Below are 56,316 nucleotides of genomic sequence, written 5' to 3' on the forward strand. Positions count from 1 at the left end.
CTTGTTGAGTAAACGGCGGCCCAGTTGGCCGGCTTCTGCCTGGCGTTGGTGCTTGAGCGCATGACGGATGGCGGAACGCGCCTTGGCGGTGGTGACGAAATTAAGCCAGGCCAAGTTGGGCCGTGCCCCGGGCGCGGTAATGATTTCCAGTGTCTGGCCGCTTTCCAGACGCGTGGAAAGCGGTGCCAGGTGGCGGTCGATACGACAAGCAATGCAGTTGTTGCCGATATCGGTATGCACGCTGTAGGCGAAGTCGATCACCGTGGCGCCCTGAGGCAGCTCCATGATGTCGCCCTTAGGCGTGAATACGTAGATATCGTCGGGGAAAAGATCGTTCTTGACGTGCTCGATGAACTCCAGCGAATCCCCCGCATGGCGCTGCATTTCCAACAGCCCCTTGACCCAGGCCCGCGCCCGGGCGCGACTGCCTTCGGCGATAGGATGGGTGGTCTGTCCGGCTTTGTAGAGCCAATGCGCGGCAATCCCATTGTTGGCCATGGCTTCCATTTCACGGGTGCGTATCTGTACCTCGATAGGCATGCCGCCTGAGCCGAACAGAGTGGTATGCAGGCTCTGATAGCCGTTGGCCTTGGGAATGGCAATATAATCCTTGAACCGCCCCGGCACCGGCTTGTAGCGATTGTGCACGATGCCGAGAATGCGATAACAGCTGGCCACGTCTTGGGTAATGATACGGAAGCCGAACACATCCATGATCTCGGCGAACGGCTTGCGTTGGTCGCGCATCTTCTTGTAGATCGACAACAGATGCTTCTGCCGCCCGATCACGGTCCCCGCAAGCTGTTCGTCGTCCAGGCTTTTCTGCAAGGTGCTCTGTACTTCGCGAATGGCGCTGCGACGGTTGCCGCGTGCACTGGACACCGCCCGCTTGATGCGCTCGGCACGCATCGGGTGAATGGCCTGGAACGACAGGTCTTCAAGTTCCACGCGGATGGTATTGATGCCCAACCGCCCGGCGATACGTGCATAGATTTCCAGCGTTTCCCGGGCAATGCGGCGTTTCTTGTCGGGGCGCAAGGCGCCCAGGGTGCGCATGTTGTGCAGGCGGTCGGCAAGCTTGACGATGATCACGCGAATATCGCGAGACATCGCCAGTACCATCTTCTGGAAATTTTCCGCCTGGGCGACGGCCTTGTCCTCGAAGGTGATCTGGGTCAGCTTGGAAACGCCGTCGACCAGCTCCGCCACTGGCTTGCCGAATTGCTCGGCCAAGGCCTCCTTGGAAACCCCGGTATCTTCAATCACGTCATGCAGCATGGCAGCCATCAGGCTCTGATGGTCCATGTGCATGTTGGCGAGGATGTTAGCGACTGCCAAGGGATGGGTGACATAGGGCTCACCCGAGCGCCTGCGCTGGCCATCATGAGCCTGCTCGGCGTAATAGAAGGCGCGCTTGACCTGCTGGATCTCTTCCTGGGGAAGATAGCCACCGAGACGATCACCCAGGTCATCAATGGTAAACATTCACCGCGCCTCTGTCGTAAGGTTACTCGTCGATGTGCGCGCTGGGGGCCAACGCCGGGCGTGTACGTACCGGTGCTTCGACGGGTTCGTCGAGAATGGTGTGATTCACCAGCCCTGCTGCGATTTCGCGCAGAGCCATCACCGTGGCCTTGTCGTTTTCCCAAGGCAGCATGGCATCGCGTGAGCCACGCGCCAGTTGACGGGCACGGTGAGTGGAAATCATCACCAGTTTAAAGCGGTTTTCAACGTTCTCGAGACAATCTTCGACGGTAACACGTGCCATGGGGACCTTCCTGTAATGACGAAACCGGGCTGGCCCGATAGGCCAGCCCAGTAAACAATGGGGTAGTTAACTGACTAGATTACTCGACCCCGGGCTCGGGTGACAAGAGCGCAGCCAGTAAAGGGGCGTGATGACATTGCATGCACGCCAGCGTCAAGCGGCGGCTGATCACCAGGGACTGAAGTTCTTGCAGTGCCGTGGTGAAGTCATCGTTAACCACCAGATAGGCGTACTCATCATAGTGCGCCATTTCATTGACGGCTTCACGCATGCGCTGGGCAATCACCGCGTGCTCGTCGGTGCCCCGGCTGGCCAAGCGGCGTTCCAACTCACTGCGCGAAGGCGGCAGAATAAAGATGGACACCGCTTCGGGCATCTGGGCACGTACCTGGCGTGCTCCCTGCCAGTCGATTTCCAGAATCACATCCTGACCGGCATCCAGGATGGTCTGCACGGCGCGGCGCGAGGTGCCGTAATAGTTGTCGAACACCTTGGCATACTCGAAAAACTCACCGCGCTCGATCATCGCCTCAAAGCCTGGCACGTCAACGAAATGATAATTCACTCCGTTCACTTCGCCTTGCCGTTGCGCACGGGTGGTATGGGACACGGAAACCTGTATCCCGTCCAGGCTTTCGATCAATTCACGTACCAGGCTGGTCTTGCCGGCACCCGAAGGGGCTGAAACGATAAAAAGCGTACCTTGAGACATGAAGCGCTTCCCTGGTATTGGCGAAGGTATTTGTGAAAATATTGGCGACGAAAAGCAGATCAGCTGCGGGAAAGCCCGCAGTATCGCACATTATTCCCCTCAAGCTGTAGGGCTTGTCTTTCCCGTGATATCGCCATACCGTCCAAGGACAAACGATACGTAACGTTCATTCTCCTTCATTTTTCAAACCGGAAAGGTTATGCATACAGTAGCTATCGAACGCGGCATGCAGGCGCTGGTGCTCGCCGACCCGGATATCGCCCGCACCTATCCGCTGGTGGGCGCACCTTCACCTCGCCAGCGCGACCCAGGCTTTGCGACGTTTTTCTCGACCATCGTCAGCCAGCAGATTTCCACGCAAGCCGCCCGTGCCATCATGGGCCGCGTAAAACTGCTGATCCCGGAAATATCTACCTCAGCAGTGCTCGAAGTCGACGGTCAAGCCCTGCGTGATGCGGGGTTATCCTGGCGCAAGGTGGAATACGTGAAAGGCCTGGCCGACGCCGTGCATACAAAGGTGTTTGATGCCGAGGAACTGGACATACTGAATGATGACGAGGTGATTGCGGCCATTACCCAGCTACGCGGCTTCGGTCGCTGGAGTGCGGAAATCTACCTGATATTCTCGCTCAAGCGCACCGATATCTTCCCCGCAGACGACCTTGCCCTGCGAGTGGCGCTGGGCCGCCTGAAAGGCATGGACGATAAACCCACCCCCCAACAGGCGCGCCAGCTGGTGGAACACTGGGCCCCTTGGCGCAGCGTGGGCTCGCTGTTTCTGTGGCACTACTACCACGGTGAGCCGCTGTAGGGATCAATAGCATTTCGTGAAGCCTTGTGCCCCACACCTCTGTTTCAGTATCTGAACACCCGGACTGTCATGGGCCTGACCGGTTGGGCCTAAACAGTCCGAATGCCCTGCTGGCGTTGCAGCCAAGGACCCGCCGGATGCTGACTCACAACCCGTAAGAACATCAGTTCTGTGTTAGGGTAGCTGCTCTGAACGACTGAAGCATATCAAAAAGCAGCAACGCGCTGCCTTTCCCGACGACTTCGAGCGCTTCCCCTACTGGCGACGCTTCGACATCTTGCAGTACAGCCAACACGGCTAGAACGATGATTTTCCGCCCTGAAGCGAATTGCCTGAATTTCTTGGCAAACGGAGCCTCTGGTTTATTTTTACGCCCGCAGTTAATCCTGCATTTGGCGCGCGCCTGCGTGGACCTCTTTTGCGTGGACCTCTTTCCAGGGGTTATCGGGTCCTGTTCTTAGCAAGGCGGTGACCAGCCACGACTATTTTTTCGTCGAACCAGCCAAGCGCTCGCTCGTTCAGACGATCAACAGAGAAACACTATGAGTTTTCGAATTGCCATCCTTGGGGCCGGCCCCAGCGGACTTGCCCAACTCCGTGCCTTTGAAGCGGCACGCCTCGCCGGCACCGAGATTCCCGAGATCGTCTGTTATGAAAAACAGAGTGACCTGGGCGGAATGTGGAACTACACCTGGCGCACCGGCCTTGATGCCTACGGTGAGCCCGTGCACGGCAGCATGTATCGCTACCTCTGGTCCAATGGCCCCAAAGAATGCCTGGAGTTTGCGGACTACAGCTTCGAAGAGCATTTCGGCCGGCCCATTCCCTCCTACCCGCCCCGGGCGGTGCTCCGTGATTACATCATGGGGCGAGTCGAGAAGAGTGGTGCGCGACAGTATATCCGTTTCAATACGGCGGTTCACTGGGTGGACTATACGGAGGAAACCGGCAAGTTTGCGGTCACTGTAAGGGACCTCAAGCAGGATGAGCTATGCACCGAAGAGTTCGATTATGTGGTGGTGGCCACTGGCCATTTCTCTACGCCTAACGCACCTTATTTTGAAGGGCTCAACCAGTTTCCGGGCCGCGTCATGCATGCCCATGACTTTCGCGACGCCTGCGAATTCGCCGGCAAGGACCTGCTGCTTATCGGTAGCAGCTACTCCGCCGAGGACATCGGCACCCAGTGTCACAAATACGGCGCGAAATCGGTCACCTTCAGCTACCGCAGCCAGCCCATGGGCTTCGACTGGCCAGACTCTTTTACCGAAAAGCCACTGCTCATTAAAGTGGTCGGCAAGACGGCCTACTTCAAGGACGGCAGTAGCCAGGAGGTGGATGCCATCATTCTCTGCACCGGCTACCAACACCACTTCCCGTTCCTGCCGGACGAACTGACCCTGAACACCCATAACCGGCTCTATCCAGAAGGCCTGTACAAGGGCATCTTTCTGGCGAAAAACCCGAAGCTGGTATTCCTGGGCATGCAGGACCAGTACTACACCTTCAATATGTTCGATGCCCAGGCCTGGTACGCGCGGGACGTCATGCTGGACCGCATCACCCTGCCGGATGAAACCGCCATGGCCGCCGACAGCGCGGACTGGATCAGCCGGGAACAGAAAGTCGACAATCCATTCCAGGCAATCGACTTCCAGGCCGCCTATATCCGTGATCTGTTGCAACCCACCGATTACCCCGCCTTCGATGTCGAGGGCGTGGCGGAAATCTTCAAGCAATGGGAGCACGATAAAGAGGCTGACATTCTGGGTTATCGCAATAAGAGCTACCGCTCAACCCTCACTGGCACCCTGGCCCCGGTCCACCACACACCGTGGATGCAGGCGATGGACGATTCCCTGGAAACCTTTCTCAGCAAAGAGCCGGAAGTCGAGAATCAGGCCCTGGACGCGGTGCGCTAGGAAGGCCGTTCGCCACCGCAGCGCGGCTGTCTCTGTCGCGCACGCCATTTAGTGTTATTGAAAGGAAACGTTCATGACCAATACCAGCCTGACTCAGGCTCGTTCACGCTTTACCGCCAGCAGCATCCGGTGGGGCTTTATGTGGGCCCTCTGGTGCGCCGTGCTCTGGGGCGCCTGGTATATACCCGGTTCCGCCGTCTGGTTTGAAACGCCTTACGTCAACCTGAGCTATGACACCAATGCAGAGTTTCTGCTGGCGGCAGCGGTGCTTACGACGTTCAATGCCATCGCCGTCCTGTTCTTTCTCTTTGTCTGGAATGGGGTACTGGGTAAATGGGGCGAATACGGCCGCACCATTCGGCAGATGCGCAACATCTCCAAGTGGTTCTTTATCGGTGCCATCTTTGGTGGCCCCATGGCCATATTCGGCTCCTATCTGGCCATCGGCTACATTGGCGGGGCCTTCGCTGCTATCGCCGCGCTGATGTATCCGATTATCGGTGCCACTCTGGCACGCCTCTGGTATCAGGAAAAAATTACCAAGCGGGCGGCCATCGGTATCTTCATCATTCTCGCCGGCGGTGTAACAGTCTATGCGCCGGGCATCATAGGCGAACTGACCGGTACCGGTCAGAGCGGCTGGCTCGGCTACGTCGGCGGCGCCATGGCAGCCCTGGGTTGGGGCGTTGAGGGGGCCATTGCCGGACGGGGCCTGGATGTTGCCGACCCGGATGTGGGCATCACCGTGCGCTTTTCCGCCGAGGTGTTCTACTGGGTAGCGCTCATTCTGCCCGCTATCTACCTGTTCACCGACCAGCCCGTTGTCGAGTTGGTCGTCGCCACATTCAATTGGGCCGCCATTGGCTGGCTTATGTTGGCCGGGATCACCTTCGCCTTCTGCTATGTCTCCTGGTACAAGTCCTTCCCGCTCATCGGGGTGGGTCGCGGACAGGCGATTGCCTCGTTATACGGTCTTTTCGCCGTGATCTTCCTGGCGGCCTTTACCCTGCAGCTTCCAGAGTGGAATTTTCTGGCTGGGCTGGCGCTGTTCGTGATTGGCGGCTTCGTGATGTTTACCGAGAACGACGAGGTTCTTGAAGTCGTTCGTGCCGTCTCGAAAAACGCCGACGCCGAGACGGCCCACTCTCCCACCCATTGATCAACTGGCATGCCAACAGATGAAAAGATTGCACATGAAAGGCCGAATTCTCCAGCTAATCAATGCCAGACGCGATGAAGGCATCTGGGATTGGGAACTGACTGACGCCCTGATGAGTGAGTACGGTCTCACCAGTCGTTACTGGAGAGGCAATACAAGGGTGACCCTGACGGACCTGTTTTCCACCGGCATTATCGAAAGCGTTGAAGAGCAACTGGACGATCAGGGCTACTTCGGGGTAGGCCGGGTCCTGTTCAAGTTCCGGCTCAATGCCTTTGGCCGACAGCGCATGTTGGACACCGAACTGGCCTGACGACTGGGCTTTACCTAATTATTCAACTTCATGAGGAAATAATATGTCTGAGTTCTGGGGATTTCCGGGTGCCGATATCCTGGCAGTAGCGGTAATCATTGCTTTGAGTGGCCTGGCTTTATACCAGGCCCGCACTTTCGTTACCAAAATCTAAAGTATTAACCGGGCATTCACTTCAACCGGATGGCACTTGCTGGCCATGCACCGACTATTCAGTAATAAGCGGGCGCAAGCACACAGACAATTTATATCAAAAAAATTAATAAAAACATTAACTAATGAATAATCCTGGACACCATTGGGAGTCACTCAATATTTTGAATCTGCTCGCGCATCTGCTCGATCAGCACCTTGAGCTCCACTGCGCAGCGGGTGGTGTCGGCAACCACGGATTTCGATGAGAGGGTGTTGGCTTCGCGGTTGAGTTCCTGCATCAGAAAATCCAGGCGGCGGCCTTTGGGGCCCTTCTGACCCAGTTGATGCTCCACCTCGATGGCATGCGCTTCCAGGCGGTCGAGTTCTTCGTCCACGTCGGCTTTCTGGGCGACCAGCACCAGCTCGGCTTCCAGACGCTGGGGGTCGAGCTCGGTACGCGCGACTTCCAGACGCTCCCACAGTTGGGCGCGCTGACGCTCCAAAATCTCCGGCAGCAACCGGCGCACGGCAACCACTTGCTCGCGCACCCCCTTCAGACGGGCGTGAATCATCTCGGCGAGTTTTTCGCCTTCGCGGGCGCGAGCATCGAGCAGTTCATTCAGCGCCTGGTCAAACAGCGCTTTTGCAGCGGCTTTAATGGCCTCTTGATCAAGGTGCTGGCTTTCCATGACACCGGGCTGATTTAACAGCGCAAGCGTGGTGGGCGCCACGGCACTGGGTACCTGCGCTTGAACGGCGCTCAGGGCATTAGCCAGCGCCGCCAGCCGCGCCTGATTGACTGCGGGGGCTTGGGCGGTCTCGGCGGGTTCGAAGCGCAGGCTGCATTCCAGCTTGCCGCGTGCCAGATGGGTGCGCAGTGCTTCGCGCAGAGCGGGTTCCAGATCACGCAGGCTTTCGTGAAGACGAAAATGCGGCTCCAGATAGCGCTGATTGACCGAGCGTAGCTCGACTTGCAGGGTGCCCCACGGTGCCGCCTGCTCGGTGCGGGCGAATGCCGTCATGCTGTGTACTGAGAAGGTGTGTTTCATGCTGCTCCTTGTTCGGTCGACGGTTTGCGCCAGTCTATCCCATAAGGCCGGCCCAAGAGGTGTAGAATGGCGCTCCTTTGTTTTCCGCTATTCTCCCTCAAACCATGAGAGGTTCCATGCGCTCTGACGTTGTACGCCCCAGTGGGCGCCAGCCCGACCAGGCTCGTGAAATTACCCTGACCCGCGAATTCACCCGCCATGCCGAAGGCTCGGTGCTGGTGGAGTTCGGGGATACCAAAGTGCTGTGCAATGCCAGCGTGGAAGCCGGGGTGCCGCGCTGGTTGCGCGGCAAGAACCAGGGGTGGGTGACCGCCGAATACGGCATGCTGCCACGCGCGACGCACTCCAGAAGCGGGCGTGAAGCCACCCATGGCAAGCAAGGCGGGCGCACCCTGGAAATTCAGCGATTGATCGGACGCTCGCTGCGTGCAGCGGTGAACCTGAAGAAGCTGGGCGAGTTCACCATTACCATCGATTGTGACGTGATCCAGGCCGATGGCGGCACCCGCACCGCGGCGATTACCGGTGGCTGCGTGGCATTGGTGGATGCCTTGCGCTATCTGCAACGCGAGAAGAAGATCAAGAGCGACCCGTTCAAGCAGCTGATCAGCTCGGTCTCCGTGGGTATCTACAAGGGTGTGCCGGTGGTCGATCTTGACTACCCGGAAGACAGCAGCGCGGGTACCGACATGAACGTGGTAATGGCGGAAGACGGCTCGCTTATCGAGGTCCAGGGCACTGCCGAGGCGGGCACTTTCTCGCGGGCGGAACTCAACGCCATGCTTGACCTGGCCGAGCAGACAGGCAGCCAGCTACGCGACCATCAGCGGGAAGCCCTAGGCATTCGCAACTAGAACGCCATCCACTATGCCCATCATGCTGCACGCCGGCTGACAGCCGGCGTGCAGAGCGACGCAAGGTGTTTGGTGCTTTTGCAAGATCCTCAATGCAAGGTCTCAATGCAAGCTCAAAGGGTCAGGTCGTACTCGACGATCAGCGGGGCGAATTCCGAGAAAGTGGCGTCGTAGTCGATCCAGGCATCCACCACATGGCGGCGGAAATTGGGGCCGACCATTTGATAATCGATCCGCCAGCCTTCCTGGCGTTCACGCGGTACTTCCTGATCCAGCTTCGGCCACCAGGTATATTCACCGGCATCGCGATTGATCTCGCGAAAGGTGTCGATGAAACCAGTAGGGCCAAGCACCTGATCCATCCAGGCACGCTCTTCCGGGCGAAAGCCCGGGGTCAGCTGGTTATCGGACCAGTTGGTCAGGTCGATGGTCTTGTGAGCCACATGCCAGGTGCCGCAGATGATGTACTCGCGACGTTTTCTGGCCATCTTGCTCAAATATTCCTGGTACTGCTCCATGAACGCCTGCTTGGCTTTTTGATCGCTACCGTCAGGCATCAGGAAAGTGGCAATGCTGAAACGGTCGTAATCGGCCTGCAGAAAGCGGCCTTCCTGGTCACACTGAGAAAACCCCAGGCCGTACATGATGGCCTTGGGGATCTTGCGGCAATACAGTGCCACTCCGGAGAAACCGTCTTTCTCGGCATCCAGAAAGTAACCTTCGTAGCCTTCTGGATAGAGAATATAGTCTTCCAGCTCGAAGCTCTTGGCCTTGATGTTCTGCACGCAGATCACGTCGGCATCCTGCTGAGCCAGCCAGTCCAGGAAGCCTCGCTCGACGGCGTCACGAATACCATTGACGTTGATACTGGCAATTTTCATAGATCGTCCCTTTTGCGTCGCTGCTGTATGATACCCGACGTTTAGACGTTTGGGTAAACGCCCGCCGCAAAACTTGCCCAGTCTCCAGCCCTTATTATTTCCAGCCCTCCTCATCAGTGAGGACAGCCATCAGTGAGGACAGCCGTGGTCAAGCCGTTACAGCCTTATCAGCGTGAGTTCATCGAGTTCGCCATTGCACAGGGCGTACTCTCATTTGGCGAATTTACCTTGAAATCCGGGCGTGTCAGCCCGTATTTCTTCAATGCCGGCCTGTTTCAGACCGGTTCCGCCCTGGCGCGCCTGGGGCGCTTTTATGCCCAGGCTATCATCGAGAGCGGCATTCAGGCCGATGTTCTGTTCGGCCCGGCCTACAAGGGCATTCCGCTCGCTACCACAACAGCGGTCGCCCTGGCCGACCATCACGCCCACGATATGCCTTATGCCTTCAATCGCAAGGAAGCCAAGACTCATGGCGAAGGCGGCAATATCGTCGGCGCACCGCTTGAAGGCGATATCCTGATTATTGACGATGTGATCACCGCCGGTACCGCGATCGGCGAAGTCATGCGCCTGATCAAGGCAAGCGGCGCACGCGCGGCCGGGGTGGTGATCGCCCTGGATCGACAGGAACGCGCTCAGGGCAGCGAAGGCCTTCTTAAGCGTAGCGCCATCCAGGAAGTCGAAGCCGCTTATGCCATGCCGGTGGTCAGCATCGTCACCTTGGCGCAGGTATTGGCTTATCTGGAAAGCCAGGGCGGGAGTGACATGCAACCCCACGCCGAGGCCATTCGCGCTTACCGCGAGCGTTACGGTATCGAGTGATCCATCGCGCCGGCAAACCCTTGCTGGCGCCAAGCTTCATAACTGACGATGGCCACCGCATTGGACAAGTTCAGGCTCCGGTTATTGGGCTGCATGGGGATGCGCAGGCGCTGCTGCTCCGGCAGGCTTTGATGCACATGCGCCGGCAAACCGGCGGTTTCCGAGCCGAACAGCAACACATCCCCGGCTTCGAACCGCCAGTCGCTATACGCTCGGGTGCCATGGGTGGTCAGGGCCAGAATCCGCCGCCCGGCCATTGCCTCGATAAAACTCGCATAATCCGAATGACGTGTCACATTGTCGAGATCACGATAGTCCAGGCCGGCGCGACGCAATTTCTTTTCTTCCAGGTCGAAACCCAGGGGTTCAATCAAATGCAAACGGCAGCCATTATTGGCCACCAAGCGCATGATATTGCCGGTATTGGGAGCCACCCGGGGTTCAAACAACGCTATCTCGAACATGCCACTCGCCTGTGTCAATAAGCCCTTGGGCTTTCGCATTAATCGCCGTCGATTGTAGAGGAAAACCGCCGCCATGACGCTCAGCATCAACCAGCGAATCAAGGGACTCAACCCCCGCCAGCAACAAGCGGTGCGCTATATCGACGGCCCTTGCCTGGTATTGGCCGGGGCGGGTTCCGGAAAGACCAGCGTGATCACCACCAAGATCGCCTACCTAGTGCAGGAATGCGGCATGAGTGCTCGGCGGATCACCGCGGTAACCTTCACCAACAAGGCCGCTCGAGAAATGAAAGAGCGGGTGGGACACCTGCTCAAGGGCAAGGAAGGTCACGGCCTGACCGTTTCCACCTTCCATACCCTGGGGCTCAATATCATCCGCGGTGAATTGAAGGCGCTGGGCTACAAGCCGGGGTTTTCGTTGTTCGACCCTGAAGACGCCAAAGCGCTGCTGCGCGACCTGATGAACAAGGACGCCCAGGTCGACGCTGAACAGATCAACGCCGTACAGCATCAGATTTCCCAGTGGAAGAACGACCTGATATTGCCGGCTGACGCCCTTTCGCATGCCGAAGATGACGCCAGCCACTTTGCCGCCCGGGTCTATGAAGCCTATGTGCGGCATCTGAAGGCCTATAATGCCGTGGACTTCGATGACCTGATTCTGCTGCCGGTGGTGTTATTGCAACGCGACCCGGACGCCCTGGCGCGCTGGCGACGCAAGATTCATTACATGCTGGTCGATGAGTATCAGGACACCAATGTCTCCCAGTATCTGCTGGTCAAGCTGCTGATGGCCGAGCGTTCGACCTTCACCGTGGTGGGCGATGACGACCAGTCGATCTACGCCTGGCGCGGTGCTCGTCCGGAGAACCTGGTCACCCTGGGCGAAGACTTTCCCGGCTTGAAGCTGATCAAGCTGGAGCAGAACTACCGTTCTACCGGCACCATCTTGCGTGCCGCCAACACCTTGATTGCCAACAACCCCCACGTCTACGAGAAAACCCTGTGGTCGGACATGGGCCAGGGGGCGGCGATTCGCGTGGTGGTGAGCCGCCACGAGGAGGCCGAAGCCGAACGCGTCGCTGGGGAAATACTCACCCGCCGCATCAAGGAACGCGCCGAATGGCGTGATTTCGCGGTACTTTACCGCGGCAATTTTCAGGCACGGCTTCTGGAGCTGAAGCTGCAGCACTACCAGATTCCTTACAAGCTCTCCGGCGGCACCTCGTTTTTCTCCCGGGGCGAAATCAAGGACGCCATGGCGTACCTGCGCCTTCTGATCAATCCGGCGGACGATAACGCTTTTTTGCGCATCGTCAATGTGCCGCGTCGCGAGATCGGCCCCGGCACCCTGGAAAAGCTCGCCAACTATGCCACTGAACGGGGTGGCTCGTTGTTTGCTGCCTGCCATGAGCTGGGTCTCGAACAGCAGCTACCCACGCGGGCGGTGGAACGCCTGGGGCGTTTCACTCATTTCATCGACGGCGTGCGCAAACGCATGGATCAAGGCGACGCCATCGCCGCCATTCGCGACATGCTGCGCGACATGGACTACGAGGCCTGGCTGCACCAGAATGCCAGCGCTCCCACCGTGGCCGAACGCCGCATGGCCAATGTATGGATTCTGATCGACCAACTGGAAAAATCCATGCAGCGCGACCCCGAAGACATCAATGCAAGCGATGACACCGAAACCGAGGGTGTGGAAGCCGCCATTTCGCGGCTGGTATTGCGCGACATTCTCGAACAGCAGGCCGAGGAAGACGATTCCGATCGCGTTCAGCTACTCACCATGCATGCTTCCAAGGGGCTGGAATTTCCGCATGTCTATCTAATGGGACTGGAAGAGGACCTGCTTCCCCACCGCAATGCCGTCGAAGCCGGCACTGTGGAAGAGGAACGCCGCCTGGCGTATGTGGGTATCACCCGTGCCCGACGCACCCTGACCTTGACGCTAGCTCGCCAGCGCAAGACCTATGGCGAGCTGATGGACTGCGCGCCCAGCCGATTTCTCGAAGAACTGCCGGCGGATGACCTGGAATGGGAAGGACGTCTCGATAAAGAAGACCCGGAGAAAAAACAGGCACGGGGAAAGGATGCCATCGCCGGGCTACGCTCGTTATTGGGGTGACATTGCCGATTTATAAAACACGACGGGGTGCCCTTTTCAGGGCACCCCGTCGTAGTTAAGGCGCGTCTTACTGTGCTTCAGCCACCATATAGTCAACGATCGCCTGCACTTCTTCATCCGCCAGGTTGGGATTACCCCCCTTGGCCGGCATCGCATTGAAGCCGTTAATCGCATGGTCATAGAGGGTGGCAGACCCTTTTTCCAGACGTGCCGCCCAGGCATCGGCATCACCCAAAATCGGGGCTCCGGCCACGCCGTTGTCATGGCAGACATTACAGCCGCTGCTGGCATACAACAGCTCGCCATCCAGGCCGTTATCTTTTTCTGCGTCTACCGCTTCAGGTTCAACTTGAGTCCCTTCAACCCCTTCCTCATCGACCAGGGTCACGTCAGTCGTCGCTTCTTCAGCCATCACTTCTTCGACGGCCTCACTTTCCTCGGGCACGTCCATTACCGGTTCCACCAGGTAAGCCACGGATGCACGCATTTCTTCATCGGAAAGATTGGGATTGCCCCCACGCGGCGGCATGGCACCGATACCGTTGATCGCGTGATCGAGCAAGGTGGCGAAGCCCTGGACTTTTCGGTCCATCCAGGCTTCTTCAACGCCCCGAATCGGCGCGCCGGCGGCACCGGTTTCGTGACACGCCATGCAGACATTGTTGTAGATGCCGGCACCGTCGATTTCATCTCCACCGCCGCTAGCGGCTTGAGCCGGCGCGGAAGCCATGCCGCAATCCTGCCCTTCGACACATACTTCGCCTACCGGTTTGAGCCGCTCGGCAATCGCTTCACGATTCACTTCCGCCTGCGCGGTAGAGATCCCCGCGACGAAGCCCAACGCCGCCAGACCGCTCATTATCAGCTTGAATTCCACTCTCATCACCTCTTGAGTTTTTCTCATCAAATTGTGCGCGTGGCGGCGCCGTAATCGGCAGTGTCTGACCGAGACGCCATGACGTGCAAAGTCGGTAGTATACCGACAACGCAAACCGCTGGAAAATGCCCACTAAGGTCTCTTACGTCGCAAGGCGCCAATCTTCGGCCAATAGTGGCAGCAGGCCAGCTAAATACACACGAATCCTTCCCTACGTGCTCCTATTCCACCGTCACACTTTTCGCCAGGTTGCGCGGCTGGTCCACATCGGTGCCCTTGAGTACCGCCACATGGTAGCTGAGTAGCTGCAGCGGCAGGGTGTAGAGCAGTGGAGCCAGGGCTTCATGCACATAAGGCAATGTCAGCACCTGAACCTCGGGCTCTTCGGTCATGCCGACGCTTTCATCGGCAAAGACGTACAGGAGCCCGCCACGGGCACGCACTTCCTGAAGGTTGGATTTTAGCTTTTCCAGCAGGTCATCGTTGGGTGCCACGGCAATCACCGGCATTTCGCTGTCGACCAGCGCCAGGGGGCCGTGCTTGAGCTCACCGGCGGGGTAGGCTTCAGCATGAATGTAGGAAATCTCCTTGAGCTTGAGTGCGCCTTCCAGGGCGATGGGGAAGTGCGCGCCACGTCCCAGAAACAGGGCATGGTGCTTTTCGGCAAAGGATTGGGCGAGGCTTTCTATCGCCGGGTCCAGTGCCAGTACCTCTTGGCATAGCTTTGGCAGGCCGCGCAGGGCGGTAATGATCTCGCGGTCGACCTTGCCTCCCTGTGCCCGGGCGATGGCCAGGGTCAGCAGCATCAGGGCCACCAGTTGCGTGGTGAATGCCTTGGTCGAGGCGACCCCGATTTCCGGCCCGGCGCGAGTCATCAGGCAAAGATCGGATTCGCGTACCAAGGAACTTCCCGGCACATTGCAGATGGCAAGGCTGCCCACGTAACCGCGCGCCTTGGCAAAACGCAGCGCGGCCAGGGTATCGGCAGTCTCTCCGGACTGGGAGAGCGTGACGAATAGCGTACCTTCGGGTACCACCACCTGCCGATAGCGATATTCGGAGGCCACTTCCACCTGCACCGGTACGCCGGCGTAGCGCTCCAGCCAATAGCGTGCCACCAGGCCCGCATGGTAGCTGGTGCCGCAGGCGACGATATGAATTTGCTTGAGCGTCTGGAAATGCGCCACAGCTTCGGGACCGAAGCTTTCCACCAGCACCCCCTCATCACTCAAGCGGCCTTCCAGAGCGGCGGCTATCACCTCCGGCTGCTCGAAAATTTCCTTGAGCATATAGTGGCGGTAGTCACCCTTGCTGGCCGCACCATCTCCGTGTTCGAACGTATGCACCGGGCGCTCGACAACGTCACCCCGGCTATCGAACAGGGAAATTTTTCCACCTTCACGCAGCTCCACCACATCGCCTTCTTCCAGGTAAATGAAGCGGTCGGTGACCTGCAGCAGCGCCAAGGGGTCCGAGGCCAGGAAAGCTTCGTCGATTCCCACCCCCACCACCAAGGGGCTGCCTTGGCGTGCCCCCACCACCACGCCGGGTTCACGGGTGCTCATCACGCCCAGCGCATAGGCCCCTTTCAGGGTCGCCAGGCACTGCTGCACGGCGGCCAGCAGCGACATACCTTGCTGCTGAATATCAGCTAGAAGATGCGCCAACACTTCGGTGTCGGTTTCCGAGGTGAAGAGGTAACCCTTGTCGCATAGCGATTGTTTGAGCGATTCGTAATTCTCGATGATGCCGTTGTGCACCACGGCAATCCGCTCACTGGACTGATGCGGATGGGCATTGGCTTCGCTCGGGCGACCATGAGTGGCCCAACGCGTATGGGCAATGCCACAGATGCCTGGCAGGGCCTGTTCGGTCAGGCAGGCTTCGAGCATCGCCACCTTGCCTTGAGCCCGATGGCGAGTCAGCTGATCTTCATGCAATACGGTCATGCCGGCGGAATCGTATCCACGGTATTCCAGGCGCTTCAGGCCTTCCAACAAGATGCCTTGTACATTGCGTTGCGCCACAGCAGCGACGATGCCACACATACCCTTCTCCTTGTTCAATGAGCATTAACGGGCAGTGAACCCTGTTTAGGTGAATAAAGCTCTGAAATATCAGAGCTCTTCCTTGCTGGGGCGTGGCCAATCGGGCTTGTTGATCTGGCGGCCACGGGTGACAGCCAGGGAGTGGTCGGCGACATCCTTGGCAATGGTGGAACCCGCGCCTATGGTCGCGCCACGGCCGATACTCACCGGCGCCACCAGCGCGGTGTTGGAACCGATAAAAGCACCGTCACCCATCCAGGTATGATGCTTGTTGGCCCCATCGTAATTGCAGGTAATGGTACCTGCGCCGACATTGACTTCTCGCCCCAGACTGGCGTCACCTACATAGCTCAAGTGATTGATCTTGGTGCCCTCTCCTACATCGACGTTCTTGGTTTCGACGAAATTGCCGACCTTTGCTTTGACCGCCAGGCGCGTGCCGGGGCGCAGCCGGGCAAAGGGGCCGATCTGATTGAGCCCCGCCGCCACGGCGCCATCGATCACACTATGGGCCTCGATCACGCTTTCAGCGCCCAGGGTGCTGTTGCGGATCACGCAGTACGGGCCGATGCGCACGCCCTCTCCCAGCTCCACGTCGCCTTCGAACACACAGCCGATATCGATCTCGACATCATGACCGCAGGTCAGTTTGCCGCGTACATCCAGCCGCGCCGGATCGGCCAGCGCCACGCCTTGCTCCATCAAGGTTTCAGCCACCCCGAGTTGATAGGCCCGTTCCAGGCGCGCCATCTGGGCACGGTTGTTGACCCCTTCCACTTCCACTGCCGTTGCCGGCTGGGCAGTGGCCACCTTGACGCCATCGGCGGCGGCCATGGCAATCACATCGGTCAGGTAATATTCCCCCTGGGCATTCTCGGCGGAAAGCTGCGGCAACCAGCGCTTGAGCTGCCTGGCGGTCATGGCCATGATGCCGGTGTTGCATTCCTTCACGGCGCGCTCGTTTTCCGAGGCATCCTTGTGCTCGACGATCGCTACCGCCTCGCCTTCGGCATTACGTAAGATTCGCCCGTAGCCGGAAGGGTCTGGCAAGGTGACGGTCAACAGCCCCATGTGCTGTTCATCGACTTGATCCAGCAGCGCCGTCAGGGTGTCGCGGCGAATCAAGGGCACATCCCCGTAGAGCACCAGTACCTTGCCGCTCCCCAGGCCATCAAGCGCCTGAGCCACGGCATGGCCGGTACCTTTTTGTTCCGCTTGCAGCACGAAGCGCGCCTGAGTGTCGGCCAATGCTTCGCGAAGTTGCTCGGCGCCGTGGCCGATCACCACGTGCAAGCGTTCGGGGATAAGCTTACCGGCGGTGTCCAGTACATGGCGCACCATGGGTTTTCCCGCCAAGGGATGCAGCACCTTGGGTCGATTGGAACGCATCCGTGTGCCCTTTCCCGCTGCCAGTATCACCACATCGAGTTCGCGCATGTTACTCCTCATTTTCAGTGCCGAGTGGTTCGCCGTCGCCATGCCCGATTTCCAGTTCATCGAGCAATTCAGCCCCGAAGTGCTCGGCAAAGGCAGGGCTGGCCACACTTTTCCAGTCATCCTTGTCACGTAACAGCATCAATACCTTGAGTTCCTGTTCCTGTGCCAGCGCCATGCCCACGTTTTCCCCCAATACCATCAAGGCCGTGGACCAGGCGTCCGCCCAGGCATTGGAAGGATGCACCACCGACACCGAGGCTAGCCGATGATCGATCGGTTTCCCGGTACGTGGGTCGATAGTGTGTGAAAAACGCTGACCGTCCTGTTCAAAGTAGTTGCGATAGTCGCCCGACGTCGCCACCGAGACCTCGTGCAGCGGTAAAATATGCTGGGCTTGCTGTCGTCCGTCTTCAGGTACTTCGATACCGATTCGCCATGGCGCCTGTTGCTGAGGGTCACGATAGCCACGCACCGCCAATTCACCCCCGATGTTGATCAGGTAATGCTCGATATCCTGGCTATCCAGATAGGAGCTGCCGCGGTCGGTGCCGTGCCCTTTGGCGACAGCGGAAAGATCGATGAACACATCCCGGGTGCGGCGTGCCTGCATGTTCTGGGTATCGACTTCCAGGGCATCATAGCCGACGTCTTCCAGGCGCTGCTGCAATACGGCTTCGTCAGGCGCCTCCCTTGGGCGCGCTTCGGGACCGAAACTCCACAGGTTGACCAGGCCCCCAACGGTGACATCAAAGGCTCCTTGGCTGGCCTCGGCAACCGACTGGCTGATCGCCAATACATCAATCAGTTCGTTGGAGAGCGGTTGCCATTCATTCAACGGCGCCTGGTTGAAAATGACCAGTTCGGAATCATCGCGATAGGTGGACATGGCCTGATCCACACGTTCCAGTTCTTCCTTCAGGCCTGCCTCGAGTTCGCGTGCCTCGCCTTGTGTCAGCGGGTCGGCGATTGTCAGCTGATAGAAGCTACCGAAAATACTCCCTTCCAGACGTACCGGTGACTCCAGCGGCCGGTCATTTTCCGAGCAGCCGGCAAGCCCGAACAAGACCACACAGAGAAAGCCTGCCAATAACGTCCGAAGCCCATCATGCTTCATGATATTTACCTTGCCATTGGAAACTAAGAATATTTAAATCAAAACTTAAAAATGGAAGAACCAAAGCAACCAGGCCCCGAATACCACGCGATAGACAACGAAAGGCTGCATGCCGAGTTTTTTGATCAGCACCAGAAAGTAATGAATACACAGATAAGCGCTTAGTCCAGATAATATCGCACCCCAAATCATAGCGGGCCAATCGATCAGCTGGGGTTGGCGAAATAGACCGATCGCCTCCAAGCCGCCAGCCAACACAATCACCGGGATCGACATCAGAAATGAAAAACGTGCGGCGCCTTCCCGGCTCATTCCCAACAGTAGTGCAGCGGTAATGGTAATGCCCGAACGAGAGGTGCCGGGAATCAAGGCCAGCACCTGAGCACCTCCGATCCACACGGCATCCTTCCATCCCAACTGATACTCTGTACGTGTTCCTCGCTTGCGAAAATCGGCATAGCCCAGCAACAGGCCAAAGCCGATCAGACTGATGCCGATAATCAGCGTGGCGCGCATGCTCAAGGCAATCAGATCATGAAACATCAGCCCGACGATACACACCGGTAGGGTGGCCAAGGCCACCCAGAACCCTAGCCGGGCATCTTCATCCACGCCCTTGCCGCTCACCGCCGCCAAGCTGCTTTGCAGCATGCGCCACAGTTCGTGGCGAAAATATACCACCACCGCCGTCAGACTGCCGATGTGCAGCGCGACATCAAATGCTAGCCCTTGATCATCCCAGGGAGTCAGTACCGGCACCAGAATCAAGTGAGCGGAACTGGAAATAGGCAGGAACTCGGTGAGGCCTTGAATCACCGCCAAGACAACAATCTGAAGCCAATCCATAAATCTTCCTAAAGAAAAGAGACGCTGGTGATTCACATTAAGCAACTGGAAAAAACCAAAAGGATACACTTCCTTGGCAGCTTTGTCCGTCGGCGTTGAATCGTACATTGCTTACAGTAGCGATGTGAACGACGAAGCCTTAATATCGTTAACCGGAATTCCTTGCGACGTTGGTAAAGAGTCACTCCATGGCATCACAGATCCAAAATACCCACGAGGCCAAGCGCGCCACTTACATTGCCGCCTGGCTGGATGGCTTACTCAGTATCGCCAAGGTGATCGCCGGTGTACTGGTGGGGTCGGCGGCACTGATCGCCGATGGCATTCATTCCTTTTCCGACTTGATCACTGACGGCATGGTATTGGCTGCCACCCATTACGGTCGCCAAGGCCCCGACCAGGATCATCATTACGGCCATGGTCGGATCGAAACCTTGGCGACCCTGTTACTCGGTAGTGTGCTGATCTTCGTCGCCGGGGGAATTGCCTGGTCCAGCCTGCACCGCTTGCTCAGCGGAGCCCAGGTATCTCCGCCGGGAATATGGGCTATCTCGCTGGCCGTCGCGGCTCTCTTGGCCAAGGAATGGCTGTTCCACTACACCATGCGCGTTGCCAAGCGCGTCAAATCCCGGCTGCTGGAAGCCAATGCCTGGCATTCACGCTCGGATGTGCTTTCGACCGCCGTGGTACTGGTGGCGATGCTCGCCGCACAGTTTGGTGCCGGCTGGGTGGATGCGATTGCCGCAGTGATCGTCGGCCTGCTGGTGGGCAAGGTGGGGTGGGATCTGTTGTGGGAATCCGCCCGGGAACTGGTGGATACCGCCTTGCCCGAAGATGCGCAACACAAGATGCACGAGGTAGCCGAGAGCGTGCCCGGCGTGGAAAACGTGCATGATCTGAGAACGCGCCAATCGGCGGGCTGGGCCATGGTCGATCTGCATGTCGTGGTAGGCTCGCGCATCAGTGTCTCGGAGGCTCATGAGATCGGTAATGAAGTCAGCCGGCGCCTGAGGCGCACCTACCCGGCATTGACCGATGTGATCTTTCACATCGACCCCGAAGACGACCAAGGCAAGGGCGATCCCAGCCGGTTTCCCGGTTTACCGCTGCGCCCCGACGTAGAAACAGCTCTGGGCCACCGCTGGTCGCATTTACCTATCTGGCACGCTCTCACCGCACTACAGCTGCATTACTTGAATGACAAGGTCTCGGTTTCATTGATCATTGATGACGATTCTGATGACAGTCTTGATGAAACACTGGAAAGCCTCCCCACCCAGCTCAAGTCGATGGCAAACGATCTGAGCTGGTTGGGAGAAATAGAGATAGTCAAGGTCATGGCACGCTAGGCGGTGGTCAGAATCGCCGTAGCAATGCTGAAATAGATCAATACCCCTGAGGCATCGATCAAGGTGGTGACCAGAGGTGCCGATGCCGTGGCCGGGTCGACCTTGAACCGCTCCAGCACAAAGGGCAGGCACATCCCCAGTAGGCTACCGAACAGCACGATGATTACCATGCTCAGTGCCACCACCACCGCTACGGCGTCACCGCCGCGCATGATGCCGATGGGGGTGACGGCAATCGCCATCGTGATACCCAACGACCCCGCGACCAGAAGTTCACGCCCCAGCAGCTTACCCCAATCCTTGATGCCGACATCCCCCGTGGCCATACCCCGCACCATCAGAGTGGCGGCCTGGGCACCGGCGTTGCCTCCACTGCCGATCAGCAGCGGCAGGAAGAACACCAGCGCCACTTGGGCGGCAATGGTTTCTTCAAAGTAAGCAATCCCGGCGCCGGAAAACAAATTGGCAAACACCAGCAATACCAACCAGAAGACCCGTTTACGGTACAGACTCCAAATCGGCACACGACCGACACCGTCTTCCAGTTGACCGATAGACATCCCTTTATGGAAATCTTCCGTGGCCTCGGATTCAGCCACGTCCATCGCATCATCGTGCGTGACAATGCCGACCATACGGTTATCTGCATCGATGACCGGCAAGGCAAGCAAGTCATAGCGCGCCACCACGCGGGCAGCTTCCTCCTGTGCTTCGTCCACCGGGATACTGATCACGTCCTTGATCATGATGTCATCTACCACGGCGCCCGGACGCGCCACCATCAGTTGACGCAATGACATCGTACCGGCCAGCTTGCCGTCGCTATCCACGATATAAATCTGATAGACGGTTTCCGCATCCGGTGCGGTCTGGCGCACACGCATCATTGACTGCGACACCGTCATGCCACTGGCAATGGCAACATAATCAGAGGTCATGATGGCGCCGGCCGTGCCCTCTTCATAGCTGGACAGACGCTTCAGGTCTTCACGCTCCTGGTGAGCCATCTGCCGCAGCAATGCCTCCCGACGATCCTCATCCAGAAGGTTGAACAAATCCGCACGTTCATCCGAACCCATTTCTTCCAGCAGGGCCAAAAAGGTGGCGTCGCTGAGCTTCTCGACGATTTCTACCTGGACTTCACCCGGCAGGTAACCCAGGACGTTGGCCGCTCTTTCCAGCGAGAGAATGTTCAACAGAGTGAGGACAGTCGGCAGGTCTTCGTCGTCCTCGACGATGTCTTCGAGAATCTCGGCAATATCCGCCGAACGAAGTTCCGACAAGCGTTCCGCCAAGAGCTCCTTGTGAGGTACTTCCCGGGTCAACGCCTCGAGAAGCTCCTCTTTGGTTTCTTGCAAGCTTTCATCATTCAATGACATTGCTCATCCCCTTAGCGCTTACGGCCATTGACGACATTTCGCCGTAAGGAACCATCATAACAGACAAAAAAAACGCCCCTCGAACCCTGACATCACGACAGGGAGCGAGGAGCGTTTTATGCCGGCGCGGCAAGTTAGCTTTTGCCGGCCTTTTTGCGCAACTGCTGAATGGTACGCAGCTGAGCCATAGCTTCCGCGAGATCCGCAGCAGCACGACCGTAGTCGAGTTCTGCTGATTTCTCGTTGAGGGCTCTCAGCGCCTGCTGACGAGCCTCTTCGGCAGCGGCCTCATTGAGGTCAGCGGCACGTGAAGCGGCATCGGCCAGAATGGTGACACCACTCGGCTGCACTTCCATGAAACCGCCGGAGACAAAGAAGTGCTCTTCCTTGCCATCGTCGTGAAACACCCGCACCGGACCCGGCTGAAGCTCAGTCAGCAACGGGGCGTGACCCGGCAAAATGCCCAGGTCACCCATGATCCCGGAGGCGACAACTTGCTCGATGGGGCCCGAGAAAATCGACGCTTCAGCGCTGACGATATTGCATGTGAAGCTGTTCGCCATAGCGAATCCCCCTGATGGACGGGATTACTTCTTCATCTGGTTGGCTTTCTCGACGGCTTCGTCGATCGAACCGACCATGTAGAAGGCCTGCTCCGGAAGGTCGTCGTACTCACCGTTGAGAATGCCCTGGAAGCCACGAATGGTGTCTTTCAGTGACACGTATTTACCCGGAGACCCGGTGAAAACCTCGGCAACGAAGAACGGCTGCGACAGGAAACGCTGGATACGACGCGCACGGCCCACGGCTAGCTTGTCTTCATCAGACAGCTCATCCATGCCCAGAATCGCGATGATATCCTTGAGTTCCTTGTAACGCTGCAGCACGTTCTGTACACCGCGCGCGGTATTGTAGTGCTCTTCACCCACCACCAGCGGATCCAGCTGACGCGAAGTGGAATCCAACGGATCGATGGCCGGATAGATACCCAATTCGGCAATCGAACGCGCCAATACCACGGTGGCGTCCAGGTGCGAGAAGGTGGTCGCCGGCGACGGATCGGTCAAGTCATCCGCGGGCACGTAAACGGCCTGCACGGAAGTGATCGAGCCAGTCTTTGTCGAGGTGATACGTTCCTGAAGAACGCCCATCTCTTCCGCCAAGGTCGGCTGATAGCCTACCGCGGACGGCATACGACCCAGCAGGGCGGATACTTCGGTACCCGCCAGGGTGTAACGGTAGATATTGTCGACGAACAACAGGACGTCACGGCCATCATCACGGAATTTTTCGGCGATGGTCAGGCCGGTCAGCGCTACACGCAGACGGTTACCGGGCGGCTCGTTCATCTGACCGTAAACCAGCGCTACCTTGTCGATAACGTTGGATTCAGTCATTTCGTGGTAGAAGTCGTTACCCTCACGAGTACGCTCACCCACCCCGGCGAACACGGAATAACCGCTGTGCTCGGTGGCGATGTTGCGGATCAATTCCATCATGTTGACGGTCTTGCCCACACCCGCGCCGCCGAACAGACCGACCTTACCACCCTTGGCGAACGGGCAGACCAGGTCGATGACCTTGATACCGGTTTCCAGCAGCTCGTTGGAGGCTGCCTGGTCCGCATAGCCGGGGGCCTTGCGGTGGATAGGCATGCGTTCCTGCTCACCGATCGGACCTGCTTCGTCGATCGGCTCGCCGAGCACGTTCATGATCCGGCCCAGGGTTTCCGTGCCGACTGGCACGGAAATCGCAGCCCCAGTGTCCTTCGTTTCCATACCACGCTTGAGCCCCTCGGTGGAGCCCATGGCAATGGTACGCACCACACCGTCGCCCAGCTGTTGCTGGACTTCAAGCACGGTCTCGACATCCGAGACCTTCAGCGCGTCGTAGACCTTGGGAACATTGTCCCGCGGAAACTCTACGTCAATCACCGCGCCGATGATTTGTACGATACGTCCGCTCATCTTGGTTCCTCTCAAAAACCTGCAAATGAAACCTGGTTGCCGGGAAGGTCGATCCTTCCCTGACGCTATACGGCAGCGGCGCCGCCTACGATCTCGGAGATTTCCTGGGTGATGGCTGCCTGACGGGCCTTGTTGTACACCATCTCGAGATCGTCGATCAGACCACCGGCATTGTCGGTGGCACTCTTCATGGCGATCATGCGGGCCGCCTGTTCGCAGGCCCCATTTTCCACCACCGCCTGATATACCTGGGATTCAATGAAGCGAATCAGCAGGCTATCCAGCAACGCCTTGGCATCCGGCTCATACAGGTAGTCCCAGCTTCCGGGACGGGCGTTTTCAGCGTCTTGCGTCGTTTCGTCCGAGCCAATCTCGCTTGACAGAGGAAGAAGCTGACGCACCACCGGTGCTTGCGTCATGGTGTTGACGAATTCGTTGTACACCACGTACAGGCGGTCAATCTTCCCCTGGTCATAGGCTTCGAGCATGACCGTGACACTACCGATCAAGGACTCAACCGTGGGGGATTCCCCCAGCCCACTCTTGGCCGCCACCAGATTACCGCCATAATTGCGGAAAAAGGTGCTGGCCTTGGCACCTAGAGCACAAAAATCCAGCTCCGCGCCTTCCTTTCTCCATCCGCTGGCATCTTTCAGCAGAGCTTTGAAAAGGTTGTGGTTCAAGCCGCCGCACAGGCCGCGATCGGTGGATACCACGATATAACCGACCCGCTTCACCTCGTAACGCTCGACCATGTAGTCGTGCTTGTACTCGGGGTTGGTATCGGCAATGTGGCCCACAACATTACGGATCTGCCTGGCGTAAGGCTGGCTGGCCCTCATCAGGTCTTGTGCTTTACGCATTTTCGATGCAGCGACCATTTCCATGGCGCTGGTGATCTTCTGCGTGTTCTTGATGCTCCCGATCTGGGTGCGTATCTCTTTTGCAGCTGCCATAGCGATCTACCTTTCGTTCGTGGCTATCAGAAAGCATGCCGGCCCACCCGCTAGCAGGCAAGCCCTTAGCATTACCAGCTCTGAGTCGCCTTGAACTTCTCGAGACCCGACTTCAAGCCGTCCTTGATCTCGTCGTTGTAGTCGCCGGTCTGGTTGATCTTGTCGAGCAGCTCGGAATACTCGGACTTCATGAAGTCGTGCAGCGCACGTTCAAAATCCAGTACCTTGTTTACCTCGACATCATCCAGGTAGCCTTCGTTGGCGGCATACAGCGACAGCGCCATTTCAGCCACGGAGAGCGGCGAATATTGGTTCTGCTTCATCAACTCGGTGACACGCTGGCCGTGCTCGAGCTGCTTACGGGTCGCTTCGTCAAGATCCGAGGCGAACTGTGAGAATGCCGCCAGCTCACGGTACTGAGCCAGTGCCAGACGCACGCTGCCGCCGAGTTTCTTGATGATCTTGGTCTGCGCCGAGCCACCCACACGCGACACCGAAAGACCGGCGTTGATGGCCGGACGGATGCCTGAGTTGAACAGGTTGGTCTCGAGGAAGATCTGACCGTCGGTGATCGAAATCACGTTGGTCGGAACGAAGGCCGAGACGTCGCCGCCCTGGGTTTCGATGATCGGCAGTGCGGTCAAGGAACCGGTCTTGCCTTTCACTTCACCGTTGGTGAATTTCTCGACGTAATCCACGTTGACCCGTGCCGCACGTTCCAGCAGGCGGGAGTGGAGATAGAAGACGTCACCCGGATAGGCTTCACGACCCGGCGGCCGACGCAGCAGCAAAGAAACCTGGCGATACGCCACGGCCTGCTTGGACAGATCATCATAGACGATCAGGGCATTCTCGCCGCGGTCGCGGAAGTACTCACCCATGGTGCAGCCGGAGTAAGCCGCAAGGAACTGCATCGGCGCCGGGTCGGCAGCACCGGCCGCGACGACGATGGTGTGTTCCATGGCGCCATGCTGTTCGAGCTTGCGCACCACGTTGGCAATGGTCGACTGCTTCTGACCGATCGCCACGTAGACGCAGGTCACGCCCGTGCCTTTCTGGTTGATGATCGCATCGATGGCAATCGCCGACTTACCGATCTGACGGTCACCGATGATCAGCTCACGCTGACCGCGGCCGATCGGCACCATGGCGTCGATCGATTTCAGACCGGTCTGAATCGGCTCGTCAACGGATTGACGGGTGATGACGCCCGGAGCGACTTTTTCCACCGCATCGGTCAGCTTGGCATTGATATCACCCTTGCCGTCGATGGGGTTACCCAGAGCATCGACCACACGGCCGATCAGCTCAGGACCCACCGGCACTTCAAGGATACGGCTGGTACATTTGGCGGTCATGCCTTCTTGAAGCAGAAGGTAATCACCCAGGATAACGGCACCCACGGAGTCGCGCTCCAGGTTGAGCACCATGCCGTAGACGCCATTGGGGAATTCAATCATTTCACCGAACATAGCGTCTTCGAGGCCGTGAATTTTCACGATACCGTCGGAAACGCTGACGATGGTGCCCTGATTGCGGGCTTCGGATGCGACGTCAAGCTTTTCGATACGCTGCTTGATGATGTCGCTGATCTCGGAAGGATTCAGTTGCTGCATGCCATGTCCCTCAGACTCAGGCGGAAAGCGCTTCAGAAAGGCGGTTCAATCGACCACGTACCGAGCCGTCAATGACGGTATCGCCGGCACGCAGGATTACACCGCCCAGCAGCGCCGGGTCTACCTGAGTGGTAATGGAGATTTCGCGATTCAGACGTTTCTTGAGCGCGCCTGCCAGCTTGGTTTTTTGCTTGCTGTTCAACTCGTAAGCTGAGACCACGGTGACGTCGATACGCTTTTCGTGCTCGGCGCGAAGCTGCTCGAACTGCTCGGCAATTTCGCCCAGAGCCATCAAGCGATGATGCTGTGCCAAGGTGTCAAGAAAACGACGAATCGCGTCATTGGTGTCATTTGGCGACATGTCCGCCAACAGCGATACTTTCTGTTCATTGTCGAGCTTGGGGCTTCCCAGCAGGCGACGAACGTCCGTATCGGCGATGACGTGACTCAGCAAATTGAGTGCTTGTGACCATTGGTCAAATGACTCCTGGTCACGGGCAGACTCGAACGCCGCCTTGGCGTAAGGACGAGCGACGGTGGATAGTTCCGCCATGATTCACCTCCTTACAGTTCGGCAGCAAGCTCATCAAGCAACTTGCGGTGCGCTTTCTCGTCGATGGAAGCTTCCAGAACACGCTCGGCACCGATGATCGCAAGGTGCGACACCTGGGCACGAAGCTCTTCCTTGGCACGATTGATTTCTTGCTCTATCTCGGCACGCGTGCCGGCGATAATACGCTCGCCTTCTGCGCGTGCCTGATCGCGTGCTTCCTCGACAATCTGCGCGGAGCGCTTATTGGCTTGCTCGAGAATTTGTGAAGCCTGTTCCTTGCTTTCTCGCAACGTCTGAGCCGCTTGTTCTTGAGCTTGCTCAAGATCACGCGATGCCCGGCTAGCCGCATCCAGGCCGTCAGCGATTTTTTTCTGACGCTCGTTGAGCGCATTGCTGAGTGGTGGCCACACGTACTTGGTGCAAAACCAGACAAAGATCGCGAAGGCGATCGTCTGCCCGATAAGCGTCATGTTGATATTCACAGGGATGTACCTCTGACAGGTTCGTGGCGACCGGAGTGAAACAAAACCGAGCGGGTAAGCCGCCCGGTAGGCTCATTAACCGGCAACAACGAAGATCAGGTACATCGCAATACCCACACCGATCATCGGTACGGCATCCAGCAGACCCGCCATCAGGAAGGTTTTGGTTTGCAGTTGGTCACCCAGTTCCGGCTGACGCGCGGTGGCTTCCAGTAGCTTGCCACCCAGGATAGCAAAGCCGATACCGGTACCCAGGGCACCTAGACCGATCATAAGTGAAGCAGCAACGTAGATGAGTTCCATGGTAATGCTCCTAGTTTTCTCAAGTTGAGGTTTGCAGTTAAGGGTTGAGGTTAAGGGTTAACGTATTGCAAGCATTGCTCGTTTCAGTGTTGTTCGTGTGCAGAGCTAAGATACACAACGGACAGCACGGTAAAGATGAAGGCCTGGAGAACCACAATCAGGATGTGGAAAATCGCCCAAGGCACGTCCAGCAGCCAGATGGCCCAGAACGGCAGCATCGCAATCAGGATGAAGATGACTTCCCCGGCGAACATGTTGCCGAACAGACGCATGGCCAGACTGAAGGGCTTGACCAGCAGGGCAATGATTTCCAGCAACAGGTTGAAAGGAATCAGCGCCCAATGATTGAACGGTGTCAAGGACAGCTCCTTAGCGAAACCGCCCACGCCCTTGACCTTGATGCTGTAGTACAGAATCAGGAAGAAGGCGCCCAAAGCGATGCCCAGGGTGGCATTAGGATCGGTGGTGGGAACGATCTTCATGTAATCCACGCCGAGACGCATGAACAGTTCCGGGAAATAATCGATCGGAATGAGCTTCAGGGTGTTCATCAACAGGATCCAGACGAACAAGGTCAGGGCCAGGGGAGCAATCAGCGGGTTACGCCCATGGAATGCCCCTTGTACCAGGTTTTCAATGAATTCGATGACCATTTCGACAGCATTCTGCAGTTTTCCGGGTACGCCTGTGGTGGCGATTTTTCCCGCCTTGCGAAAGACCCAGATAAACAGCACACCCATGGCAATCGACCAGCCCATGGTGTCCAGGTGAATCGCCCAGAAACCCATTTCACGCGCTTCCAGTGCGGAATGCGCCAGTGACCAGCCGTTTTCCGGGTGATTGCCGAAGGTCAAGTTCTGTAAATGGTGCTGTATATAAGCCGTTGGTGTGACGTCGTTTCCTGCTGCCATGGAAATTTCACCTCAAGTCAATTGGACGGTTTCCAGGCATTAGCCAAGGTGCTAGCCAATGCATCAGTACTACCGCCACATAAGCGCTAAAAAAGAAAGCGGGGTTTGAGGGGGGCGCTGCGATGAACACCACAACGAACAATGCCACCGTCAAACCAAACTTGCCCATCGCTGCCTGATAAAAATTGAGCGCCTTGGCACGCGGGGTCTTGCCTCCTCGCCGCCGCGAGCCGCGCCACACGAAATATACCGAAGGCAACAGGCCTACCAGGCCACCCAGCAACGCCGATACCAACCCTTCCAGACCGTCCCACCAAGCTGCAATGCCCATTATCACCAGTATCGCGAGTCCCTGGGCTAGAAACAATCGCCTGAAATCCATGCGTCGACGCTGTACTGAATTCGTTTTATGCATGTGTCGACATTCCGCAGGGCAGGTATTACGTCTACAGGCTGACTCCCGCCACAATCAGGCAAACCCCGCCGGATTATAGGGAAGCCCTATCACACCTTCAACCAAAGCTATGGCGTTTTTGCCCTTTGAGCGACTAACTTGCGACCAAAGGGGGAATTATTGTCAACATTCTTTGGTTTGCTCACGATTTTCTGATCAGGTTCAGCGAATGTGTTCCAGAATTCCGTCGAGTTCTTCCAGGCTGGTATAGCGAATGGTCAGCTTGCCTTTGCCGCGGTTGCCATGCTGGATGGCGACCGGCGCGCCTAGCAACTCGCCCAGCTGAGTTTCCAGCCGAGCCACGTCCGGAAGCTGCGGACGACTACTTTCCGCACGGGCCGGTTCTCCCTCCAGCTGATATTTTTTTACCAGTGATTCGGTGGCCCTTACGGTCAGATCCTTATTGACGACTTCATGCGCTATCTGGCGCTGCTTGACCCCGGGAAGACTCAGCAGTGCCCGGGCATGCCCCATATCCAGATCACCACGTTCAAGCAGCGTCTGCACTTCGGGGTCCAGCGCCAACAGGCGCAGGAGGTTGGCCACCTGAGTGCGGGATTTACCCACCGCATCGGCTACCTGCTGCTGGGTAAGGGAAAACTCCTCTCCCAGCCGCTTGAGAGCTAGGGCTTCTTCGATGGCATTGAGATTTTCCCGCTGAATGTTCTCGATCAGCGCCAATGCCAGGGCGACCTCATCGGTGACTTCGCGGATCACCGCAGGGATGACGTCGAGTTCAGCAAGCTGGGCCGCGCGCCAGCGGCGCTCCCCGGCAATGATTTCATAGCGGTCGGTGCCGGTCGGACGCACCACAATGGGTTGCATCACGCCCTGAGCACGAATGGAATCGGCGAGTTCTTCCAGCGCTTCAGGCTGAATATCACGGCGAGGCTGATATTTGCCCCGAGACAGCTGACCCAGAGGCAAATAGTCGAGGCGGTCCTTGGCTACTTCGGGGGCTTCAATGTCAGATTCAGACGTACCCAGACCTTCCTCAGCGGCGAGTGGCGCACCGAACAGGTCGGCGCCGGCCAGTTCCTTGCCGAAAACCTCCAGACTTTCTCGACGACGGGCACCGGCGCCGATCAGGGCATCCAGGCCACGTCCCAGAGCGCGTTTACGCGTCATCGCTCATTCCTCACGTTTATAACCCTACTGCGGCGTATCACTGCACCTGAAAAAGGTACCTGAAAAAACAACGACCCCTTACAACGACAAACGGCGAATCATTTCCTTGGCCAGCACGCGGTATGCCTGGCTGCCCCTGGAAAAACGCGCGTACTGAGTCACCGGAAGACCGTAGCTGGGTGCTTCTGCGACCTTGATGTTACGTGGAATCGTGGTTTTCAACAGGGCATCGCCAAAAAATTCACGCAGCTGTTTATCCACTTCTCGCGTCAAGCTCATGCGTTTGTCGTACATGGTACGCAAGATGCCGGCAATCTTGAGGTTGGGATTCACACTCTGCTTGATCTGCTCGATGGTATCGAGCAGCGCTGACAGACCTTCCAAGGCATAAAACTCGCACTGCAAGGGAATCAGCACGCTATCGGCGGCGGTTAGCGCATTCACCGTCAACATGTTGAGCGATGGCGGGCAGTCGATCAGCACCACATCATAGGTCGAGGCCACGCCTTGCAAGGCATCTTTCAAGCAGGCTTCACGTGGTTCGCGCGAGAGCAGCTCCACCTCGGCGGCGGTCAAGTCACCATTGCTCGGCAGGACATCGAACCCCGCCGGCGTCTTGCACTTGATCACCGCCTGTGCCGCGACCTCACCCAGCAAGACATCCAGCACGCTGGTATCGAGGCCATGCTTGTCGATACCGCTACCCATGCTGGCATGGCCTTGGGGATCAAGATCCACCAGCAGCACCCGATGTTTGAGTGATGCAAGGCCGGCGGCCAGGTTGACCGCCGAGGTGGTCTTGCCGACACCGCCTTTCTGGTTGGTCAGGGCTATGATCTGGCTCACTTACTCCACTCCTTGCTGGGTGAGAATCAACAGCTGCCGCTCGGCGCTTTCAAAGGGCACGTTCAATTTATGCCGGCTGTGCAATCGAATACCCTCGGGCATTTGATGATGGTCGGTAAACTGGCGTAACTCTTCATCCGCACCGGGGCCTTTCATCGCCAGCCACTGGCCATCCGTTGCCGGAAGTTTGCGCGTCATGGCGATGAAATCGGCCAGGCTGGCAAAGGCGCGAGAAATGACCTGATCGAACTGTCCCTGGGCAAAACTTTCCACCCGTGCCTGTACCGGAGAGACATTGGTCAGTCCCAGCTCCATCACTGCCTGACGCTGAAAACGTACTTTCTTGCCGTTACTGTCCAGCAGGGTGACTTCAAGTGAGGGCGCAAGAATCGCCAGCACCATACCGGGAAACCCAGGCCCGGCCCCCACGTCGAGCAGACGCGGCCCCTTGACGAAAGGCAGCACGGCAGCACTGTCGAGCAGGTGACGCGACACCATGGTGTCGACGTCACGTACTGCGGTGAGGTTATAAGCCCGGTTCCACTTGTGCAACAGCGCCAGCAATCCCAGTAGCCGTTCTTGCTGTTCCGGGGTGACATCAAGCTGTAGTTCGACCAGGCCTTGACTCAGCCGCGCAACGGCGGAGTCAGGCAGTTGTGAGCGCAACAGGGCAAGCGGTGTCATCCGTTGACCACCTTCGACTCATCCAGCAAACGGCGTTTTTTCAAGTGAATCAATAGTATCGACACCGCAGCTGGGGTGACTCCTGAAATACGCGCGGCATGCGCCAAGGTGGCGGGACGCGCCTCTTCAAGCTTCTGGCGGATTTCATGAGACAGCCCTTCCACCCGATGGTAATCCAGAGTTTCGGGTAACGCTGTGGCTTCATGGCGCTTGAGCTTGTCGATCTCGTTCTGCTGACGCTCGATATAGCCTTGGTATTTGGCCTGGATCTGGACCTGTTCCGCCACCTGGGGATCATCGACTGCCGTGCCGCCATCAAGCAAGGCAAGGTCCTGGTAACTCAATTCCGGGCGCCTGAGCAGATCACTTACTCGGTATTCGCGACTCAAGGGTTTACCGAGTTTGGTTTCCAATTCAGCAGCACCGGCACTCCCCGGATGCACCCAAAGCGACGCCAGCCGCTGATTTTCCGTCTCGATTGCCTCGCGCTTGATACTGAATGCTTGCCAGCGTTGGTCGTTGACCAGCCCAAGCTCGCGACCGATCTCGGTCAGACGCAAATCGGCATTGTCTTCACGCAACAATAACCGATATTCCGCCCGTGAAGTGAACATGCGGTAGGGCTCTTTGGTGCCCAGGGTGATCAGATCATCGACCAGAACGCCGAGATAGGCCTCGTCACGGCGAGGCCACCAGGCGTCCAGGCCCTGGGCCCGGCGCGCGGCATTCAGCCCAGCCAGCAGGCCCTGGGCCCCGGCTTCTTCATAGCCGGTGGTGCCGTTGATCTGTCCGGCAAAGTACAGGTTGTGGATAAATCGTGTTTCCAGCGAATGCTTGAGGTCGCGGGGGTCAAAGAAATCATATTCGATGGCATAGCCGGGCCTGGTGATATGGGCGTTTTCCAGCCCCTTGATCGAGCGGACTACCTTGAGCTGAATATCGAACGGCAACGAGGTCGAAATGCCGTTGGGATAAAGCTCATGAGTATCCAGCCCCTCAGGTTCGATAAACACCTGATGGCTGTTCTTGTCGGCAAAACGATGCACCTTGTCTTCGATCGAAGGGCAGTAACGCGGCCCAACCCCATCGATCACCCCGGAATACATCGGTGAACGTTCCAGGTTGGCGAGGATGATGTCGTGGGTCTGCTCGTTGGTATGCGCGATATGACAATTGACCTGCGCTGGGTGCATTTCCTGCTTGCCCATGTACGACATCACGGGAGTGGGTGTATCTCCCGGCTGAGTTTCGAGCCCCGAGAAATCCACACTCTTGGCATCCAGGCGTGGCGGTGTTCCGGTTTTTAGCCGGTCGACACGAAATGGAAGTGCGCGCAGACGTTCGGCAAGCGCATTGGAAGGTGGGTCGCCGGCCCGGCCGCCGCGGCTCTGGTCCAGACCGATGTGGATAACACCGCCCAAAAAAGTCCCTGTGGACAACACAACCGTCTTGGAAAGAAAGCGAATGCCGGTTTCGGTCACCACACCGCAAACGCTGTCGTTATTCACAATCAGATCGCCTGCCGCTTGCTGAAACAACGTCAGGTTGGGCTGGTTTTCCAGCATTCCTCGGATCGCGGATTTGTAGCGGATACGATCGGCTTGGGCTCTTGTCGCTCGAACTGCGGGGCCTTTGCGAGCATTGAGCACACGAAACTGGATACCACCGAGGTCGGTTGCAAGCCCCATGGCTCCCCCCAAGGCATCGATTTCCTTGACCAGATGGCTCTTGCCGATCCCGCCAATTGCCGGATTACAGGACATTTGCCCCAGGGTTTCGATGTTGTGGGTCAGCAGCAGGGTCTGACTGCCCATGCGAGCGGAGGCCAGTGCGGCTTCGGTTCCCGCATGGCCACCGCCGATGACGATGACGTCAAAGCGGTCGGGGTAATTCAAAAGACACCTCGTCTTGCACCGATGACGGCGCGATGTGATCAACCGGCAAGGATTCTTCCTTGGCGGTATTCAAAATGAAGCTGGGCAGTATAAACCTCCTGTGGGTAACCGTCAGGTTTTTCCACACCCTGTCAGCCAGTGACTCCAATATTAAATAACAAAATAAATATAAATAAAGAAGTTCTATTATTGTTGTAATTACTACTGAGGGCAAAATCTGTTATTAATCCATTTAAATTTATAAAAATCAGATTTTTACGTTGTTGATGATCGAGGGTGAAAGCAGGGCATTACCTGCTGGTTAGCGGTGCAACTCCTGTGGATGAAAAGGCGCTTTATCCACAGGGCCAATAATTCACTGCTTGTCCACCGCTCCATACCCTAGTTGTTACCGCACCTGTGAACAATTTTGCAAGCGCCCTTATTCTTCCACTCGTGCCTGCCATGCTCTGCCTGGGCAAGGTTTCTCCACTGGCCAAAAATAAAGTTGTCCACAGGCAAAAAAAAGGCCTATCACGAGGATAGGCCGGTCATTTGGCATGCATTGCATGCCGAAACGAAGATTTTTAGTGAGTCAAAACCCGTGAAAGAAACGACTGGGTACGTTCGTGTTGAGGGTTATCAAACAGGCTTTCGGGTTCTCCCTGTTCGGTGATCTCACCTTGGTGGATAAAGATGACCCGGTCGGCCACTTCACGCGCAAAGCCCATTTCGTGCGTCACGATTACCATGGTCATGCCTTCCTTGGCGAGCTCACGCATGGCGTCCAATACCTCCCCGATCATTTCTGGGTCCAAAGCCGAGGTGGGCTCATCGAACAGCATCAGGCGGGGTTCCATGGCCAAGGCACGCGCCAAGGCGACGCGTTGCTGTTGGCCGCCGGAAAGCTGAGCGGGATATTTGTGGGCTTGGTCGGTGATTCCCACCCGCTCGAGCAGGCGGTTGGCGGTTTCCAGAGCATCGGCGCGGCTCCAGCCGCGTACTTTCATCGGGGCGAGCGTTATGTTCTCGACCACGCTGAGATGCGGAAACAGATTGAACTGCTGAAACACCATCCCGACTTCGGTACGGATACGCTGCAAGGCGCGGTTGCTCTTGCCAAAGGGTAGAAGCTGGCTGCCATCGACTTCCAGTTTGCCCAGCTGGTATTCCTCAAGGCCGTTGATACAGCGAATCAATGTGGATTTGCCCGAGCCACTGGCACCGATCACCACCACCACTTCACCGGGAACGATCTCCAGATCGATATCCTTCAATACGTGCAGGTCGCCGAAATGCTTGTTCAGCGCCTGCATGCGCACGATGGGTTGGGTTGCATCATCATTCATGCAGCAGTCCTCATTGTCCGGCCAGACCCCTACGCTCGAGTTGGCGCAGCAGGATTGAAAGCGTCCAGGTGATGACCAGGTACATCAGGGCCACCATGAAATAGACCTCCAGAGCGGTAAACGTTGTGGCGATGTAAATCTGCCCCTGACGTACCAGCTCGCCGACGCCGATCACCGAGAACAGCGAGGTATCCTTGATACTGATGATGCCCTGGTTACCCAAAGGCGGAATCATGCGTCGGAAAGCCTGGGGCCAGATGACGTAGCGAAAGGCCTGGGAGCGAGAAAGCCCCAGGGAAAGCGACGCTTCACGTTGCCCGCGTTCGATCGACTGCACACCACCCCGCACGATTTCCGAGATGTAGGCCCCGGAATTGACCGCAATGGCGGCTATGCCGGCGGTGAGCGCATTGATCGGACTGTCCAGCAGTTGGGGCAAGCCATAGAAGATAAACAGCACCTGAACCAGGATAGGCGTGCCACGGAACACTTCGACATACACGATTGCCGGCCAGCGTAGCCAGCGCAAGGGGCTGATACGTAACAGACCGAACAGGATGCCGATGAAAAAGCCGATGGCGAGGCCACCAAAGGAAATCAGTAAGGTCCAGGGGACGCCGGGGAGGAGATGCGGAATCGAACCAAATGCCGCTGCCCAATCAAATTGAAAAGTGATTTCCACAAACGTTACCTCCCGAGAGGTCAGTCATCGGTGATTGCCGGTGATACCGACATAGGCGAAAAGCCAGCCACCCACGAGACAGGGCCGGGGGATTACCGCCCGGCCCTGGGGGTGGCCAGCAAAAGCGTCAGATCAGGAAAGGATTATTCCGCGTTGGGCGCTTCGCCGAACCATTTTTCATAAATCTCGGCATAGGTGCCGTCGTCACGCATGGCTTCCAGAGCGTCGTTAGTGGGTTCCACCCAGTCACTGCCCTTGTGGAAAACGATGCCGTACTGTTGGCCTTCATACAAGGGGCCGACCACCTTGGTGCGGCCTTCCCCACGGGTCTTGGAGAAATAGGCGACATTGGGGGCATCATAGAATGCCGCATCAACATTGCGTCCCAGCAGAGCCATGTACATGTCGGACGTGCCGGGATAAGGGGTGATATCGGTATCATCACCAAATTTTTCGGTCAGAAAATCGTAGCTTGTCGAACCGATCTTGGTGGCAATATCCATGCCGGCGAGATCATCAATCGTTTCCACGCTGTCGTTGTCGGCACGTACGATGATGCGCAGACCGCTATCGTAGTAGGGGTCGGAAAAGTCGACGATTTCGGCACGTTCTTCGGTAATGGTAACCCCGGCGATGGCGATTTCCTGATTGCCGGTCTGGACGGCGGGAATGATGCCGTTGAATTCCATGGTGGTCAGGTTGATATCGAATCCGGCGCGTTCGGCGACTTCATTGATGATATCCATGTCGAAGCCGATCATTTCACCGGTATCGGTATCCATCATCTCAAACGGCACGAAGCTAGGATCGGTGACCACATTGACGGTGGGTGTTTGCGCCATGGCGGCGGAAGCACTGCCCAAGCCTAGTGCGACGGCGGCGACTAATGCGGTTTTAGGTAATGCCAGGTAAGTCATGCGAGAAAGTCTCATAGGTGTCCCCCGTGATCTGTTAACGGCCGATTGCCTCAGCGACGCCAGGCGCACTCAACAATCGATTTTAATCGTATGCCTGATTAACAGTGGCGAGAAACCCCCAAGGCGTCAAGTTAGCGACATTGCGTTACGCCAACGCTGTATTGACGCCTTGGCCAGTCTTGGTGGGCGATCAAGCTTTTTGGCTGGCTTCTTTACACCATGAAGGAAGCGCCGCAGCCGCAAGTGGTGGTGGCGTTGGGGTTCTGTATGCGAAAACGAGCACCAGCCAGGCCTTCTTCAAAATCGACGGTGGAGCCGACCAGGTATTGATAGGAAAGCGGGTCGACCACCAGCGAGACTTCGCCGAATGGAATCAGGGTATCGTCTTCGGTTACGTCTTCGGCGAAGTCGAAGCCGTATTGGAAACCGGAACAGCCCCCACCGGTGACGTACACCCGTAGTTTGAGGCCAGGGTTATTTTCTTCGGCGATTAACGCCTGAAGACGTTTTCGGGCACTGTCAGATAGCAACAGGGGTGTGGGAACAAAAGATTCTGCACCGCTCATGGGTACCTCCCGCGAGCTTTAAGGAAAAAAACATGATTAGCTAATAAGGGGATTATCGGTAATACCCAGTAAAAGGGTCAACTTTTACTGGGCCTTGGAAGTTCGTGAGAAACCTGTCAGGGCATCACGGCAGGCGCGTCCAAACCACTGCGCTCATCTAGGCCGAACATCAGATTGAGGGTCTGAATAGCCTGTCCAGATGCCCCTTTGACCAAGTTGTCAATGACGGATAGCACCACCACGGTGTTGCCGTTACCCGGACGATGCACCGCCAGACGGCAGGTATTGGTGCCTTTGACGCTGCGCGTTTCCGGATGGCTACCGGCGGGTAACACATCCACGAACGGCTCGTTGGCGTAGCGGGCTTCAAACAGGGCCTGGAGGTCTTCCGGTTCAGCTGTCAGCTGGCTGTAAAGCGTGGCGTGAATACCGCGTATCATCGGCGTCAAGTGTGGCACGAAAGTCAGGCCGGTGTCGCTACCGGCAATATCTTTCAACCCTTGACGGATTTCCGGCAAGTGGCGATGGCCCGATGCCCCATACGCTTTCATTGATTCGCTGGCTTCGGCCAGCAGCGAGGGTACCTTGGCACCGCGCCCGGCCCCGGTGACCCCGGATTTGCAATCGGCGATCAATTGGGTCGGGTCGATCAAGCCGGCTTCGAGCAGCGGCAGGTAACCCAGCTGAACGGCGGTGGGGTAACAGCCGGGCACCGCAATCAGGCGTGCCGACTTGATACGCTCGCGGTGCATTTCGGGCAGACCGTAAACCGCTCCCTGCAGCAGCTCCGGAGCACCGTGGGGCTGGTCGTACCAGCGTGCCCATTCCTCGGCATCGCGCAGACGAAAATCAGCGGAAAGATCGATCACTCGGGTGCCTTGGGCGAGTAGTTCACCGGCCAAGGCGTGAGCGACCCCATGCGGGGTGGCGAAGAGGACGGCATCCATGGCGCCCAGGCGTTTTGCGTCAGGTTCGCTGAATGTCAGGTTGTCGTAATGGCCGCGCAGGTTGGGATACATGTCGCAGACCTTCATCCCGGCTTCCGAACGTGAGGTAATGACTTCGACACTGACGTCGCGGTGATGCGCCAGCAAGCGTAGCAGTTCGACACCGGTATAGCCTGTGCCGCCGACGATTCCGACCTTGATCACGATGAACTCCTTGGCGTTTTCACATTGAGACAACCGGCCAAACTCATCTGCCGGACTGTCGAAGGGTTAGTCGCTATGATACACAAGAGGACAAGCTAATAGCGGCATTGCGGCATCAGCACCTCGGATGTCTTTATTTCGAGAGCACTGTCTCGGGTTTTCTGTCACAGGATTGGTCTTAAGAACTTTGCAATCAAGGAAAGGTGGTCGTGTCGCGTTTTTCACGTTCGGATTTCACGCTGGAGAGTTTTCGTCGCCAACTGGCCAATGTCGATGCGTTGCCTCAGTTATGTGTGCTGGGCATAGTTTCCGGGGTCATCACCGGCGCCTTGATGGTGGGGTTTCGCTTACTGCTCAATTGGGGTGCCAATGTCTATATGCCCGAAGGCAACCCGGAAGCCTTCGAAGGCTTGGTCCCCTGGTTTCGTGCGCTGCTGCCAATCGTCACGGTGTGCCTTATCGGTGTCTTGCTATGGCGCCAGAAACCCACCGCACGCAAGCTGGGTGTCAGCCATGTCATTGAACGGCTGACTTACCATCAAGGCCGCTTCCCGTTGCGTAACTGGCTCAACCAATGGTGGGTGGGGGTAGTGTCGGTACTCGGTGGGCTTTCCGCGGGGCGTGAAGGCCCAGCCATTCATCTGGGGGCGGCAGCCGCCAGCGGGCTAGGGCAACAGCTGCGCTTGCCGCATAACAGTCTGCGGGTGCTGGTGGCCTGCGGTACCGCCGCCGGCATCTCCGCTTCGTTCAATACACCGCTTGCCGGGGTCATCTTCGCCATGGAAGTGGTCATGATGGAATACACCCTGATGAGCTTCATGCCGGTGATGCTGGCCTCTACCATGGGGGCGCTCGTGGCCCAACTGGTGTATGGCAGTGAAGCGGCCTTCCCGGTTCCGGATGTTTCTCTGGGCTCCTTGATCAATCTACCCTGGGTGGTATTGATGGGCTTGATGATTGGCCTGTTGGCAGGCGTATTCATTCATGTGTCGAGTAGCCCCCGTATTACTCGGTTGCCCTTGTGGTTACGCTTGGCCTTGGTGGGGGGTGCTACTGCAGGGGTCGCCTTGTGGTATCCCCAGGTGCAAGGGATCGGTTATGACAGTCTGGCCGCAGCCCTTCATGGGCAGTTGAGTGTGGACGTCTTGTTGGCCTTGATCATCGCCAAGCTGCTGCTTACCGCTTTGACCGTTGCCAGTGGCATTCCCATCGGAATCATCGGTCCGGTGTTGGTAGTCGGGGCGGCGAGTGGTGCCTTGAGCGGTTTGCTTGGAGCTCTTATCTGGCCGGAAATTGCCTCCGGGGTGGGCGTCTACGCGATGCTGGGAATGGCCGCAATGATGGCGGCGGTTCTCCAGGCACCGTTAGCCGCGTTGATGGCACTCCTCGAGCTGACTCATAACCCCACTATCATGTTGCCGGGCATGTTGGCGGTGGTGGTGGCTTGTCTCACCTCGCGTCAGCTTGCCGGTTGTGAAGGATTTTTCATCAGTTCGACGTATGGTCGGCATCCCTTGCAGCAGCCTTTGATGCAGGTGCTTTCCCGGGTTTCCGTACCGGCGGTGATGGAACGCAGTGTCGAACGTACCACGCGGATGCTTTCCCCGAAGGAGGCCCGGCGGTTATTGGAAAGCAATCCGGTATGGCTGGTGATCGAGCGCTCGACCGAAGATAAACCGGTGCTGGCGTTGAAGGCGGCAGAACTGGCGCGCTGGATGATCGATCATGAAGATGCCCCGGATCACTATGAAGGCTTGAATGCGGACGGCTTGATCGACTTGTTGGAAATTCCCGGAAAGCGCCTGGAAATGGCCCCCATCGGTTTGCAAGCGACGCTTTCCGAGGCCTTTCTTGCCTTGCAAAACGATGCGCTTGGCGCCCTTTACGTGGTGCACGGACACCGACCCAAGCAGAAACGAATTTCCGGTATCATCACCCGCGGTGCCATAGAGCGGTATTATCGTTACACCGACACCGGGCCGACTGGATGAACAACCCTAAGGAATTTGCATGTACGACTGGATAAAAGCGTTACACCTGCTAGCCATGGTGACTTGGTTCGCCGCCCTTTTCTATTTGCCGCGCTTATATGTGTATCACGCCATGGCGCGTGATAAAGGCGACCATCAAGCCATCGAGTATTTCAAGACCATGGAGCGCAAGCTGTATCGCGGCATCATGACGCCTTCCATGATTGCGGTGATCCTGTTCGGTGGCTGGCTTTTATACCTGGTGCCTTCCTGGTTCACGCAAGGCTGGCTGCATACCAAGTTATTGCTGGTGGTGATATTGATTGCCTACCATCATGTGTGTCTCATTTATCTCAAGCAGTTCGCTCAAGACCGCTGCACACGGAGTAACATATTTTTCCGTTGGTTCAATGAGTTTCCGGTTATCGCCCTGATCATCATTATCGTGCTGGCGATAGTGAAACCCTATTGATGGGGACTCCATTACCCCCGGTTGTACTGGTGCTAGGGGGTCATGACCCCACCGGTGGTGCCGGTATTATTGCCGACAGTGAAACGATTGCCGCCTGTGGTGGCTGGGCATTCACCATTCCAACGGCCTTGACCGTACAGAACTGTCGGAATGTGTCTCAGGTAATGCCGGTGGCCCCGGCGCTTATCCATGCCATGGTCGAGGCGCTGAAGGACATGGAGATCGCCGCCATCAAAGTGGGCCTGATCGCTGATTACGCTACTTTGCAGGCCGTCGAAACAGTGATCCGAGGCTTTCCAGGAATCCCCGTGGTGGTCGACCCGGTGCTTAAAGCCGGTGGGGGCGCTGAGTTATCCACAGAGGGTTTGATCGATAACTTTTGTCAGCGCCTGCTACCCCTTGTGGATATCTTGACGCCCAATCGACTTGAGCTGGCGCGTTTGACCCCCGAGATCCAAAATGTCAATGACGATACGGCCCGTGCCGTTGCGCTGATAAGACAAGGCTGCCAGGCGGTGCTGGTGACCGGAACCGATGATCCCATTCCGGGCAGTGAAGGCGAGGTGGTAACCCATACGCTGCATGCGCCGGAAACCACACGCCAGTGGCAATGGCCGCGCCTGGAAGGCAGCTTTCATGGCTCCGGCTGTACCTTGGCCGCCGCCTTGGCCGCGCGCCTGGCAGTAGGTGAGCGTTTACCCATGGCCTGTGAGCAAGCCCAGCGCTTTACCTGGCAGGCCTTATCCCAGGGCTATCGACCGTCCCAAGGACAATCCTTGCCCTGTCGCTTACATCGCGAGGGGTAATTTTTTATTCTGATCAATGAGGGCACGATGACAACATCCGCCGAATTATTCGAACTCGCCAGCCGCCATATTCCCGGTGGTGTCAATTCACCCGTGCGCGCCTTCAAGGGCTTGCATCGCCCTCCGGTATTCATGGAGCGTGCCCAGGGCGCTTATCTGTTTGATGTAGAAGGCAACCGCTACGTGGATTACGTGGGTTCCTGGGGCCCGATGATCACTGGCCATGCTGATCCGGATGTACTGGCCGCAGTGCGCGCCCGCTTGGATCACGGTCTTTCCTTCGGTACCCCGACAGCCATTGAAACCACCATGGCCGACTTGATCTGCGAAATGATCCCCAGTATCGAGATGGTGCGCATGACCAGCTCGGGTACTGAAGCCACGATGTCGGCGATTCGCCTGGCACGCGGGTTTACCGGGCGCGACAAGATTGTCAAATTTGAAGGCAACTACCACGGCCATTCGGATTCCCTGTTGGTCAAGGCCGGTTCCGGCGCCTTGACGCATGGAGTGCCTAATTCTCCAGGGGTGCCCGCCTCGCTTGCCGAACATACCATCACGCTCTCGTTCAACGACCCGGAAGGCGTCGAGCAGTGCTTCAGCGAGCTTGGCGATGAGATTGCCTGCATCATTGTCGAGCCGGTGGCCGGTAACATGAATTGCATCCCCCCCCAGCCGGACTTTCTGGAAACCTTGCGCCGGGTATGCAACGAGCACGGCAGTGTGCTGATTTTCGATGAAGTGATGACCGGTTTTCGGGTAGCCATGGGCGGTGCTCAAGCGCATTACGGGGTTACGCCGGATTTGACCTGCCTAGGCAAGATCGTGGGGGGCGGAATGCCGGTGGGTGCCTTCGGCGGAAAACGCGAGATCATGGAGCAGATCTCCCCGCTGGGGCCGGTCTACCAAGCGGGTACCTTATCGGGTAACCCCTTGGCGATGGCCGCGGGCATTACGCTGCTCAGCAAATTACAGGTTCCCGGTTTTCATGCCTCTCTGACCCAGCGCGTGGAAACCCTTTGTCAAGGGCTTCAAGAACGCGCCGACGCCGCCGAAATTCCCATGCTGACCCAGCATGCCGGGGGCATGTTCGGGGTGTTTTTCACCGCCCAATCGCGAGTGGACAACTTTGCTCAAGCGACGGCCTGCGACCCGGAAGCTTTCCGGCGTTTCTTCGGCGCAATGCTCGATCAAGGCGTTTACCTCGCGCCTTCGGCATTCGAGGCCGGCTTCATGTCCAGCGCTCATACCGCTGAAGACATTCAGTTGACGCTGGACGCCGCTGAAAAGGCATTTTCATTAATGTAACTTAATGTTGTATCTGCGTTAAACGCTATACTCACAAAGGTCACACCGCTCGGATGTGGCCTTTGTTGTCATAGGTAGCGGGTGTGTTCATAACGGGCTATGCCGTACCTGAGTTGGCAACGACGAACCCGAGGAAATTCATCATGATGAATGTATACCGCAGCGCCCTGCTGGTTATCGGCTTGGGCAGCGGACTATTATCCATGAATGCCCACGCAGAACAGAAGGAGAGTCCCGTGAGTGACGCAAATCGGATCCATATCAGCATTACCGGCTCGCCTGAAACGCGCTATTCGGCGCGCTGGCAGGTGACACAGGACGGTGAGATTCAAGAATACCAGGAAGACAATGGCACGGTGCCCGCCGAATACACCTATGAAGGGGAAGCCTTGGAAGGCAGGGTCTCGATGCTTAGCGAAGGGCGTCTGGAAGTTGATATCGCCAAAGGCGGTAATCGCTCACGCTCGGCTACCCAGGGAAAAGGGGGCACGTTACAGATTAATGTGTCGGGTAACTGATTTTGCAACTATGAAAAAAAGCGCCCTGTCATCAACAGGGCGCTTCGGTATTATTTGATACTTCTGATTCAATAATTCATCTGGATTAATGGCTTTGGTTTACAACGTTATAGTTGTTGTTTCCATCAGTCCTGATTTGAGAGAAATGCTGGCCTGAAGAGCCGAAACCACCACTCTGATTGACGTAGCTAGCGTTATTAGAGCCATTTGTATGAATAAAGGAGTCGTGACCATAACCACTCTGGTTAACATTAAAGTAGTTGTTATTTCCATAAGCGATAATATCGCTATCCAACTCGTCACCCAGCTGATTTACACTCGCATCGTTGGAATTACCTGAGAATCTGACATAGCTGTCATTCAACTCACCGTATTGATTTACATCGGCCCAGTTGTTATGGCCCCGCTGTTCGACCCAAGAATCATTTCTGCGCACATCCTGGTTTACAGAAGCGGTATTGCCATTACCATCTTGCTTAATTTTAGAATCATTGTTTATACCTGCTTGATATACAGTGACAGTATTATTGTTATGTTCCTGGTCAATTTTTGAATAGTTATTTCCCGCTGCTGTTTTAGCGACACCCGCCACATCATCTTGGGTAACGTTGGCGGTATTGTTGTTACCGTCTTGCTCGATTCGAGAAATCTGAGTTCCCCACTGCGTTACATTATTGGTGTTATTATTACCCTTTTGGTCGATATAGGAGTCGCTACCTACGGCGCTGCCGTCATAAAGTGCTCCAGCCATGCTATCAACCTTGCTGCGTGACTCATTGAAGTCAGAGGCAGGTGTGGTTTCCGCCATTGCTGCTGAAGAGGATACGGCGAAAGCGACGGCTGCTGCAATAGTAGTCAATTGAATTTTCATGGTTATTCCCCTTGTTTATTGAGGTCTTGCTGGAAACTGTGATTTACTGATATTCGCCTTTTCCAAGGAAAAGGACGTATCAGTTAGTTACGATTGTGGCTGTTGTACCCGCCCCGGAAGAACTCAGTTGCTCCACGGTAAGGGTTCGGTAGCCACTACCCGATTGTGAAACGTTTACTTTCCCTTCAAGTCCGTACTGATTGACTTGAGATTCGAATTGGTTGCCATTCTGGGTAATGTTGGCCTCCAGGCGGTTACCTTGCTGGTTAACCAGGCCAATATTGTTAGAGCCTTCTTGCGTGATCGTGGCTTCATTGAAGTTACCGTTCTGGTAAATGGAAGCCATGTTCGCTCGACCCACCGTATTTCGGTTCTGATTGATCACGTTGGTGTTGCCGTCACCTATCTGCTTGATTAGCGCAACATTGGCACGGCGATCGGAAAACCGGATTTCATTGGGCAGCGATACTTCAGTTTCAGTGATGAACGTCTGGGCTGTCTTATCGTCGACCCCGGGAGAAATAAGCGACTGTTCCTCCGCCGAAACAGAAAGAGAAAAAGCCATGGCCACCCATCCCAGGGTACAAAGTGAAATGGCTTGGGTAACCTTGGAAGCGTTGACGCACTGTGAAGCGCCTGGGCAATGCTGTTTAATGTGCATGGTTACTCTCTCGTTTCTTTATTGATTTAATGTAATTTTTTGTTGAGATCAGTATGGATGGGATTGATAGCGTTTCCATGATTATTTGAACTGAAATTTAATATTAAAAGGCTCATTATTTTAAAAATTAAAGTGATGTTTTTTTTAATGCGTAATGAACAGGATGTTAGTTAGACTAGTTAATTTAATTTAAACAGCAAAAAGTAGCGAGGCGTTGTTAAATTTTAGTTTAAATAAACTAGTCGGTTATAGTTTTTAATTTAATCGCTTGTGGTTACGAGTTTAATTATATATATTTAATTAATTAGTAAGCAATTTTATATGTACGGGCAAAGAAACTACCCCGTTATATGTTCTAAATAATTAACAGAACAGTAAATTATTTAACCTAAAAAAAGGCCATACATAAGCATGACCTTGGTACTTGAGACTGCTAAGTTCGCCTAGGCAGTTTAGCCTAGGTTATAACTGTGGTACGGGTGCGCTCAGGTAGTCCGCCAATAGGGTTCGATTGAAATCTATGCCTTCAGGCAGGTTCCACAAGCGGTTTTCCACCCCTTGGGCAATCAAATGAATCACCGACGATTCGATAGCGGCCATTACCGCCATTTGCACCGGCTCGTTGGTGGTAAGGCCGGCTTCCGCTTCGAGCAGCCGGCTGAAATCGATGAAGCGGTAGACACCGGCCCGCAACTCCTTGGAATAGATGGTCTTGGTGGTGGTCACGTTGGCCAACACTTCACCGGTGGAAATCTCCACTGCCCTGAGATTGACGGTGACCTGATCCACCTGGTATTCCCCGGAGGCGCCGATACCGAAATACTCAACGCCTGCACCGCCGGTACGTACATTGGATTCATAGGCGATAATACCGCCTTCCAGCATCACCGATGCCGCCCGTAGGGAAGGCAAGGTATCGGGTTGGCCGAAGCGCTCGAATTCCGCCCGGATGATACGCCGCTCGGTGAGCAAGTTCTGTAACCCCACCCGTTCGAGAGGAATAAACCACCCCGAGTCAGCAAGGGCGCCGGTCAGCATGGCGGACGCGCCCTGGGTCACGGCGGTGGAAAAGGTACTGGCCGGCGCCGGGCGATATTGCCCCGTCTGGTCGCGGAAATCATACACCGAGACAAAGATGCGCCCGGCAGGTGGTGGTAGCGAGACCAGATCTTGATAGGCCGCGCCTCTGGGCGTGAGTGTCGCGGGTGCCCCTTCCAGGTCTTCCGAGGTGGCGACGACGCCGGCACAGCCACTCAGCCAAAGTGCCAGCATTCCAACGATAATGATTCTCATGGGTGTCCCCTTGTCTTGTTGCGTTTGAATTTTTTTGGCGTGAGCGGATTGATACAGTTCACGGATTGAATAAACCGCCGACGCTAATGGTGGTAACATCGCCAGTGAGCTTGTCCACCACCTGAACGGAAAGCTGACCCCCGTCATCCTTGACCACGACTCCAAAGTCTTCGCTATCGAAGCTGCCTTCACCGATATCGCCACTTCCCACATCGCTGATGAGCTGGGAAATCAGTCGGCTTTCCAGGCTTTGGATCAAACGTGCGGTGGGTGATAACGGCGTGGAGCGACGTGCATCAGGATCTGTATGGGTATCTTGAGATTGAGCCTTGCCCAGCAAATAACTTCCCACAAAAGGATCCCCGCCGAAGGATGGGTTGATGGGCTGGTAAACCAGTTCTCCGGCAAAGGCCGGAAGCGATAGTGCGCTGAATAAGGCGGCCGTGGTCAGCATTTTCATGGCATGGGGTATACAAGTGATTTTCATCAGTTCAACTCCTCACTTCCAAGGTCTGGATTAGATGACATGGCCGAAGCGAGCTGACGTTGCAGCAAGGCTTCTTCGACCGTTTGCACTGCTTCTCCTGCCATCCGGTCGGCTTCGTTGATTCGAGGAGAAAGTTGCGTGCGAAAATACATGCGTGGCCCTTCCATCACCCATACCTGGCTTCCCCAGCGTGCATCCGGACGCTCTTCAATGGTGAGCGTGGCCTGGCTGATAAACAGGCTATCCATGGCCCTTTGGCTGAAAGCCCGGTAAAAGGTCTTGCCGGCCATGGTGATGGTGCGGTCCACCAGCACCCCGGTTAACTCGCTGCTGCGATTGGGTTGGCGCTGTAGCGCGGGGCCATCGAGACTTTCAATCTGATTGATGGCTTCTTGTTGTTGTGCTTCGGTTGACGCCTCGCTTGGCACCTCGGGTGAGGCGGCCCACAGAGAAGCGCTACATATAGCGCCCAACAACAAAGCATTACCGGCTATGCGGGTGTGGTGCCACAATGGTTTTATGAATTTCATCGGAAAATCCTCACGCCCTGGCGTTAACGATGACTTTGACTTTTTCCGTTTCGGCCATTGTCGATATTGGGCAAGATCGGCCCGATATTCTGATGAATCCAATTAAGGGCCTGGATACGGTTGTGGACGTTGATCTTGCGGAAGATGTTGTAAAGGTGGGACTTGACGGTGTGCTCACTGACAAACAGCTTGTCAGCAATCTGCTGATTGGAGGCGCCGGAGCTGAGCAAGGAAATGATTTCCATTTCCCGATTGGTCAGGCCGCATGCTGGGCGAAACACATTGCTCTGATACTTGCGATAAAACAGAATCAGCTGCGCCATGAGATCGCGTGACATCCAAAGCTCACCCTCCATCAAGCTTTTGATGCCTTTACAGATCACCTCAAGGCTTTCGTTACGATAAAAAATCCCTTTGAGTTGAGCGCAAGCCAAGGCTTCCAGGGCATGATCCATGTCCCTGATATTGAAGGCAGCGATGGGCACCTGTTTCAGTGATTCCGGAAGCTTTGCTTGCCATTCCGGTAAGGTATCCAGGCTGATGTGATCCATGTCGATCAATAACAACGCCTTTTCGGGTGGTTTGACCGAAAGCACGGAAGATGGCGGATAGACCGTTGCGTTACAGCCGGTGTGCTGAATCAAGTAATCAACAAATAATTGAGTTTGCGGACTTTTTTCAGTTATTACGTAAAGCTGATCGGATGATGTCGCCAAAGCCATTGGGTGACCCTCATGGAAAAAAATCATTAGTAAGCAGCCAATGAAGTGTTGACCAAGAAGTAACTTTCGTAAAGTTTTGTTATTAACTTTATTAATTGATTTTGGATATATTTTTATTCTTTAAAAGAATATATATTTAACTCTTTGTATTTATTTAATTTAATTTTATTATTTTTATATATTACTATTTTGCTAATTAAAATTTTCACATGGCGAGCAGAAAATTAAATGAATTTTATGTAATTACCAAAGTATAACTAAGGAAAATCCCTGAAGGAGAATATTGCTATGCAGACTGTGGCTACTATGGTGTTGGCTAGCGGAAATTCTGGTAAATTGAAAGAATTCAACGCATTGCTTTCCCCGCTGGGGTTTGATGTGCGTCCTCAGTCAGACTTTGGTGTCGGTGAAGTGGAAGAAACAGGCTTGACATTTGTGGAGAATTCACTTCTCAAGGCGCGCGAGGCTAGTCGGATCAGTGGATTGCCTGCTTTGGCGGATGATTCCGGCCTTGAAGTGGATGCACTGAAGGGCGCCCCGGGGATTTATTCCGCCCGTTTTGCCGGTGAACCTAAAAGCGACGCGCGTAACAATCAGAAATTGTTACAGGCATTGAGTGAGTGCCCGGAAGGGCAACGCAGCGGCCGCTATTGGTGTGTGCTGGTATATCTACGCCATGCCGAAGACCCGGTGCCGGTCATAGTGCAACGTAGCTGGGAGGGAGAAATTCTGGCGCATCCACGCGGAGAAGGCGGCTTTGGTTATGACCCCTTGTTCTGGGTTCCAGAGCAAGCAATGAGTGCCGCCGAGCTACCCGCGGAAGAAAAGAATCGCTTGAGCCACCGTGGCCGGGCATTGCAGGGATTGGTAGATATGTTGCAGGTGGTGCATGGTTGATTACCTGCCTCCCTTGTCGTTGTATATTCATACTCCTTGGTGCGTGCGCAAATGCCCTTATTGCGACTTCAATTCCCATGAATCGGGGCGTGGAGCATTGCCGGAACAAGCTTATTTAGCGGCACTGTTGGCTGATCTCGATCATGACCTGGCGTCGTTACCGCCACGTAAGCTGCAGAGTATCTTTATCGGCGGGGGCACACCGAGTTTGTTGTCCGCTGACTTCTATGCTCAGCTTTTCAAGGCCATTCGTGAGCGGCTCCTATTTGCCGATGACATCGAAATCACCTTGGAAGCCAATCCCGGTACCTTGGAGCAAGGGCGCTTTGCGGGTTATCGCGCGACAGGCATCAATCGTCTTTCCTTGGGCGTGCAAAGCTTTCATGATGCGCAGTTGACGGCACTGGGTAGAATTCACACCGGCCAGGATGCCTTGATGGCGGTGGCTCAGGCGCGTGAAGCCGGGTTCGATAAGTTCAACCTGGACTTGATGCATGGGCTGCCTGGGCAAACCCAAGAGTTAGCGCTCGCTGACCTGGAACAGGCATTGGCGCTTGAGCCTGAGCACATCTCCTGGTATCAGTTGACGCTTGAACCCAATACCGCCTTTCATTCCCACCCCCCGGTATTGCCCGAAGAGGAAACCCTCTGGGATATTCAGGATGCAGGGCATGACCTGCTTGAACGAGCCGGGTTGCGACGTTATGAGATTTCCGCCTATGCCAGGCCGGGCCGTGAAAGTCGCCACAATCTCAATTATTGGCAGTTCGGCGATTATTTGGGCATCGGGGCGGGCGCTCATGGAAAGCTCAGCCATATCGATAAACATGGCCAATGGCGTATCGAACGGCGCTGGAAGACCCGCCAGCCTGAGGCCTACTTGCGTCGTATGAATGACCCGCGTGGCTTTATCGCCGGCAAGGAGGAGATACCTGAAAATGCATTAGTGCTTGAGTTTGCCATGAATGCATTACGCCTTACCGAAGGTGTGCCTGTCGAGACCTGGATGGCGCATACGGGGCAACCGCTTGGTACCTTGCTTGAACGTTTATCGGAAGCGGACAAAAAAGGACTTTTGAAGGAAATCCCTTTTCGATTACAAACGTCGCCCCAAGGTCTACTATTCTTGAATGAGTTGCTGGCGTTGATCAGTGACGAATAATGAACAACCTTTGAATGTAAGGAACTTTATATGCGCGCTTTTTATAAACTGTTGACGCCGCTGGCAGCGGTGATTCTAGTGGCAGGTTGTGCCACGGATCCCTACAGCGGCCAGACACAGCGTTCCACGACTGGGACGGGTGCCGGTATCGGTGCCGCAGTAGGGGCGGCAGCGGGTGCGCTTTCCGGTGATGGCAGTACCAGTCGTCGTGATCGCGCCTTGATCGGTGCCGCCGTGGGTGCCGCTGCCGGTGCCGGTATCGGAGCGTACATGGATCGCCAGGAAGAACAGCTGCGTGAAAATCTGCAAGGCTCACGTATTGAAATTGATCGCCGCGGCGATGATATCGTACTCAACATGCCCAGCAGCGTGACCTTTGGTTTCGATTCTGCACAACTGACACCACAGGCGAGAGATGCATTAAATGAAGTCTCTCAGGTGGTACGTGAATACGGCGATACCCGAGTGAATATTGCCGGGCATACCGATAGCACCGGTGATGCCGCCTACAACCAGCGCCTTTCCGAGCAGCGCGCTCAGGCAGTGGGCAGTTACCTGAACCAGACCGGTGTTTCCTCAGCCCGTATCAACACTAGCGGCTACGGAGAAACTCAGCCGGTGGCAAGTAACGAGACTGAACAAGGCCGCGCACAAAATCGGCGGGTAGAAATTACTCTGACACCAACCGGCGAAGGTCAGCGGTAACCTTTGGGTTATTCGAGCATTAGCGATTATTGACTTTCGTCAGTATAGAAAAACAAAAGGCCCGCTGCTAAGCAGCGGGCCTTTTCCATAAAAAGTTACTTCTTCACCATGCGATTGATATCGCTTGCTAACTCAAAGGGCCACCATGCTCTCCTATCAACATGCCTACCATGCCGGTAATTTTGCCGATGTTCACAAGCATTTGACGGTTTTTGCCGTCATTGAGCATTTATTACGTAAAGAATCAGCCATTACATATATAGACACGCATGCTGGACGAGGCCTTTATCGACTAGCCGCAGAGGAAAGTACTCGGCTACAGGAGCACCTAAGTGGCATTGAGCCACTGTGGCAAGCGCGCAGCCAGTTTCGCAACCCTCTTTTGATGGCATGGCTGTCCGCTTTGGAGGGGCTTCAAGCATCCAATGCCAAGGCACCCTTGAGCCTGTACCCCGGTTCGCCTTGGTGGTTGGGGCAACGCTTGCGTGAGCAGGATCGATTGCATCTATTCGAACTGCACCCAGGTGAGCATGAATATCTGTCAGCGCAAATTCTTCCCGCCAATACACGGCGTCATTACGCGGATGGTCTGGCTGGGCTGGCCCGCCTACTCCCGGTGGTGACACCACGGTTATGCGTGCTGCTCGACCCCAGCTACGAGCGCAAGTCGGAATATCAGGAGGTGGCCCAGGCGGTCACGCAGCTCATGCATAAGGCACGCCATGCCGTCGTGTTGGTATGGTATCCACTGCTACCTGCTGGGCATTTTCAGGGATTGTTGGAGGCTCTGCGTGCCAGCCAGGTACGCAAGATATGGCGTAGCGAACTACGTCTGCGTGACCCTTCACAGGAAACACACGGCATGTACGGCAGTGGCATGCTGGTCATCAACCCGCCCTGGGGGATGCAAGAGCGCCTTGAAGGTGCCATGGCAGAGCTGGCGCCCTTGCTGGGCGAACAATGTCGCCATGCCGCAGATTGGTGGGTGCAAGAGTAGCTCTGCAGATTTCCCTATTTATTTCCCAATGCAGAAACTACCAAAAATCTCACCCAAGAGATCGTCGGCACTGAACTCGCCGGTGATTTCTCCCAGTGCCTGTTGGGCATCGCGCAAGTCTTCCGCCAGCAGTTCACCGGCGCCAAAGCCTGCAAGCTGGCCGGCACCATTTTCCAGGGCGGTGGCGGCGCGATCCAAGGCATCCAGATGCCTGCGTCTGGCGGAAAATCGTCCTTCGGTAGTCGCCGAGAAACCCATCACATCCTTGAGGTGAGTTTTCAAGTTATCTACACCCGCTCCCGTTTTAGCGGAAAGACGCACAATGGGATGACCTGTGGATAAATCCATTTCGGGCGTTTCTTCGCTGGTATCGATCTTGTTGCGCACCAGCGTCAGGCGGGTTTTATCGGGAAGTTTCTCGATGAATTCGGGCCAGATGGTTAGGGGATCGGTGGAGGTGGTGGTACCGGCATCCACCAGTAACAGTAGCCGGTCGGCTCGCTCGATTTCCGCCCAGGCGCGGGCTACCCCGATCTTTTCCACCGCATCGGGCGTATCACGCAAACCGGCGGTGTCAATGATGTGCAGCGGCATGCCATCCAGGTGGATATGTTCGCGCAGCACGTCTCTTGTGGTGCCGGCAATGGCGGTAACGATGGCCGTGTCCTGTTGGGTCAGGGCATTGAGCAGACTGGACTTGCCCGCATTGGGGCGCCCGGCGATCACAACACTCATGCCTTCGCGCATCAAGGCGCCTTGCCCGGCGGTGGCGCGAATGGTGGCCAGTTCTTGCTGTACCAGGCCAAGCATCGCCGATACTTTACCGTCGGCGAGGAAATCGATTTCCTCTTCAGGAAAATCGATAGCCGCCTCGACGTAGATACGCAATTCGACCAGGCGTTGCACCAATGCTTCGATACGCCGGGAGAACTCGCCTTGCAGCGAGCGCAGGGCATTTTCCGCTGCTGATTTCGAGCTGGCATCAATCAAGTCGGCAATGGCTTCGGCTTGTGCAAGGTCCAGTTTGTCATTGAGAAAGGCACGTTCGGAAAATTCGCCGGGCCTCGCCAGGCGCGCCCCCAGCTCGACACAGCGTTCCAGCAGAAGGTCCATGATCACCGGCCCACCGTGGCCCTGGAGTTCAAGCACATCTTCGCCGGTGAAGGAGTGGGGCCCTTCGAAGAACAGCGCAATGCCTTCATCGATCAGCCCGGCATGGCCCCGAAACGGGCCGTAATGGGCGTGACGCGGGGCGGGGCACTGTCCAAGCATGCTTTCGGCGATCGGCCGACAGGCAGGCCCGGAGACGCGAATGATGCCCACACCACCGCGCCCTGGAGGAGTCGCCAAGGCGGTAATGCTATCTTCGATATAAAGGTGGTCAGCCATGTGCTATATCCTCCTGAGAAGAGGCGGTATTGTCGGGTTGTATGGCGTAAAACGCCAGACCCCCGCAACTGAAGACAGCGGCGGGGGTCTGGTGATGGTCAGGCTCGGAAAGAACTTACTTGGTTCTCATACCCTTGCCGATACTCGGATCGTTTTCAATCTTGCGTGTAATCAGATATTGCTGAGCTACCGAGATGATGTTGTTGACCACCCAGTAGATGACCAGCCCGGCCGGGAACCACAGGAAGAAGAACGTGAAAATGATAGGCAGCATCTTCATGATCTTGGCCTGCATCGGATCGGGAGGCGTCGGATTGAGCATCTGTTGCACAAACATCGAGGCGCCCATCAGGATCGGCAGAACGAAGTAAGGATCCTTCACCGACAGATCCTGAATCCAGAACATGAACGGTGCATGACGCAATTCAACCGATTCCAGCAGCATCCAGTAAAGCGCGATGAATACCGGCATCTGTACCAGAATGGGCAGACACCCCCCTAACGGATTGATCTTTTCCTTCTTATAGAACTTCATCATCTCCTGAGACATCTTCTGGCGGTCATCGCCATAGAGCTCCTTGAGACGCGTCATTTCCGGGCCAAGTTTGCGCATCCGTGCCATGGACTTGTAGGCCTTGGCGGACAGGGGGAACAGCACTACCTTGACCAGGACGGTCAACAAAACAATCGACCACCCCCAATTGCCTACCACGTCATGGATATGATCAAGCAGCCAGAACAGCGGGTTGGCGATGAACCATAGCCAGCCGAAGTCGACGGTCAGGCGTAGGTTGGGGGCCACTTGCTCCAGGTGATCCTGAACCTTGGGTCCCATGTAAAGCGTCGCGCCTAGCGTCGCTTCTTCATTAGCGGCGATGGTATTGGTCGGGCCGGCGACGGCGGCGACATTGCGTCCACGAGCATCAGTGGTGGCGTAATACAGGTTCTGCTGATCCTGAGGAGGCGCCCAGGCAGACACGAAGTAATGCTGAATTATCGCTACCCAGCCGCCCTGGGCATCGCGGTTTTCAAACGCACCCTTCTGGATATCCTCGAAATCGATTTTCAGATAACGATCTTCCGGTGTCGAGAAGGCGGCCCCCAGATACGAGCTCATCCCCATCGAAACACCGCTTGAGGGGTCCGGAGAGTTATCCCGCGCCAGTTGCCCGATAAAGCGTGCGCTGACCGGCGACTCGGTATTGTTTTGTACGTAATAGCTGACATCCACGGCATAGCTGCCGCGCGTGAATGTGAGACGCTTGAGTACATCGACCCCATTGATTTCAGCGTTCAGGTCAACCACGACATTATCTTCGTTCGCGGTCAGCCGATACTCGGTACCTTCCGGTGTGAAGGCGATGCGGCTCGCTTCCCCTTCCAACTGAAGACCGGAACGTGCCACATAGCTGCGGTTTTGACTATCAGACAGCAGTATGTAGTTTCTTTCCGAGGCCAGCGTCTGTTTATGCTGTGGCAAGGCGGCATAGACGATATCACCCCCGTGCGGATCGATGCGTACATCCAGCACATCGGTGGTCACGGCGATGAAGTCACGGCTGCTCGTCGAGGAGTCTTCCTCCGTCGCAGGCATGCCCTCCCCCGCAGCTTGACGCTCGGGTGCGGTGGGAACGGCAAGCCCGTTACCGTCAGGGGATTCTTCACTAACGCCATTGGCGGACTGAGAAATTCCCGGTGCCTGGGCAACAGGTTCAGGGACTGGCTGCCCGTAATCCTGATTCCACTGGATTACCAGAAGGTAAGCCAGAATAGCTAAAGGAATCAGCAGAATAAGTCGTTTTACGTCCATAAGGGTTCTGCCCGATGGGTGGTGAACATGCTAATGGCGCAATGTCATTTGCTCGACCCTTGACACACGAAAGCCTGCCATGTGGCAGGCCGAGGTCGAGCGGCGAAAGGTATGCCGGTCAAGAACCACTGGTCTGACGGGACGAAACCGTATGCTTGTCAGCTTGTGCTTCACGTGAGAGCCGTTTCCACATCCCGTGAAGTTGGCGATGCAGAGTGTCGTTGTCCAGCTCATGAACGCCGCGTCTGGCGAGTACCACGATATCCACAGCGGGAAGGTGGTGTTGCCTGAGACGAAAGGAATCACGAACAAGCCGCTTGAAGCGATTACGGGCAACGGCGTGCCTCACATTTTTCTTGCTGACTATCAAGCCAAGGCGGGGATATCCCAGGGCATTGAAACGCACAAGCGCCATCATGCCTTTGCCATGAACCTTGATATCTGCATGCTCGAAAACGTGACTGTAATCCCCGGCGTTAAGCAAGCGTAAGCGTCGGGGAAAGTCTTGAGCGGATGCACGCAATCCGAGATCAGGCGCTCAGACGCTTACGGCCCTTGGCACGACGACGCGCCAGAATGGCACGGCCGTTTTTGGTAGCCATGCGAGCACGGAAACCATGCGCGCGCTTGCGCTTGAGAACGCTGGGTTGAAAAGTGCGTTTCATAACTCGTTATTCCCACGTGGTTTAGAACGGAAGATGAATTCCAGGGAGCCCCGGATAGAGAGGCTCTGACCGGGGGAGATTTAATTCAAGACCGGAAATTGTAGAGGCTTCGTGAGCCCGGTGCAATTCTTCCGTGCACAAAAGCCTTCAGGCGACGTGCACAAACGGTCTTGAATGGTCTGGTGCAGGCTAAATGTAAAAAACTACTTCGTTATAATTACTAACTTAATAGGGTTTTTAATACTGTTATTAATAGTGGGGATAGTAATTGTGGATAAGTTTGAAATTTAAATGTATTTCAATACTATATAGTTATAAAAAATCTGTGCATAAGCTTGGGTAAAAAGGTTGAGAGAGTGTTAGAAAGTTGTGAATGAAACTGGATGTTGATATTGGCTGACAAGCTAACCTCCGATTGTTGGGTATTTTTCCAAAGCCCTCCTTTTAAGTTATCCACAGTCAAAAAGACAACCAAAGGACGTGTGGATAACCTGCGCTTGGGGCGCTACAATGTGCGGCCTTTTCCAACCGATGGTGAGATGT

Annotated in this window: 57 protein-coding genes (1 of these 57 running past the window's edge); 17 read left to right on the forward strand and 40 right to left on the reverse strand. The window is 56.1% G+C overall.

Annotated features, from left to right (window positions below; all coding sequences use genetic code 11):
* From LG290_RS16300 to gmk, 3 genes are all read right to left on the reverse strand, one after another.
* A protein-coding gene (locus LG290_RS16300) for a RelA/SpoT family protein (RefSeq protein WP_499835682.1) crosses the window boundary here: on the reverse strand, positions 1-1,485 show its 5' portion. 651 nt of this gene lie to the left of the window's left edge; the window shows 1,485 of its 2,136 coding nt (coding positions 1-1,485); the start codon lies at positions 1,483-1,485; the stop codon falls past the left edge of the window.
* 22 nt (positions 1,486-1,507) lie between these two features.
* Complete coding sequence (rpoZ, locus tag LG290_RS16305; RefSeq protein ID WP_114485411.1) at positions 1,508-1,768, reverse strand: DNA-directed RNA polymerase subunit omega; 261 nt, start codon at positions 1,766-1,768, stop codon at positions 1,508-1,510.
* Positions 1,769-1,847: 79 nt separating this feature from the next.
* Positions 1,848-2,480: a guanylate kinase gene (gene gmk, locus LG290_RS16310; protein WP_160418463.1), complete on the reverse strand. Its 633-nt coding sequence runs from the start codon at positions 2,478-2,480 to the stop codon at positions 1,848-1,850.
* 199 nt (positions 2,481-2,679) lie between these two features.
* Here gmk and LG290_RS16315 point away from each other — a divergent pair, with 199 nt between their 5' ends.
* From LG290_RS16315 to LG290_RS16330, 4 genes are all read left to right on the forward strand, one after another.
* On the forward strand, positions 2,680-3,291 hold the full coding sequence (locus LG290_RS16315; protein ID WP_499835683.1) for a DNA-3-methyladenine glycosylase family protein: 612 nt from the start codon (positions 2,680-2,682) through the stop codon (positions 3,289-3,291).
* Between the two features lie 542 nt (positions 3,292-3,833).
* Positions 3,834-5,213: a trimethylamine monooxygenase gene (locus LG290_RS16320; RefSeq protein WP_499835684.1), complete on the forward strand. Its 1,380-nt coding sequence runs from the start codon at positions 3,834-3,836 to the stop codon at positions 5,211-5,213.
* Positions 5,214-5,286: 73 nt separating this feature from the next.
* Complete coding sequence (locus LG290_RS16325) at positions 5,287-6,372, forward strand: DMT family transporter (RefSeq protein ID WP_499835685.1); 1,086 nt, start codon at positions 5,287-5,289, stop codon at positions 6,370-6,372.
* Between the two features lie 34 nt (positions 6,373-6,406).
* Positions 6,407-6,685, forward strand: a complete 279-nt coding sequence (locus LG290_RS16330; RefSeq protein ID WP_499835686.1) for a hypothetical protein — start codon at positions 6,407-6,409, stop codon at positions 6,683-6,685.
* A 305-nt stretch (positions 6,686-6,990) separates the two neighbouring features.
* On the opposite strand, the gene LG290_RS16335 is transcribed toward LG290_RS16330, so the two are convergent.
* Positions 6,991-7,869, reverse strand: a complete 879-nt coding sequence (locus tag LG290_RS16335; RefSeq protein ID WP_499835687.1) for a YicC/YloC family endoribonuclease — start codon at positions 7,867-7,869, stop codon at positions 6,991-6,993.
* Positions 7,870-7,985: 116 nt separating this feature from the next.
* On the opposite strand from LG290_RS16335, the gene rph reads away from it, so the two are divergent.
* Complete coding sequence (gene rph / locus LG290_RS16340) at positions 7,986-8,723, forward strand: ribonuclease PH (protein WP_499835688.1); 738 nt, start codon at positions 7,986-7,988, stop codon at positions 8,721-8,723.
* A gap of 113 nt (positions 8,724-8,836) precedes the next feature.
* Here the strand turns inward: rph and LG290_RS16345 are convergent, their stop codons facing one another.
* Positions 8,837-9,604, reverse strand: coding sequence for an exodeoxyribonuclease III (locus LG290_RS16345; RefSeq protein WP_499835689.1), 768 nt, complete (start codon positions 9,602-9,604; stop codon positions 8,837-8,839).
* A gap of 144 nt (positions 9,605-9,748) precedes the next feature.
* Between LG290_RS16345 and pyrE the strand changes: the two genes are divergently transcribed.
* The gene (pyrE, locus tag LG290_RS16350) at positions 9,749-10,426 is read left to right on the forward strand and encodes an orotate phosphoribosyltransferase (protein ID WP_499835690.1); all 678 of its coding nucleotides are present in this window, start codon (positions 9,749-9,751) and stop codon (positions 10,424-10,426) included.
* Here the strand turns inward: pyrE and LG290_RS16355 are convergent.
* Positions 10,411-10,890, reverse strand: a complete 480-nt coding sequence (locus LG290_RS16355; protein WP_499835691.1) for a tRNA (cytidine(34)-2'-O)-methyltransferase — start codon at positions 10,888-10,890, stop codon at positions 10,411-10,413. The two genes, pyrE and LG290_RS16355, sit on opposite strands and share 16 nt — an antisense overlap.
* Before the next feature lie 73 nt (positions 10,891-10,963).
* Between LG290_RS16355 and rep the strand changes: the two genes are divergently transcribed.
* Positions 10,964-13,021 carry a DNA helicase Rep gene (gene rep / locus LG290_RS16360; protein WP_499835692.1) on the forward strand — a complete coding sequence of 686 codons (2,058 nt, stop codon included), beginning with the start codon at positions 10,964-10,966 and terminating at the stop codon, positions 13,019-13,021.
* A 67-nt stretch (positions 13,022-13,088) separates the two neighbouring features.
* On the opposite strand, the gene LG290_RS16365 is transcribed toward rep, so the two are convergent.
* The 5 genes from LG290_RS16365 to LG290_RS16385 form a co-directional block, all read right to left on the reverse strand.
* Positions 13,089-13,904, reverse strand: a complete 816-nt coding sequence (locus LG290_RS16365; protein WP_499835693.1) for a c-type cytochrome — start codon at positions 13,902-13,904, stop codon at positions 13,089-13,091.
* Positions 13,905-14,119: 215 nt separating this feature from the next.
* Positions 14,120-15,946, reverse strand: coding sequence for a glutamine--fructose-6-phosphate transaminase (isomerizing) (gene glmS / locus LG290_RS16370; protein WP_499835694.1), 1,827 nt, complete (start codon positions 15,944-15,946; stop codon positions 14,120-14,122).
* A 69-nt stretch (positions 15,947-16,015) separates the two neighbouring features.
* Positions 16,016-17,383 carry a bifunctional UDP-N-acetylglucosamine diphosphorylase/glucosamine-1-phosphate N-acetyltransferase GlmU gene (glmU, locus tag LG290_RS16375; protein ID WP_499835695.1) on the reverse strand — a complete coding sequence of 456 codons (1,368 nt, stop codon included), beginning with the start codon at positions 17,381-17,383 and terminating at the stop codon, positions 16,016-16,018.
* Position 17,384: 1 nt separating this feature from the next.
* A complete protein-coding gene (locus LG290_RS16380) occupies positions 17,385-18,497 on the reverse strand; it encodes an FAD:protein FMN transferase (RefSeq protein WP_499835696.1) in 1,113 nt (370 codons plus the stop codon).
* 45 nt (positions 18,498-18,542) lie between these two features.
* Entirely contained in the window at positions 18,543-19,343 is an 801-nt protein-coding gene (locus LG290_RS16385; protein ID WP_499835697.1) for an undecaprenyl-diphosphate phosphatase, read from the reverse strand.
* A 188-nt stretch (positions 19,344-19,531) separates the two neighbouring features.
* Here LG290_RS16385 and LG290_RS16390 point away from each other — a divergent pair, with 188 nt between their 5' ends.
* Positions 19,532-20,692, forward strand: a complete 1,161-nt coding sequence (locus tag LG290_RS16390) for a cation diffusion facilitator family transporter (RefSeq protein WP_499835698.1) — start codon at positions 19,532-19,534, stop codon at positions 20,690-20,692.
* Here the strand turns inward: LG290_RS16390 and mgtE are convergent.
* From mgtE to argC, 19 genes are all read right to left on the reverse strand, one after another.
* Positions 20,689-22,071, reverse strand: coding sequence for a magnesium transporter (gene mgtE / locus LG290_RS16395; protein ID WP_499835699.1), 1,383 nt, complete (start codon positions 22,069-22,071; stop codon positions 20,689-20,691). The two genes, LG290_RS16390 and mgtE, sit on opposite strands and share 4 nt — an antisense overlap.
* A gap of 134 nt (positions 22,072-22,205) precedes the next feature.
* Positions 22,206-22,634: a F0F1 ATP synthase subunit epsilon gene (locus LG290_RS16400; protein WP_160419568.1), complete on the reverse strand. Its 429-nt coding sequence runs from the start codon at positions 22,632-22,634 to the stop codon at positions 22,206-22,208.
* Between the two features lie 24 nt (positions 22,635-22,658).
* Complete coding sequence (gene atpD, locus LG290_RS16405; protein WP_160419567.1) at positions 22,659-24,038, reverse strand: F0F1 ATP synthase subunit beta; 1,380 nt, start codon at positions 24,036-24,038, stop codon at positions 22,659-22,661.
* A gap of 65 nt (positions 24,039-24,103) precedes the next feature.
* Positions 24,104-24,994, reverse strand: coding sequence for a F0F1 ATP synthase subunit gamma (gene atpG / locus LG290_RS16410; protein WP_160419566.1), 891 nt, complete (start codon positions 24,992-24,994; stop codon positions 24,104-24,106).
* Between the two features lie 71 nt (positions 24,995-25,065).
* Positions 25,066-26,610, reverse strand: coding sequence for a F0F1 ATP synthase subunit alpha (atpA, locus tag LG290_RS16415; protein WP_160419565.1), 1,545 nt, complete (start codon positions 26,608-26,610; stop codon positions 25,066-25,068).
* Positions 26,611-26,626: 16 nt separating this feature from the next.
* Positions 26,627-27,163 carry a F0F1 ATP synthase subunit delta gene (locus LG290_RS16420; protein WP_160419564.1) on the reverse strand — a complete coding sequence of 179 codons (537 nt, stop codon included), beginning with the start codon at positions 27,161-27,163 and terminating at the stop codon, positions 26,627-26,629.
* 11 nt (positions 27,164-27,174) lie between these two features.
* Positions 27,175-27,645 (reverse strand): F0F1 ATP synthase subunit B, encoded by a 471-nt coding sequence (locus LG290_RS16425; RefSeq protein WP_160419563.1) that lies wholly within the window; start codon positions 27,643-27,645, stop codon positions 27,175-27,177.
* A gap of 75 nt (positions 27,646-27,720) precedes the next feature.
* A complete protein-coding gene (gene atpE, locus LG290_RS16430) occupies positions 27,721-27,948 on the reverse strand; it encodes a F0F1 ATP synthase subunit C (protein ID WP_160419562.1) in 228 nt (75 codons plus the stop codon).
* Positions 27,949-28,031: 83 nt separating this feature from the next.
* On the reverse strand, positions 28,032-28,859 hold the full coding sequence (gene atpB, locus LG290_RS16435) for a F0F1 ATP synthase subunit A (protein ID WP_160419561.1): 828 nt from the start codon (positions 28,857-28,859) through the stop codon (positions 28,032-28,034).
* A gap of 7 nt (positions 28,860-28,866) precedes the next feature.
* Positions 28,867-29,274 carry an ATP synthase subunit I gene (locus tag LG290_RS16440; RefSeq protein WP_499835700.1) on the reverse strand — a complete coding sequence of 136 codons (408 nt, stop codon included), beginning with the start codon at positions 29,272-29,274 and terminating at the stop codon, positions 28,867-28,869.
* A gap of 201 nt (positions 29,275-29,475) precedes the next feature.
* The gene (locus tag LG290_RS16445; RefSeq protein WP_499835702.1) at positions 29,476-30,441 is read right to left on the reverse strand and encodes a ParB/RepB/Spo0J family partition protein; all 966 of its coding nucleotides are present in this window, start codon (positions 30,439-30,441) and stop codon (positions 29,476-29,478) included.
* A gap of 78 nt (positions 30,442-30,519) precedes the next feature.
* Positions 30,520-31,287 carry a ParA family protein gene (locus LG290_RS16450; RefSeq protein WP_160419558.1) on the reverse strand — a complete coding sequence of 256 codons (768 nt, stop codon included), beginning with the start codon at positions 31,285-31,287 and terminating at the stop codon, positions 30,520-30,522.
* Positions 31,288-31,971 carry a 16S rRNA (guanine(527)-N(7))-methyltransferase RsmG gene (rsmG, locus tag LG290_RS16455; RefSeq protein WP_499835703.1) on the reverse strand — a complete coding sequence of 228 codons (684 nt, stop codon included), beginning with the start codon at positions 31,969-31,971 and terminating at the stop codon, positions 31,288-31,290.
* The gene (gene mnmG, locus LG290_RS16460; RefSeq protein ID WP_499835704.1) at positions 31,968-33,866 is read right to left on the reverse strand and encodes a tRNA uridine-5-carboxymethylaminomethyl(34) synthesis enzyme MnmG; all 1,899 of its coding nucleotides are present in this window, start codon (positions 33,864-33,866) and stop codon (positions 31,968-31,970) included. Before mnmG ends, rsmG begins: the two co-directional genes overlap by 4 nt.
* Positions 33,867-34,432: 566 nt before the next feature.
* Complete coding sequence (locus LG290_RS16465) at positions 34,433-35,194, reverse strand: amino acid ABC transporter ATP-binding protein (RefSeq protein WP_160419555.1); 762 nt, start codon at positions 35,192-35,194, stop codon at positions 34,433-34,435.
* Between the two features lie 10 nt (positions 35,195-35,204).
* Positions 35,205-35,876, reverse strand: a complete 672-nt coding sequence (locus tag LG290_RS16470) for an amino acid ABC transporter permease (RefSeq protein WP_499835705.1) — start codon at positions 35,874-35,876, stop codon at positions 35,205-35,207.
* Between the two features lie 143 nt (positions 35,877-36,019).
* Complete coding sequence (locus tag LG290_RS16475) at positions 36,020-36,793, reverse strand: transporter substrate-binding domain-containing protein (RefSeq protein ID WP_499837133.1); 774 nt, start codon at positions 36,791-36,793, stop codon at positions 36,020-36,022.
* A gap of 212 nt (positions 36,794-37,005) precedes the next feature.
* Complete coding sequence (gene erpA / locus LG290_RS16480) at positions 37,006-37,359, reverse strand: iron-sulfur cluster insertion protein ErpA (RefSeq protein WP_160419554.1); 354 nt, start codon at positions 37,357-37,359, stop codon at positions 37,006-37,008.
* Between the two features lie 116 nt (positions 37,360-37,475).
* On the reverse strand, positions 37,476-38,510 hold the full coding sequence (argC, locus tag LG290_RS16485) for an N-acetyl-gamma-glutamyl-phosphate reductase (protein WP_499835706.1): 1,035 nt from the start codon (positions 38,508-38,510) through the stop codon (positions 37,476-37,478).
* Positions 38,511-38,719: 209 nt separating this feature from the next.
* On the opposite strand from argC, the gene LG290_RS16490 reads away from it, so the two are divergent.
* From LG290_RS16490 to LG290_RS16510, 5 genes are all read left to right on the forward strand, one after another.
* Positions 38,720-40,501 (forward strand): chloride channel protein, encoded by a 1,782-nt coding sequence (locus LG290_RS16490; protein WP_499835707.1) that lies wholly within the window; start codon positions 38,720-38,722, stop codon positions 40,499-40,501.
* Positions 40,502-40,520: 19 nt separating this feature from the next.
* Positions 40,521-40,952, forward strand: a complete 432-nt coding sequence (gene hemJ, locus LG290_RS16495; RefSeq protein ID WP_499835708.1) for a protoporphyrinogen oxidase HemJ — start codon at positions 40,521-40,523, stop codon at positions 40,950-40,952.
* The gene (gene thiD, locus LG290_RS16500) at positions 40,952-41,758 is read left to right on the forward strand and encodes a bifunctional hydroxymethylpyrimidine kinase/phosphomethylpyrimidine kinase (RefSeq protein ID WP_499835709.1); all 807 of its coding nucleotides are present in this window, start codon (positions 40,952-40,954) and stop codon (positions 41,756-41,758) included. Before hemJ ends, thiD begins: the two co-directional genes overlap by 1 nt.
* A 27-nt stretch (positions 41,759-41,785) precedes the next feature.
* Positions 41,786-43,066, forward strand: coding sequence for a glutamate-1-semialdehyde 2,1-aminomutase (gene hemL / locus LG290_RS16505; protein ID WP_499835710.1), 1,281 nt, complete (start codon positions 41,786-41,788; stop codon positions 43,064-43,066).
* A gap of 143 nt (positions 43,067-43,209) precedes the next feature.
* Complete coding sequence (locus LG290_RS16510; RefSeq protein ID WP_499835711.1) at positions 43,210-43,584, forward strand: hypothetical protein; 375 nt, start codon at positions 43,210-43,212, stop codon at positions 43,582-43,584.
* A gap of 85 nt (positions 43,585-43,669) precedes the next feature.
* On the opposite strand, the gene LG290_RS16515 is transcribed toward LG290_RS16510, so the two are convergent.
* From LG290_RS16515 to LG290_RS16540, 6 genes are all read right to left on the reverse strand, one after another.
* Positions 43,670-44,455 (reverse strand): curlin subunit CsgB, encoded by a 786-nt coding sequence (locus LG290_RS16515; RefSeq protein ID WP_499835712.1) that lies wholly within the window; start codon positions 44,453-44,455, stop codon positions 43,670-43,672.
* 79 nt (positions 44,456-44,534) lie between these two features.
* Positions 44,535-45,116: a hypothetical protein gene (locus LG290_RS16520; RefSeq protein WP_499835713.1), complete on the reverse strand. Its 582-nt coding sequence runs from the start codon at positions 45,114-45,116 to the stop codon at positions 44,535-44,537.
* 462 nt (positions 45,117-45,578) lie between these two features.
* The gene (locus LG290_RS16525) at positions 45,579-46,409 is read right to left on the reverse strand and encodes a CsgG/HfaB family protein (RefSeq protein WP_499835714.1); all 831 of its coding nucleotides are present in this window, start codon (positions 46,407-46,409) and stop codon (positions 45,579-45,581) included.
* A 58-nt stretch (positions 46,410-46,467) separates the two neighbouring features.
* Positions 46,468-46,896, reverse strand: a complete 429-nt coding sequence (locus tag LG290_RS16530; RefSeq protein WP_499835715.1) for a curli assembly protein CsgF — start codon at positions 46,894-46,896, stop codon at positions 46,468-46,470.
* On the reverse strand, positions 46,896-47,426 hold the full coding sequence (locus LG290_RS16535) for a CsgE family curli-type amyloid fiber assembly protein (protein ID WP_499835716.1): 531 nt from the start codon (positions 47,424-47,426) through the stop codon (positions 46,896-46,898). The genes LG290_RS16530 and LG290_RS16535 overlap by 1 nt, the downstream gene beginning before the upstream one ends.
* A gap of 23 nt (positions 47,427-47,449) precedes the next feature.
* Positions 47,450-48,148 (reverse strand): LuxR C-terminal-related transcriptional regulator, encoded by a 699-nt coding sequence (locus tag LG290_RS16540; RefSeq protein WP_499835717.1) that lies wholly within the window; start codon positions 48,146-48,148, stop codon positions 47,450-47,452.
* 288 nt (positions 48,149-48,436) lie between these two features.
* Here LG290_RS16540 and rdgB point away from each other — a divergent pair, with 288 nt between their 5' ends.
* The 4 genes from rdgB to LG290_RS16560 all read left to right on the forward strand — a co-directional run bounded on the left by rdgB (position 48,437) and on the right by LG290_RS16560 (position 51,909).
* Positions 48,437-49,045 (forward strand): RdgB/HAM1 family non-canonical purine NTP pyrophosphatase, encoded by a 609-nt coding sequence (gene rdgB / locus LG290_RS16545; protein ID WP_499835718.1) that lies wholly within the window; start codon positions 48,437-48,439, stop codon positions 49,043-49,045.
* The gene (gene hemW / locus LG290_RS16550; protein WP_499835720.1) at positions 49,038-50,207 is read left to right on the forward strand and encodes a radical SAM family heme chaperone HemW; all 1,170 of its coding nucleotides are present in this window, start codon (positions 49,038-49,040) and stop codon (positions 50,205-50,207) included. The genes rdgB and hemW overlap by 8 nt, the downstream gene beginning before the upstream one ends.
* A gap of 30 nt (positions 50,208-50,237) precedes the next feature.
* Positions 50,238-50,912: a YiaD family glycine zipper/OmpA-like lipoprotein gene (locus LG290_RS16555; RefSeq protein ID WP_499835721.1), complete on the forward strand. Its 675-nt coding sequence runs from the start codon at positions 50,238-50,240 to the stop codon at positions 50,910-50,912.
* A gap of 145 nt (positions 50,913-51,057) precedes the next feature.
* On the forward strand, positions 51,058-51,909 hold the full coding sequence (locus LG290_RS16560; RefSeq protein WP_499835722.1) for a 23S rRNA (adenine(2030)-N(6))-methyltransferase RlmJ: 852 nt from the start codon (positions 51,058-51,060) through the stop codon (positions 51,907-51,909).
* A gap of 18 nt (positions 51,910-51,927) precedes the next feature.
* Here the strand turns inward: LG290_RS16560 and mnmE are convergent, their stop codons facing one another.
* From mnmE to rpmH, 4 genes are all read right to left on the reverse strand, one after another.
* A complete protein-coding gene (gene mnmE, locus LG290_RS16565; RefSeq protein WP_499835723.1) occupies positions 51,928-53,298 on the reverse strand; it encodes a tRNA uridine-5-carboxymethylaminomethyl(34) synthesis GTPase MnmE in 1,371 nt (456 codons plus the stop codon).
* Positions 53,299-53,413: 115 nt separating this feature from the next.
* On the reverse strand, positions 53,414-55,108 hold the full coding sequence (gene yidC / locus LG290_RS16570) for a membrane protein insertase YidC (RefSeq protein ID WP_499835724.1): 1,695 nt from the start codon (positions 55,106-55,108) through the stop codon (positions 53,414-53,416).
* Positions 55,109-55,226: 118 nt separating this feature from the next.
* The gene (gene rnpA / locus LG290_RS16575; protein ID WP_160419534.1) at positions 55,227-55,631 is read right to left on the reverse strand and encodes a ribonuclease P protein component; all 405 of its coding nucleotides are present in this window, start codon (positions 55,629-55,631) and stop codon (positions 55,227-55,229) included.
* 7 nt (positions 55,632-55,638) lie between these two features.
* Positions 55,639-55,773 (reverse strand): 50S ribosomal protein L34, encoded by a 135-nt coding sequence (gene rpmH / locus LG290_RS16580; protein ID WP_088698236.1) that lies wholly within the window; start codon positions 55,771-55,773, stop codon positions 55,639-55,641.
* Positions 55,774-56,316: the final 543 nt, after the last annotated feature.

The organism is Halomonas sediminis (genome assembly GCF_044871105.1).
Classification (GTDB): domain Bacteria; phylum Pseudomonadota; class Gammaproteobacteria; order Pseudomonadales; family Halomonadaceae; genus Vreelandella; species Vreelandella zhuhanensis.

What these genes read in the sequence shown, in the direction of transcription:
- rpoZ (WP_114485411.1), bottom strand. Translation starts at nt 1,768, where the DNA reads ATGGCACGTGTTACCGTCGAAGATTGTCTCGAGAACGTTGAAAACCGC.
- gmk (WP_160418463.1), bottom strand. Translation starts at nt 2,480, where the DNA reads ATGTCTCAAGGTACGCTTTTTATCGTTTCAGCCCCTTCGGGTGCCGGC.
- LG290_RS16315 (WP_499835683.1), top strand. Translation starts at nt 2,680, where the DNA reads ATGCATACAGTAGCTATCGAACGCGGCATGCAGGCGCTGGTGCTCGCC.
- LG290_RS16320 (WP_499835684.1), top strand. Translation starts at nt 3,834, where the DNA reads ATGAGTTTTCGAATTGCCATCCTTGGGGCCGGCCCCAGCGGACTTGCC.
- LG290_RS16325 (WP_499835685.1), top strand. Translation starts at nt 5,287, where the DNA reads ATGACCAATACCAGCCTGACTCAGGCTCGTTCACGCTTTACCGCCAGC.
- LG290_RS16330 (WP_499835686.1), top strand. Translation starts at nt 6,407, where the DNA reads ATGAAAGGCCGAATTCTCCAGCTAATCAATGCCAGACGCGATGAAGGC.
- LG290_RS16335 (WP_499835687.1), bottom strand. Translation starts at nt 7,869, where the DNA reads ATGAAACACACCTTCTCAGTACACAGCATGACGGCATTCGCCCGCACC.
- rph (WP_499835688.1), top strand. Translation starts at nt 7,986, where the DNA reads ATGCGCTCTGACGTTGTACGCCCCAGTGGGCGCCAGCCCGACCAGGCT.
- LG290_RS16345 (WP_499835689.1), bottom strand. Translation starts at nt 9,604, where the DNA reads ATGAAAATTGCCAGTATCAACGTCAATGGTATTCGTGACGCCGTCGAG.
- LG290_RS16355 (WP_499835691.1), bottom strand. Translation starts at nt 10,890, where the DNA reads ATGTTCGAGATAGCGTTGTTTGAACCCCGGGTGGCTCCCAATACCGGC.
- rep (WP_499835692.1), top strand. Translation starts at nt 10,964, where the DNA reads ATGACGCTCAGCATCAACCAGCGAATCAAGGGACTCAACCCCCGCCAG.
- LG290_RS16365 (WP_499835693.1), bottom strand. Translation starts at nt 13,904, where the DNA reads ATGAGAGTGGAATTCAAGCTGATAATGAGCGGTCTGGCGGCGTTGGGC.
- glmS (WP_499835694.1), bottom strand. Translation starts at nt 15,946, where the DNA reads ATGTGTGGCATCGTCGCTGCTGTGGCGCAACGCAATGTACAAGGCATC.
- glmU (WP_499835695.1), bottom strand. Translation starts at nt 17,383, where the DNA reads ATGCGCGAACTCGATGTGGTGATACTGGCAGCGGGAAAGGGCACACGG.
- LG290_RS16380 (WP_499835696.1), bottom strand. Translation starts at nt 18,497, where the DNA reads ATGAAGCATGATGGGCTTCGGACGTTATTGGCAGGCTTTCTCTGTGTG.
- LG290_RS16385 (WP_499835697.1), bottom strand. Translation starts at nt 19,343, where the DNA reads ATGGATTGGCTTCAGATTGTTGTCTTGGCGGTGATTCAAGGCCTCACC.
- LG290_RS16390 (WP_499835698.1), top strand. Translation starts at nt 19,532, where the DNA reads ATGGCATCACAGATCCAAAATACCCACGAGGCCAAGCGCGCCACTTAC.
- mgtE (WP_499835699.1), bottom strand. Translation starts at nt 22,071, where the DNA reads ATGTCATTGAATGATGAAAGCTTGCAAGAAACCAAAGAGGAGCTTCTC.
- LG290_RS16400 (WP_160419568.1), bottom strand. Translation starts at nt 22,634, where the DNA reads ATGGCGAACAGCTTCACATGCAATATCGTCAGCGCTGAAGCGTCGATT.
- atpD (WP_160419567.1), bottom strand. Translation starts at nt 24,038, where the DNA reads ATGAGCGGACGTATCGTACAAATCATCGGCGCGGTGATTGACGTAGAG.
- atpG (WP_160419566.1), bottom strand. Translation starts at nt 24,994, where the DNA reads ATGGCAGCTGCAAAAGAGATACGCACCCAGATCGGGAGCATCAAGAAC.
- atpA (WP_160419565.1), bottom strand. Translation starts at nt 26,610, where the DNA reads ATGCAGCAACTGAATCCTTCCGAGATCAGCGACATCATCAAGCAGCGT.
- LG290_RS16420 (WP_160419564.1), bottom strand. Translation starts at nt 27,163, where the DNA reads ATGGCGGAACTATCCACCGTCGCTCGTCCTTACGCCAAGGCGGCGTTC.
- atpE (WP_160419562.1), bottom strand. Translation starts at nt 27,948, where the DNA reads ATGGAACTCATCTACGTTGCTGCTTCACTTATGATCGGTCTAGGTGCC.
- atpB (WP_160419561.1), bottom strand. Translation starts at nt 28,859, where the DNA reads ATGGCAGCAGGAAACGACGTCACACCAACGGCTTATATACAGCACCAT.
- LG290_RS16440 (WP_499835700.1), bottom strand. Translation starts at nt 29,274, where the DNA reads ATGCATAAAACGAATTCAGTACAGCGTCGACGCATGGATTTCAGGCGA.
- LG290_RS16445 (WP_499835702.1), bottom strand. Translation starts at nt 30,441, where the DNA reads ATGACGCGTAAACGCGCTCTGGGACGTGGCCTGGATGCCCTGATCGGC.
- rsmG (WP_499835703.1), bottom strand. Translation starts at nt 31,971, where the DNA reads ATGACACCGCTTGCCCTGTTGCGCTCACAACTGCCTGACTCCGCCGTT.
- LG290_RS16465 (WP_160419555.1), bottom strand. Translation starts at nt 35,194, where the DNA reads ATGAATGATGATGCAACCCAACCCATCGTGCGCATGCAGGCGCTGAAC.
- LG290_RS16475 (WP_499837133.1), bottom strand. Translation starts at nt 36,793, where the DNA reads ATGACTTACCTGGCATTACCTAAAACCGCATTAGTCGCCGCCGTCGCA.
- erpA (WP_160419554.1), bottom strand. Translation starts at nt 37,359, where the DNA reads ATGAGCGGTGCAGAATCTTTTGTTCCCACACCCCTGTTGCTATCTGAC.
- hemJ (WP_499835708.1), top strand. Translation starts at nt 40,521, where the DNA reads ATGTACGACTGGATAAAAGCGTTACACCTGCTAGCCATGGTGACTTGG.
- thiD (WP_499835709.1), top strand. Translation starts at nt 40,952, where the DNA reads ATGGGGACTCCATTACCCCCGGTTGTACTGGTGCTAGGGGGTCATGAC.
- hemL (WP_499835710.1), top strand. Translation starts at nt 41,786, where the DNA reads ATGACAACATCCGCCGAATTATTCGAACTCGCCAGCCGCCATATTCCC.
- LG290_RS16510 (WP_499835711.1), top strand. Translation starts at nt 43,210, where the DNA reads ATGATGAATGTATACCGCAGCGCCCTGCTGGTTATCGGCTTGGGCAGC.
- LG290_RS16515 (WP_499835712.1), bottom strand. Translation starts at nt 44,455, where the DNA reads ATGAAAATTCAATTGACTACTATTGCAGCAGCCGTCGCTTTCGCCGTA.
- LG290_RS16520 (WP_499835713.1), bottom strand. Translation starts at nt 45,116, where the DNA reads ATGCACATTAAACAGCATTGCCCAGGCGCTTCACAGTGCGTCAACGCT.
- LG290_RS16525 (WP_499835714.1), bottom strand. Translation starts at nt 46,409, where the DNA reads ATGAGAATCATTATCGTTGGAATGCTGGCACTTTGGCTGAGTGGCTGT.
- LG290_RS16530 (WP_499835715.1), bottom strand. Translation starts at nt 46,896, where the DNA reads ATGAAAATCACTTGTATACCCCATGCCATGAAAATGCTGACCACGGCC.
- LG290_RS16535 (WP_499835716.1), bottom strand. Translation starts at nt 47,426, where the DNA reads ATGAAATTCATAAAACCATTGTGGCACCACACCCGCATAGCCGGTAAT.
- LG290_RS16540 (WP_499835717.1), bottom strand. Translation starts at nt 48,148, where the DNA reads ATGGCTTTGGCGACATCATCCGATCAGCTTTACGTAATAACTGAAAAA.
- rdgB (WP_499835718.1), top strand. Translation starts at nt 48,437, where the DNA reads ATGCAGACTGTGGCTACTATGGTGTTGGCTAGCGGAAATTCTGGTAAA.
- hemW (WP_499835720.1), top strand. Translation starts at nt 49,038, where the DNA reads ATGGTTGATTACCTGCCTCCCTTGTCGTTGTATATTCATACTCCTTGG.
- LG290_RS16555 (WP_499835721.1), top strand. Translation starts at nt 50,238, where the DNA reads ATGCGCGCTTTTTATAAACTGTTGACGCCGCTGGCAGCGGTGATTCTA.
- LG290_RS16560 (WP_499835722.1), top strand. Translation starts at nt 51,058, where the DNA reads ATGCTCTCCTATCAACATGCCTACCATGCCGGTAATTTTGCCGATGTT.
- mnmE (WP_499835723.1), bottom strand. Translation starts at nt 53,298, where the DNA reads ATGGCTGACCACCTTTATATCGAAGATAGCATTACCGCCTTGGCGACT.
- yidC (WP_499835724.1), bottom strand. Translation starts at nt 55,108, where the DNA reads ATGGACGTAAAACGACTTATTCTGCTGATTCCTTTAGCTATTCTGGCT.
- rpmH (WP_088698236.1), bottom strand. Translation starts at nt 55,773, where the DNA reads ATGAAACGCACTTTTCAACCCAGCGTTCTCAAGCGCAAGCGCGCGCAT.